The sequence below is a fragment of the Helicobacter aurati genome (assembly GCF_003364265.1).
GTDB classification, from domain to species: Bacteria; Campylobacterota; Campylobacteria; order Campylobacterales; family Helicobacteraceae; genus Helicobacter_A; species Helicobacter_A aurati.
On sequence record NZ_NXLW01000014.1, the window covers coordinates 1 to 52,739 of the forward strand.

Genomic DNA, 52,739 nt, shown 5'->3' on the forward strand with positions numbered 1-52,739 from the left:
TTAAACCTTGCAAGGTGAAGAATCTCCTGATTGTTATATTGATTCTCCTCTTTGTCATGTTGAGCGTTAGCGAAACATCTCTGTCATTGTAAATCGTTTTTGCAAGGCGAGAATCTCCTGATATTATATTGATTTTCCTCTTTGTTATGTTGAGCGAAGTGTGCGGGAGCGGTAGCGACTAGCACGAACGAAGTTCTTGCCCATATTGCATATTCCCAAAGGGATAAATATCTCTTTTGTTTGTCATACCGAGCGAATGCGAAGTATCTTATTTGAATCTTTAGAGATTCTACAGCCTTGCTTTGCAAAAGCAAGAAATGACAAATATCAACCTTGTCATGTTGAGCTTGTGAAACAAACATCTCTTACTTTGATTCTAAGTTATGAGATTCTTCAGTCGCACTTCGTGCTTTTTCAGAATGACAATTTATGCTTTTGTCATACTGAGCTTGCATAGCAAGTGAAGTATCTCTTTGAGAATCCATTGAGTGAGATTCTACATTTTACAAAGCAGGTTTAGAATGACAAGAATCATTTTGGGATTCTACATTTTGAGATTCTTCAGTCGTACTTCGTACTTCTTCAGAATGACAAGTTAAATGAGATTCTTCAGGCATGCTTTGCAAGACTTGAGACATGACAAGGGGACGATTCAAAACAACAAATACCACATAAACAGGCTAGAATAGCGAAAACACGATATGTTGTCTTCTCACAATAAATCACTTGTCAGTAAAGAATTAAATAACACAAGATAGAATCAATTATTACCTGTAATAATGAGGCTAGAAGCATGGATACAATCAAAGCGCGCTCCTATACATTCATGGAAACGGTATGGCAAGAGATTCAAGCGATATGCGGTAATATCACGGTAATGTTTATTGTGATTGTAGGTTCATTGCTTTATGCTGTGCTATATCCTACGCCTTATTACAAAGACATCGTACTCAAGCAAAAAATTGCTGTGATAGATTTCGATAACACCACCCTTTCTAAAGACTTTATTTTCGCCGTGAATGCTCATCCAAATATAGAGGTCTCCTATAATTTATATTCTTTAAAGCAAGCACAAGAGCTTTTAGAAAAGCATCTAATCTATGGAATCTTAAGCATTCCTAGGGGCTTTCAAGCTAATGCAAATAAAGGCGTGCCAACTAAGCTACTTTATCGCGCTAATGCCTCGTATTTTCTCGTTTATGGAGCAATTATTGAAGGATTAAATGATGTAGGCAACGCTTTTAGTAGTCAAATCAAACATAAAATGCACCTCGTCCAAAAGCAAATCGATATAGCTAAAGATTCTACTCTAGTGCATTTCACTTCCATTCCTCTTTTTAATTATTCAATGGGGTATATTAATTATGCTTTGGCTGCCATTCTTGTTTTTATTCTTCATCAGACGCTTATTGCAGGCAGCATGGTTATCACAGCTACGCAGAATCGCCTACATAAGCAAGGTATAAAAGCCTATTTCAACACATGCTCGGTTTATCATTTATTCCTAGCGAGAATCTTAGTTTTTACCGTGATTTATAGTTTGCTATTTCTCTTGTATTTTGGGCTGTTTTTCAAGCTTTATGGAATCCATATACACGCCCATATTGTAGATTTTTGGTGTTTTAGTGTCATATTTATTGTTTGCTGCGCTAGTTTCGGAATCTTTTTGGGCTCATTTATTAGTAATGTGGCATTGCCAACACAGATTATCCTTTTATCATCATTGCCGTTAGTGTTTATGATGGGATTTATCTATCCTATTCATTTGCTCCCAAGCTTTTTACAAACTTTTGTTCATTTTATCCCCGCATATCATGGAATAAACGGTCTTATTAAGCTTAATCAAATGTCAGCAAGTATGCGCGGCGTCATGCCTCACTTCTACGCGCTTAGCGGAATTTTTATCTGTTGTACATGGGCTGCTCTCTATCGATTGCAAGGAAAATATCATAGATGACAATGTGTTACAGAATTTGCAAAATTTGTAATTTTTATAAAATTTATACAATCTAAAGCATAACAATCTTACTATTATATTTTACTTTACTATGACATAGGATAAATAATGAGAAGCACAACACAAAAGCAAAGAGATTTACACATCATTGCTAATGAACTTCGTATGCTTTGCGCGGATATGGTGCAAGCAGCAAATAGCGGACATCCGGGTGCACCAATGGGGTTAGCAGACATTGCAATAGTCCTTGCTAACCATATAAGAATCTTTCCAAATGATGAGCAATGGATAAATCGCGATAGATTAGTTTTTAGCGGCGGGCATGCAAGTGCTCTGCTCTATGCTCTGTTGCATTTATGGGGATATGCGATAAGCTTGCATGACCTCAAAAATTTTAGGAAATTAGATTCTAAAACGCCAGGACATCCTGAATATCGACACACAAGTGGCGTAGAAATTACCACAGGACCGTTAGGGCAAGGGGTTGCTAATGCAGTAGGTTTCGCATTGGCTAGCCTTAAGGCAGCAAACTTTCTAGGCAATGAGATTATCAATCATAAAGTTTATTGTTTCTGTGGCGATGGGGATTTAGAAGAGGGCATTAGCTATGAGGCTTGCTCTTTGGCTGGAGTGCATAAATTAGCGAATCTAGTGCTTATTTATGATAGCAATAATGTTAGTATTGAAGGTGAAGTATCCATTGCGTTTAATGAAAATGTACGTAGTCGCTTTGAATCTCAAGGATTCTTTGTGCAAGAAATTAATGGGCATGATTATCAGGCGATTGATACGGCTTTAAGTCAAGTAAGTAAAGAAAAGCCGAATTTGATTATAGCGCGCACAAAGATTGCGAAGAATGCCCATTCATTAGAAGGTAGTCATCATGCGCATGGTGCACCTCTAGGGGAAGAGATTATTGCGAAAACCAAGCAAGCATTAGGGCTCAATCCAGAGACGTTTTATATAAGCAATGAGCTTAAAACACATTTCACAGAAACCATTAATCGTACGAAATTTATTTATCATGCTTGGCATGAAACTCTGCGAAATTCAGACAAACAACCTCTTTTAGAATCTCTATTGACAAAGGATTTTACGCAAGTTATCTATCCGCAATTTCATACAAACACACAGCAATCTTTTCCTCAAACAGCGACACTTAACCAACAACAAGCCATTGCCACACGCGCAAGCAATGGCAAGATTCTGAATGCCATAGCAAAGGCATATAACGGCTTTATTGGTGGAAGCGCGGATTTAGCCCCTAGCAATAACACGTTGATTATGGAATCTGACGACTTCCCTTTGGGTGTGAATCTGCATTTTGGCGTACGTGAGCATGCTATGGGTGCGATTTGCAATGCTTTGGCGAATTATGGAATCTTCACTCCTTATTGCGCGACGTTTTTTGTGTTTAGTGATTATCTTTGCCCTAGCATTCGAGTAGCGAGCCTTATGAAAGCCCAAGTTTTTTATATTTTCACACATGATTCGATAGGTGTCGGTGAAGATGGAGCGACACACCAACCAATTGAACAGCTAAGCCATCTACGTGCGATGCCTAACTTACTCAATTGGCGTGTAGCTGATGCAAACGAGAATATTTATGCTTGGCAGAATGCGCTTACGATATCCGCACCGCAAAGCTTTATTTTGACACGACAGAATCTTCCTTTAATCGAATCTTGTGCTATCACAAAAGAAAATGTTGCAAGAGGAGGATACATCATTTCGTATTCTTCGTTGGATTCTAGGAATCCGAAGCTTACTTTGCTTGCAAGCGGGAGCGAAGTAAACCTAGCAATTAAGGCGCAAGAAATGTTAGAGAATCCCAAGAAAATAGATTCTGCAATATTGCAAGAAAGCATGCAAGCTCTCGGATTAGATTCTCAAGGTGTTGCGACACAGGTGCTCTCTATGCCATGCTTCGAGCTTTTTATGGCGCAAGACAAACATTATAAACGAGAGATTTTTGCGGATTCTAAAGTGTTAGGAATTGAAGCATTGCGCGCATTAGAGCTTTACGCGTTTTGTGATGATGTGCTTTGCATGGAGAGTTTTGGTGCAAGCGGCAAGGGAGATTTATTGTTTAAAAAATTTGGATTTAGCCCTGAAAATATTGCATTAAAGGCATTGCGGATTTTGAGTAACACTTTTGCAAAGAGAAAATTATGAAAAATGTTAAAAAGCACGCTACCAAAGAAAGCATTGAGGATTTTTCCAACAATAAAAAGCAAAAAACAGAGACTCTTATGCGAAAAAAGATTTTTTGGCTTAATTGCTTTGTCGTGATTGCCATAGCTTGTAATTTACGCGCCCCCCTTACTTCAATAGGTCCTATTATCGAGGTTATTAAAGAACACTATTATCTAAGCTCTGCTATGGCTGGGCTGCTTACTTCTCTGCCTTTGATTGCGTTTGGTAGTATCTCCTTTGTCGTCGCTTATTTCCCGCCTGTTGCTACATTGATGGGTGGCATACTGCTTATATTATGTGGAGAAATTTTACGCAGTGTCGGCGGAGAGATTGGATTATTTGTAGGAATGGCTTTGCTAGGCACTGGGATTGCTATTGCTAATGTATTGCTACCAAGCTTTATTAAGCAAAAATTCCCTACAAAAACCACTCAAATGATGAGCGTTTATAGCTTGGTGCTTAATACCTCTGCGGTTGCTGGGATAGGACTTAGCTTCCCGCTACTTTCTTATTTTTCTTTGCAATATGCCCTTCTTTTTTGGATAGTTTTTGCATTTTTAGCCCTCTTAGCTTATTTCCCGCAAATACGCAATGGAAGGATATTTCACGCAAGAAAAAAGTCCGCTCATACTCCCAATCTTTTTATCCATAAAAGTGCGTGGATTATTACTTGTTTTTTTGGATTGCAAAGCTTCATTGCCTATAGTATGTTTGCATGGCTTGCTACAATAATCGCGGATAGAGGATACACCCAGCAATTCGGGATAGATATATTATTGCTTACGCAGTTTGTCGCTATTCCCGTTGCTCTTTTTGGTCCTCTTTTGCTTGGCAGAATGCGTAAAATGTATCAAGCACCCTACATAGCCTGTTTGTGTTTATGCTATATCGTAGCGTATTTGTTATTGCTTGGTTTTGATTCCGTAACAATCGTTTATATCAGTGCTATTTTGATTGGGATTCCTATGGGAGGCGTGTTTGGGATAGCTTTACTCTTTATCTCTTTAAAGAGTGAAAATGCCTTTATAGCAGCCAAGCTTTCCTCTATGTCACAAGGATTTGGTTATTTGATTGCTTCAAGCGCGCCATTCATTCTGGGGTATTTACATGATTATTTTGGGGAGTTTCGTCAAGCTCTTGTTATGCTTTTATGTGTAAGCTGCCTTGTAAGCATTGTAGCACTACTAGCCTATAAATCCCCGATTATTACCGCAAAACATTTGTAAGGGAGATTTATGAATATTGTTTTTGGACCCATTCTTTCGCGTAGATTTGGAGCAAGCTTGGGCGTAGATTTGAGCCCTAAACTTAAACAATGTAATTTTAATTGCGTGTATTGTGAATTGCAGGCTAGTAAACCGCAAGATTCTCAATATGATATTACCCCTGTAACGGATATTCTGCAAGCCATAGAATCAGCTTTAAAGAAAAATAGCCATATTGATGTACTGACATTTACTGCAAATGGCGAGCCAACACTCTATCCCTATTTGCAAGAGCTAATTCTTCAATCTAAGCAGATTCTACAATCTTATCCAGCCATCAAGACGCTTATTCTTAGTAACGGTTCGCGATTTGATGTTTGTAAATCTGCTTTACATCATTTTGATATTGTGAAATTCTCTTTAGATTCCGTGAATCCAATGATTTTTAAACGCATAGATAAACCGAGCAAAACACTTGATATAGTAAAGATACAACAAGGAATTAGAGAGTTTGCCACAGATTATCAAGGCGAACTAGTTGCAGAGATTCTCATTGTCAAAGATATTAATGATAATCCACAATCTCATCTAGCAAGCGCAAATTTTTTACGTGAAATTAATGTAAAGCGGCTCGATTTATCTACGATTGATAGACCAAGCTCACATAAAGTTTATCCTGTGGATAATCAGACACTCTATCAAATAGCCGAAGTGTTTCATGATGTTCCTGTTTGCGTGGTTACTCGCAAGAATGATAAAGTTTCTTTACAGCAGCAAGATTTAGATAGTCAAACAATTCTACAAACATTAGCAAGGCGACCATTAAGTAGGCTTGATTGTGAGATTCTTTGGACGCAGCAAAGTAGGGATATTCTTTTTATGCTTGTAGAAAATGGTGATGTGATAGAAAAGAATCTCGCGGGAACAATTTTTTATTACCTTGGCAAGTTATAAAGGCGATTTTTGGGATTCTTCGGGCATAAAGCCCTAAGACATGACAAGTTCCCATTTTGTCATATTGAGCTTGCAAAGCAAGCGAAGTATCTCTGTTGTTTTGCAGGGATTCTTCGCAATGCTTAAGACATGACAAGGATTTATTATTATTTCTTTATTTGTCATACTGAACGAATGTGAAGTATCTCTGTCATGTTGAGGAAGTAAAGCGACCGAAACATCTCATTTGAATCTTTAGAGATTCTACATTTTGAGATTCTTCAGTCGCACTTCGTGCTTCTTCAGAATGACAAAGGGACGATTCAAAACAACAAATACCACATAAATAGGTTAGAGTGATGAAAAGTGATATGGTGGCATGGATTCTTAGAGTTTCTTTGAAAGATAACATTATGGCTTAAGAGAATGGAAAAGATGGCAATATTGTTGCATAACGCTTTCTTTGCTGAATCTTTCTTTTGCGAGCCTTAGACTTTGCTGCCCCATTGCGATACGTAAATCTGCATTTTGCATGAGAGAACGCAAAGCTTGACAGAATGCCTCCTCGCTATTTACTAATATGCCATTGTTGTCGAAACATTCTCGTATTGGCGCGATATCATAGGCAACAAGAGGCATTCCATTGCTCATCGCCTCAATAAGAACCATAGGCATACCCTCGATATAAGAACTCATCGCATAAATATCCGCGAGTAAATATTCCTTTTGTATATTGGGAGTGAAGTTTTTCAAAAGAATATAATCTTGCATGTTGAGCTGCTGTATTTGTTCTTGTAGCAGTGGCTTTTGTCCGTAATCAGCACCTATTATTTTCAGTTTCCATTGGGGGAAATGTGTTGCAATCTTGCTATAACTTTGAATCAATCTTGGAAAGCCTTTTTGATCTTCAAGACTCATTCTACCCACAGCTAGGATTGTAAAAGCTTCTTGGTTGCAAGAAGAATCTCTTTTATTTTGAAGTTTTGTAGAAACTGAAGAATCTCTTTGAGAATCTATTGAGTGAGATTCTTTAGCTGCTAAAGCAAGTGAAGAATGACAAAAGAGGGCATCTTGAGATTCTTCAGCTTTGCTTTGCAGGATTTTAGAATAACAGTTTTCCGTGTTATTTAAATCTTGTGTATCTGATTCTCTGTACAATATATAGCTAAGCAGCATTGCCCGCATAAGAAGAAAATCCTCTTCGTTGTAATAAGGATTAAGAGAGGTTATTTGCTTGTTTTCTAAGCAGAGATGGCGACAGTGGTGCGCTAATATAGAATCTAATATCCGCAAAAACCTTTCATCGCTCAAGATATTTTTCTGCTCTATCTCTTGTATCATTGTCTCAAAAGGAATTTCTACAAAATTTGTAATCTTTAACGCGTTGCTATGGTAGCTATGCCATTTATCATATTCATTTTGACTAAGAAATACAAGCGCATCGAAATACCCGTTTTTTCGCTTCTTGTATCGAGAAATTTGCATGTGCATAATCTTGATATATTGAGTATTTGCTGCTTTGAATCTGGGGTAAAACATGGAAAAGTGCGATTCAATAATAATATCCGCGCGGCATTTTTTATTCATTGCGAGATTGACAAATAGATAGCCAAAGAGTCGCCAAATAATCCGAGCAATGCCCTTTCTCTTAGGTTTATCATGTGGGTAGAGATAGGCTATATTAATCGCGGGATTGAGAGGATAATGACAAGGTTTATCTGTCTTAGAGTCCTTAAAGTAGGAAAGGATTTCTACTTGATAGCCTCGAGCGTAAAGTTCATTTGCCATATTGACTATGACACGTTCAGCTCCTCCTTGTAAGGCAAGATTCTCGCACGTAAACAGAATTTTCATTGCACTCCTTTATCTCTTTAGAACTAAAATACTTATAAAATCAAATCATAATGTTACAATAAGAGCTTTGCAAATAAGAACTAGAGTGATATTCTAAGAATTATGAAGGCAACCTAAATGTATAAATATTTCAAAGAAATATATAAAAAGTTTACGCAAGATTGCATGAGGCTTTTGCTGCAATTTACGCCAAGATTCTTTCTTAATATTCTTGGGCAGAAGTGGTTCAAGGAAGTACTTATTTATGGTGTAATAGGAGTTATTAATACGATTATAGGTGTGGGATTGTGCTTGCTGCTGACATTCTTGGGGTGCATGCCCGAAATTGCCAACACAATAGGCAATATTGTAGGAATGCTTAATTCTTATATCCTTAATAGGAAATTCACTTTTCAATCCTCTAATTCACATAAACAAGATTTTTTACGTTTCGTTGTCGCAATAGGAGTGGCGTATAGCATTAATATTTGCGTGCTTGTGATAGCTTATAGAATCTTGCACTATAATGTTTATTTATGCCAGATTCTCGCAGCTATTGCTTATACGATGAGTAGCTTTTCAATTATAAAGCTTTGGGTATTTAAGAAGTGATGTAAGGGGAACAAATTGTGATTCTTTGTATTCTTTGTGTTGATTTTAAGTTGTACTTAGAACGATAGTTAGCTTTCTTGTCGTGCTTAGCTTTATTTTGTCATGTTGAGTTTGTGAAACAAGTGAAACATCTTTTTAGATTCTTTATCCCCTGTCATGCTAAACGCTTGTGAAGTATCTCTATTTGAATCTTTAAGAGATTCTATACTTTGAGATCCTTCGGGCATAAAGCCTAAGACATGACAAGGTTTAGAATCTTTTTCAGAAAACAAGTGGTAAGTACTGAATGACAATTATCTCTGTGCTATTGAATAAAGAATTGATAGTGAATACCCTATTTATTTTGATTTTATACCTAGATATTGTTAATTATGTAGGTTTAACAATTAGTTATAGGTTTAATTCTCTTTCTAAGCCAAAAGCGGCATTGAGGATATTTTGTTCATCTAAGAATTTCCCTATGAATTGCATGCCTATGGGTAGTGGTTTCTTGATTACAGGAATGCTTATAGCTGGTAATCCAGCAAGATTCGCTCCTATTGTGTAAATATCACCAAGATACATTTCAAGAGAGCTTTTTGTCGCATTAAACGTAGGGGCAACACTCGGTGCGACAGGGAGAAATATCATGTCGCAGTCTTGGAAAATTTCTTCATATTGTTTTTTGATAAGTGTGCGCACTTTTTGTGCTTTCAGATAGTAAGCGTCATAATAACCACTGCTTAACACAAATGAACCAAGCAGGATTCGCTTTTTAACTTCATCACCGAATTGTGAGCGCGAATTAAAATAAACATCTTTTAAATGATCTCCAGCGATTCTTCTGCCATAGCGAATGCCATCAAACCGAGCGAGATTCGCGCTTGCCTCTGCCATCGCAATAATGTAATAACTGCTAATATGGTAGTCTAAATTTAACATTTGTTTTGGAATAAGTGTGTGCCCCATGGATTCTAATGTTTTTAATGATTCATAGTAAGCGGATTGCACTTCTTTAGTTGCTTCTGGGATAAAGTCCTCTAGGATAGCGATTTTAAAGCCTTTGTTTGGGTTGAGCTTAGAGAATGTGGTTGTTGAATCTTGCTGTAAGCAAGTTGAATCTTTTTCGCATTTCCCGCTAATAATGTCAAGTAATAGGCTTGCATCTTCTACATTTTGCGTAATAGGACCGATTTGCTCGAGGCTAGAGCTATAGGCTACTAAACCATAGCGACTCACTCGTCCGTAGCTAGGCTTTAATCCGACGACTCCGCAATAACTAGCTGGTTGGCGAATGCTCCCTCCTGTGTCGCTACCAAGACTAGCGATAGCTATGCCTGCTGCTATCGCTGCTGCACTCCCTCCACTTGAGCCGCCAGGAACTACATTTGTATTGTGGGGATTTTTTGTTTTCCCATAGCAACTTTTTTCCGTAGTGCTTCCCATACCAAATTCGTCCATGTTTGCTCTGCCGAAAGGACATAAATTAGATTTTTCTAGCTTCTCTATCGCGCTCGCGCTATACGGTGATATGAAACCATGCAGAATCTTGCTTGCACAAGTAAGTAGGCTGTCTTTGACACAAATGTTATCTTTAATCAGAATAGGAATCTTGCCCTTGTCTTTGTCTTGAATCTCTGGAGTTTGTATGTAGGCATTGAGCTCTTTGTAGGATTCTATTTTTTTGCGTAAGTCGTGTTTTAGATTCTCTATTTCTTGTTGATTGAGGGACATCGCTTGTTTTAGTGTGAGCATGAAAGATTCCTTCGCAATGGGTTTACAGAAATCGATTATAGCTTTGTTTGGTTAATTCCCTTTGTTATCTCTCTTGGGAAGTCGTGGGTTATTGTTGATTTTTAAAGTATAATTATAAGTTGTTTTATAATACGTATTTGCGAGATTTGGTAAAGGATAAGTTAATGAAGCGATTGCTAACTACCCCTATTTATTATGTAAATGATATTCCTCATATTGGACATGCTTATACAACTATTATTGCTGATGTACTCAAAAAATATTGGAGTCTTCGGGGCGATGAAGTTTTTTTGCTTACAGGAACTGATGAGCATGGACAAAAGATTGAAGAAGCGGCACAAAAGAAAGATATATCTACCATAGACTATGTTGATTCCATTTCGAGGCAATTCCGAAATACATGGGATTGTTTTGAGATTGATTATGATAAATTTATGCGTACAACTTTTATGGAACATAAAATCAGCGTGCAGAAAGCTTTTGAAATTATGTTCGATAGAGGTGATATTTATAAAGGAGAATATGAAGGTAGATATTGTGTGAGTTGTGAAAGCTTTTTTACTCAAACACAAGTTCTTGATGAAATCTATTGCCCTGATTGTGGCAAACAAACGCAGCTTGTCAAAGAGGAGAGCTATTTTTTTGCGCTCTCGAAATATCAGCAGAGATTGCTTACATGGTATAGAGACAATCCTCAATGTATTTTGCCTTTGCATAAGAAAAATGAAGTTATAGTCTTTGTAGAACAAGGTTTGCAGGATTTGTCTATCACTAGGACTAGCTTTGAATGGGGGATACAGATTCCAGAGAAGTTTCATGATAAGAAACACATTATTTATGTATGGCTTGATGCCTTAATGAATTATATTAGCGCGCTAGGCTACGGGCTTACCCAGCCAAAGACAAGGGAGATTCTTGATGGTTATAAAGAGCAAAACCCGTGCTTAGATTCTCAAATGCAGTATTTTGAGCATGCTACACATATCGTTGGTAAGGATATTTTGCGATTTCATGCAGTGTATTGGCCAGCCTTTCTGATGAGTCTTAATATCACACTTCCTCGACATATTTTTGTGCATGGTTGGTGGACGATTAACGGAGTAAAAATGAGCAAAAGTTTAGGGAATGTTGTGAATCCTTTGGAAATACAGCAGGCATATCCTATGGATATTTTTCGTTATTTTTTGCTTAAAGAGGTTCCGTTTGGACAAGATGGTGATTTCTCACAAACCGCGCTTATTAACCGTAATAATGGCGAATTAAGCAATGATTTAGGCAATTTACTTAATCGTTTACAGGGTATGAGTGAAAAGTATTTTGCCTCTAGTTTGCAAGAGAGTTTTTGCTTAGAGAGTTATCAGGAGTCGCGCAAGAAAATTAATGCTATAACAACACAATGTCATACATATATGGAAAATATGCAGTTACATAAGTATTTAGAATCTGTTTGGGAGCTTCTTTATCTCGGGAATGAGATGATTACAAAAATTGCTCCGTGGGAATTAATAAAGGCGAATAAACATAAAGAATGTAAGGAGTTTTTGAATCTGATTGCAAATATCCTTGCTAAAGCTGGGTTGTTGCTTTATCCTATTATGCCTCATGCGTGTCAGAAGATTGCTCATTGTCTTGGTTTTAGTATAGATTCTAAGAGTTTTGCTCTTTTAATTACGCAGCATGGCTATTTACACAATTTTGTGCTTACAAAAGTCGACGCCTTGTTTCCTAAGATAGAATCTAAAAAAATAGAATCCTCAAATTCCCAAAATTCCGATGAAAAGTCCGATTTAGCTCCGCCACCACAAACACAAGCCTCTCAAGAATTTTCTAATCGCATTTCTCTTGCGGATTTTCATAAAATAGACATTCGTATAGGCACAGTTGTAGAAGCGAGTAACTTGCCTAAAAGTCGCAAATTATTGAAGCTCAAAGTAGATATAGGTGAGACTAGACCAAGGCAGATTATTGCAGGCATTGCGGAATTTTATCAGAGTGACTCGTTGATAGGTAGGCAAGTTTGTATCCTTGCTAATCTTGAGCATGCAAAATTTATGTCAGAAGTCAGTGAGGGCATGTTGTTGGCTGTTAAAGATAAAGAGGGGCTTAGCATCTTAGGAATAGAACAAGAACGTAAAAATGGCAGTAAAATTAGCTAAGTAGCATTTGGTTAGGATTGATTATTAACAATGATTAGAAAGTGTGGCTTCACGATTAAAAAATGTCTGCAAAACATCTATTACAGATTCTGCGGTAATCTCATTAATAGGCAATGAACTATTGGTACTATATTTTTTTGCATAATTCTTGATAGATTTTATTATTTTCTAAATGAGACATGATAGACGGATGATAAACAGGATAATAGTTGCTGCTTAGATTCTTTGGATAGGGAGTAAATCTTCCGAGATGATTTCCATTTGAGATAACAATAGTGGGTATTTGCATAATTGCACCTAAATGTGCGCAGCCCGTCTCATTGGAAATAAGCAATTTTGCATTCTGTATGATTTCTAGTAAGTTTATAAGAGTGGTTTGTCCAACGAGATTCTTTACTTTAATTGCCGTGTTGTTGGTTGATATTTCTATCATTTGTTGCAGTACTTTGCTATTTTCTATGTCTTCCTTGCCTCCGCAGATAAGAATATTCATCTTGTATGTGGCAATAAGATAGTCTGCTACTTTTTTGAAATTCTTTATGTGCCATTTGCGATAAGCTGCATTCGCTCCAATAAATAATACGGTATATTTATTCTTTGCTAAAGAACGTTGTTGGTTAGATTCTATGTAGAGTTTGGTAAAAAGCTTCTTGCCCAAAAGGGTCTCAAAAAAATCTTGATTGCGATAAAATTCAAAAACAACAGATTGCTTGCTAGGGAAAAGTTGCGTATAAATTAAATCTGCTTCTTGCTTTTTGGGCACTGGTAAATTAACACAATCGCCTTCTGACGCACATTTATAGGTTGCAAAAACATGTTTGGCAAGTGTTTCGCTTATTGCATCGCGCGACTGCAATGGATTAATGAACAGGTTATAGATATGCGATTGGATTTTGCGTAAGAAAAAAAGAGCGTAAAATGGGTTTTTATGGAATCTATTTCTATCAAGCCAAATGAAATTATTTATAGATTCGCTTTCTAAGGTTTCACTTAGTGCTTGCCATGCGATATTCCCTAATAAAGTGATTGAATGGGTGGGGTATGCTGTTTTGATTTCATGTAGAAAATTGCGAAAAAGCAAATAATCACCTATTCCATCTGTACGTAAAATGAGTATTGAATCTTGTTTGTTGGTATCGTTATTTTGTTTTTTACTATGTGGCTTACTTCTTGTGCACAGAAGAAAGAAAAGGTTGCGTATGTTTGCGCGTAATCTTCTCCATTGTTGTTTAATGGTTGTTTTATAGCGAACTTGAGGAGCATTATCCATGCCGTTCCCTAATTAAAAGAATCCTCTTGCTTTGTTGCAAAGATAGAATCTTCATTGAGAGATAGATGATAGTTTTTATTTTATTGATGTTATACCGCTGCAAGTAGAAAGGATGCAGTATTGCGGATGGATATTTGTTAGAGCTCGATAGTTGTTTATAGTATAGAATGGGCGTGAATGTGGCAAGTAGTAAAGCAGCAAGATAGTCGCAATAAGACTTAAGGGTTACCCCCCCCCCCCCCGTTAATTGTTTGTAGATTGTGATGTATTGGGAGGCAACGATGTCGTAGCTGAATTTCTCTATAATAGAATCCCGAGCATTTTTTGCAATATTTTGTGATTCAGAAACATTGCGATTTGCTAGCCATTCTATGCCATTTTTTAGGTCTTGTGTGTCTAAAGGCTTTGCTAGGTAGCCGTTTTGTTTATGCTGTATCATATCACCATTACCGCCAATATCAAAGGCTACGACTGCTGTACCACATGAGAGAGATTCCATAATTGCATTACTAAGATTTTCAGCTAAAGAGGGCTGAATGAATATATCGCAAGCATTATAGAGCAGTACTAAAGCTACCTCATCATGTATTACTCCTAAATTTGTCATTTGTATCCCATCGATATTTTCGCTTTCTCCTCCAAATACCAAGAGTTCGTATTTTTCTTTATTGTTTAGCATTTTTAACGCTGTTTTTAGTTGAAAGAATCCCTTGCGTCGCACCGATGAGCCGCCAATAGCACCAAAAGCTAAGAGAATCTTGTCGCTTTTAATACCCAAAGCCTGTTTAGCAAATGTTTGAGAAAGAGGCTTATAAAAGTCCGTATCGATAGGATTAGGCAGGTTAATAATTGTTTTGTTGTTTAGTAGTAAAGATTCTTTCGCGCGTTTGGCAATCCATGATGAGAGTCCATTGATAGTAAGATTGAGTTTATTATAGGTTTTTTGCTTGTTTGTAAATGTGAGATAGCTAATATCGCGCGAAAAGCTTTTGTGTGTTTTATGGGTATGTGTAGCATTGGAGAATAGGGGGCATATTCTGCAGCCATTTCGTGCGCCTTCACATCCTTGTGCGACATAATGGCAACCTCCTGTGTACGCATTTTCATCATGTAAACTCCAAAGCATTGGCTTTGTAAGAGAGGCAAGATTATGGATATTAATAAACCCTCCTTCAATCCAATGCAAATGTATGATACTCGGTGCAAAAGATTCAATTTGTCGCAATAAGGATTGATTGTTGGTGCTAAGATAGGGAATATGAATGTTTGGTGAAAAATAATCCTTAGCATTTTTTAAAGAATGTCTAAAAGGCAAGAGTGAGAGATTGCGTAGGGATTTTGTTAAAGATTTCCTCATTTTAGATTGTTTAAGCACATGTATATTCTGTATGCAGCTTGTCTGTTGTTGCGTGAGAATTAAGGAATGTACGTTTGCTTTAAGTAGAGCGCAATGGAGGCGAACGCAAGCTCTCCCCGCTCCGCCATTGTCTTGAGTAACAAGATGTAGAACCCTTAACATAAGTTGCCTTTTGTAGCCTTGCTAGGATTATTATAACAAATTTGTTATAATACGTGCTTGTCAAAATATACAATAGTTTAATCGTCATAGCGTAGAATAGTATAGTCAGATTCTGAGTTGCTATGTATTATTGTGTGGAATTTGGGATTTTAGAGAACGTGAAGTTTGAAGTATCATTCTTGAAATGGATATGGAATTTGATGCAAGATGAAACTTGCATGTTGATTCTTATACCAAGCTAGCAGATCTATGATAGTTAGAAATTGTTTAGGAAGGGAATAAATGGGCATAGCGAAGTCTCGAACAATTAGACTCCTTAAAGAAAAAGGGTTGTTTTATTCATTGTTGTATTTTTGTAAGAAACGTAGCAACAAAGCGATACGAATATCACAACGATGTTATTATCAATTGCTTTGGTGTTTTTATAAAGAGATACCTAAAAATTATCATGGAATCTTAATTTATAATGGAGTAACTGGCGGAGGGGCTCTTACGAAATTTTTTGAGAGAAGTGCGGGTATTACGACACCAAATCCTTGGATGAATCCCCATTTTAAAAATATGATTAACTATTATGCTTCGCAATATCGGACGGCTAAAGACGAGACAAAGGGAAGAATAATGGTATATGGGAATCCGGGATTTGATTGCTATACCGATAAAGAACTTGCAAAATTCTTTGCCCTTTTAAATAAAAAAGTACCTGTTGTGTTTCTTGTGCGCGATCCGATTTCACGATTGAAAGCCTATATTAATCACGGTGCTGATTGGTGGGAACATAGAAGTGACGTTTTTACTTTAATGCACGATCCAAGCAAAATTATTAATAGAATCTCTTATCATGGCACTCGCGATGAGGAACAACGTAAATATCCCACTACGGAATCCATTAAAGAGTTTTTCACTCGCTCTGATATTTTTCTTTATTTTTCACTTACACAAAAGATTCCCAATGCTAGCGAAATAATTTACATGGATATGAGTGAAATTAACAAGGAAAAGATATGGCAGACTATGAATACTCTTAGTCAGAAATTTTCTTTGCCTAAACCGCAACTTAAAGATAAGCCTTTCTTTGAGCAAAAGATTTGGGATTCTACTGCGAAAATATTACCGCTCACTCTTTTTGCCCATCCTAAGCACATTGGGAAGAGTTATACCACTGATTGCAGCATATTGTATTATCAGGTGTTTTATCGAGATAAGATTCTTAAAGAGGCAGGTGAGGGCGGCATACGATTATTTATCACAAAAGATTCAACATTCAATAACAAAGAATCTCAATCTGTGCGTTATAAAGATATTACACAAGAATTATTGGCAGATACAATAAAGACTGATATATATATATATATATATATCTTATACGGATTATGCAATATTGCAGGGCAATACAGAGCTCTTTACCGCTTGCAAAATGTATATGCAGAAATTTATGCGAGCTTTGGAAGAAAGGGTGAAGTTAGAATCTCAAACTCTTGTGTGTGAGGAACAGGTGTTGGAGTATCTTCAAGAAAATCAAGATATAGCTAAAAAGCTGCAAGCCATTTTCGACTATGAACTACAAGATATTCGTAGAGTAAGACCGGATATTATCAATTCATGGCAGTATTATTTGAGGTTTCAAGATATGGTAAAAACCATTGACAAATAGCATAGGGAATTACAAGGATAAAAGCATGGAGACTCTTAAGTTTAGCACTAAGGCGCAAAATCTTCAAAATTTGCAGCATAGATTGCGAAGTGCGAAGATTCTACCTTTGTGTATCACATCTATGGAAGAATTAGAATCTGATTTTGATGCGGTGTTAGAAAAAATCAAGAATCTTGCAGCAAGCAAGCTTATCATCCGTAGTTCTTCTTTTTGTGAAGATAATATGCACACATCAAATGCAGGAGCTTTCCTAAGTCTTGCGAATGTGGCTGTGGATTCTTTAGAAACATTGCGAGAGTCTCTTTATAAGGTTGGACATTCTCTCCCGAATCCACATGATGAGATACTTATTCAACCTATGTTAGAAAACATTGTGATGTGCGGAGTTGCCTTTAGTGTAGATAAAGAAAATACGGCGCCTTATTTTTGCATTAGCTATGATTGCAGCGGTTCTAACGAAAGCATTACGAGCGGAAATTCGAGCGAGATACACAACTTTTATTTTTTTCGTGATGCAAATAGCAGTTCTTTTGGTGCTACTGTGCCTCCTTTATTGTCTAGGGTTATTGCAATGATTCAAGAGTTAGAGGAGATTTTTCATTGTAAAACCTTGGATGTAGAATTTGCTTTTAGCGCGCAGGCAGGTGATTTATTGGATTCTATGCAGCATGATTCTTGTCAATTGTATTGCCTGCAAGTTCGCCCGCTTGTTATGGATAATAAACCCTATCTTTTTGAAAATGTCAAAGTAAGAGCATTAGAAAGGTTGGCAAAACGTATCGACGCGATGAATGGCAAGCAACCACATATACTTGGAGATAGAGCTATTTTTGGTGTTATGCCCGATTGGAATCCAGCCGAAATCATAGGATTGAAGCCTAAAAGATTAGCACTTAGTCTTTATAAAGAACTCGTTACTGATTGCATTTGGGCTTATCAAAGAGATAACTATGGCTATCGGAATCTACGTTCTTATCCGCTTATGCACTCTTTTTTAGGGATTCCCTATATTGACGTTCGTGTGTCGTTTAATTCATTTATTCCTAAGAATCTTGATTCTGTTATTGCAAACAAATTGGTGAATTATTATTTAGAATCTCTTATCAAAGAGCCACAATTACATGATAAAGTGGAATTTCATGTTGTTCTTTCTTGTTATGATTTAAATATCACTTCTAAATTAAAAAAACTTCTGGCACATGGTTTTAATGAGAATGAAATTAAACGTATTGAGTTTTCTTTATTAGAACTTACAAATAATATTATTGTTCCCAATGAAGGCTATTATGTTAAAGATTTATTAAAGATGAAAGAGCTTGAAGCGAGATATGCGCGGGTTGTAAATTCTGATATTCCACTTTATGATAAGATTTATTGGTTGATTGAAGATTGCAAGAGATTTGGCACTCTTCCTTTTGCTGGCGTAGCAAGAGCAGCATTTGTTGCGATGCAGCTGCTTAATTCATTGGTTGAGATAAATTTTCTTACTTTACAAGAGAGAAATGATTTTCTTGCTTCTCTTAAAACCATTAGCAAGGAGCTTGCTTTTGATATACAAAATATCCATAATCTAGGCTTAGAATCATTTTTGCAAAAATATGGACACTTGCGTGCGGGCAGCTACAACATTCTCTCTCCACGTTATGATGAAAATTTTGAAGGCTATTTTGGCAATATTCAAGTCGATTCTTGCTCCACAACACCATCTCCATTACAATCCGTAGAATCCACATTTAGTCTTACTCAAGAGCGAATAGATCAGCTTGATAAGATTCTGCGCGAGAACGGGCTAGTTATTGATGCAAAAGGATTGTTTGCTTTCTTTAAAACCGTGATTGAAGGCAGAGAAAGTGTGAAATTTGCTTTCTCTAAACTGCTTTCAAAAGTCTTAAGTTTGATTAAAGATTTAGGATTAAAGCTTGCAATAAACCCAGAAGATATGTCTCACTTGGATATTAAAAGTATTCTTTCTTTGTATTCTTCTCTTTATAAAGAGAGTCCAAAAGAGCGATTTCTAAATGAAATAGAATCTCATAAACAGGAGTTTATGCTCACCCTTGCATTGAAATTGCCTTCGTTGATTCTACAAGGGAGAGATGTTTTTAGCTTTTATGCGGCGAATGTTGTGCCGAATTTTATTACGACTAAAAGTATCATGTCTGAAGTTATTGCTATTGATCATGCTGATGCTAATAGTAAAGAGCTATTAGAAGGGAAGATTATCTGTATTCCTTCAGCTGACCCTGGTTTTGATTATCTTTTTACAAAAAATATAGCGGGATTAATTACTTGTTATGGTGGGGCAAATTCCCACATGGCTATTCGTGCTTCGGAGTTAGGATTGCCTTCTGCGATTGGAGTGGGAGAAGAGTTGTTTGCTAAGATTTGCAGAGCGAAACGTATACGTCTTGAATGTGAGAGTTGTCAAATTTTTTGCTTCTAGTTACCAAGAGGCGAGTAAGACATAGATATTGGTGGTTTGTGGTATTTTAGATGAGGTTTGCATGGGTGTAGAGAACATTATTTTAGACACAGAGGCATATTTGCACGGCGTTTTTTTACATGAAGTTTTTGCTTGTTTATTGGTATTTCCTTATATTGCGTATCTTTATGTGCTTATGAGATTCCGAACTTTTTTACAGCTTAATCATAGAATCTTTTTGATTATGCCTCTTACATTTTTGCTATTAGGCATAGCCTTAGTGAGCGGAATCTTCTTATTGGCTATGCGTGGGTTTGTTTATGATACGAAAATTATTCTTATGTTGCTAGTGTTTGGAATTTTGTTATTTGGTGAAATATATCGCCTAAAGATTCTTAGAAAGGCAAAAATAAGCAGACAAGCTATGCAGCGATATGTGCGGAAATGTTTGATGATGTATTTGACGTTTTTTTTCCTACACATCGCGCTGATAGCTTGGTGTAAAATATTTCCTTAACAAGTAGTTTTATGCAGTTTTTCTATCATAAAGATGCCAAAAATCCCCATATCACTCTTAGTTCTGAAGAAACACATTACTTATTTCGTGTTCGTAGATTCCAAAAAGGCGCGATTCTTTCTGTCCGCAATTTAGAGGACAATGTACTCTATATTTATCAGCATGTTCCTAGTCATACTCGTAGCAAGCAGGAGTGTTTTCAGCTTATTGAAGCAAGATCATCTGATTGGCAAGATTCTTCGAAAGGGTTATCGCTTATTCTAGCAATAATTGATACTAAGGATATTTATGATGTAGTACCTATGTTAAATGGACTTAATGTTGCTTCTCTTATTCTTTTTTATGCGGATTTTTCACAGAAAAATAGGATTGTGAATAAACAAAAAATTTCTAAAATTTTACAATATTCTTGCATGCAATGCGGTCGTACAAATCTTATGAATGTCGATGTGTGTCAAGATTTGCAAAGTGTTTTAATGAAGTATCAAAATGCCTGTTTTATTGACTTTATCCCGATTGATGGTGTCCCAGATATTTCTAGTATAGAATCTCTTCCTAATGTAGAACTAGCAAAACAGGCACAACAAGGCATAATTATTGGACCAGAGGGGGGATTTACACAAAGGGAAAGGCAAATATTACAAACAAGAGTACAATATTGCTTGCAAACACCTCATGTATTAACTGCCCATCTTGCTGGCGTGTATATTGCAAGTTTATGTTGCAGCCCATGTGTAAGTTTGGTATAAGTTTCTACGGGTTAGGTTGTGCACCGTTTTGCTTCAAAGCTTTGATTTCATTTGCAACATTAATAATTGCGATAAGTGCCAAATGATAGCTAAGAGGTCCAAAACCAGAGATGATTCCTACACTAACAGCAGCGGTAACGCTTGTTCTACGTTCTAGCTCTCTTGCATGTATGTTACTTAAATGTGCTTCAACGACAGGTAATCCTGAAGCCACTATGGCATCTGCAATTGAAATAGAAGTGTGTGATAAACCACCCGGATTCATAATAATCCCTTCAAAATCTCCTCCTACGCACTCTTGCAATTTATCGATGATTTCTCCTTCAAAATTACTTTGGAAAAATTCCAGTTCTATATTTTCACCGTTAGGTGCTTTTTGAGACTGTGCAAAGTTTTTCATGTTTGCGTGAATTTGTTCTAAAGTCATTGTTCCATATAGGCGCGGATCTCTATGCCCAAGCATGTTGAGGTTTGGTCCTTGTATCACAAGAATTTTCATAAGCAACTCCTTAAGAAGCAAAATTAAAAGTAGAGATTCTATCAAAAAAAAGTAATGAAATGGAGAATATCGCTTACAGGCGAAACTTTGGGAATTTGTGCTAAAATTGAAACCTTATAGAAAGTTTTAAGGGAAATTTATGGAATCTAATAAAATTCGACCTCGTTACCCCACTAAAACAATCTTTGTTGGTAATGTTGCAATAGGTGGGGATTCGCCAATTAGCGTGCAAAGTATGACTTTTAGCAAGACACACAATATTGCTGAAACAAAGGCACAGCTAGACAGACTGCAACTTGCAGGTGCAGATATTGTCCGTTTGGCAGTTCTTACAAAAGAAGATGCTTTTGCATTAAAGATCTTAAAAGAAATGACAACATTGCCACTCATAGCTGATATTCATTTTAAATATAAACTCGCATTAATCGCAGCACAATATGTGGATTGCATACGTATTAATCCGGGAAATATCGGCTCAAAGCAAAAGATTAAAGAAGTAGCCGATGCATGCAACGAACGTAATATTCCTATTCGCATTGGCGTTAATGGTGGCAGTCTCGAGAAAGAATTTGAACAAAAATATGGGGCAACACCTAAGGGAATGATAGAATCCGCACTCTATAATATTAAACTTTTGGAAGATTTTGGTTTCACTAATATTAAGATTTCTCTTAAAGCAAGCGATGCCCCCCGCACTATAGAGGCTTATGAATTATTGCGTCCTTTAGTTCCTTACCCCTTTCATTTGGGGGTTACTGAAGCTGGAACGATTTATCATTCTACGATTAAAAGCTCCATAGCATTGGGTAATCTCCTTATGCAAGGAATTGGCGATACCATGCGCTGCTCTATCACAGGCGAATTAGAAGAGGAGATTAAATTAGCAAAAAGTATTTTGCGCTATTGCGGCAGACAGAAAGAGGGTATTACGATTGTATCCTGCCCTACATGTGGTAGGATAGAAGCGGATTTGGTTAGCGCGATAAAGAAAGTAGAGCAAAAGTTACTGCATATTAAAACGCCATTGCAAGTAAGTGTTATGGGTTGCGCTGTAAATGCGTTAGGTGAGGCAAAACATGCTGATATTGCTATTGCGTTTGGGAATAAAATTGGGCACATTATTAAAGATGGTAAGGTATTAGCAAAGTTACGTGAAGAAGACATTGTTGATGTGTTTGTTTATGAAGTAGAAAAACTTGCAAAGGAAAGAGAGCAGCAAAAGCTTGAATGAAATTGAGTAATGAGGAAGGGGAGAATGTATGCAAAGAGAAGATTTGTAAATATTTTTTTTAAGATTCTGCTATTCTATTTATTCCCTGCAAGTAATTGCATTGTTAGCAAGGAATGTGCTGTAGCCTATGCCAATATGTTTCAAGTTATTACTTTTCAAATGGGATTATCGCAAGGTACCAATAAGGGATATGGGTTTAGCTTAGGAGCAATGTATCTTCCTTTTGATTCTCGCACATGCGACAATATTACTATTTTTTATGGAATAAAATATCGTAATAGTTGGGAAGATAAACCAAAAGGAGAAAATTATATTTCAGGAATAGATTTCTATTTCCATCCAACAGGAGATAATTTGTTACAACGTTTACTTGGTGCACAATTTGTAAAGAGCACCCAATTTAACTTCATTGGTTATAACTTTGGGTTTGGTTATTCTAGTTTAGAATCAAGGAATGATACTTATGTAAATAGAGGATTCTATATGCAGATAGGTCTTATTCTTGTACCTTGGAGTTTTTTAAATATGGAGATTCTCTATCGCCGGCATTTTTACAATAATGACAATAGTTTCAATGAAGTAGTATTAAATTTTAATATTTTATAATCTTTAATTATTAGTGTTTATAGTTTGGTTAAATGACTTAAACAAACTATATGGAGAGGCTTTAGAGATTGGTAAAATTACCATGATCGTTGAAAATCATTTCAAGCGGTTTGTCATGCTTGTCCCTTTCTTCAGCTTTATGATGATCAGTAATGAAATCAAACTTCTGTGAGGGTTTTGTTTTCACTACATTGTCAAACAAAACATTGACTAAGATTGCTGGATATTTCTTGAATTTTTTGAAAAGTAGCTTACGTAAAAAACCAAATAAGTTATTTTCTAGTGTTTTAGAATCTTTATAGAGACTAGATTTCGCGATTGCTAAGTGCGCATTTATAGCGTCCATAGTGAATTTTACTAATTCTTTTTCTTCTTTTTGCCCTATGATGCCAAACACGTTGATTCTGTGTTCAAGAATTTTTTGTTGTTCTTGATTGATATGGAGTGTTAAAATAAAGATTCCATCATTTGCAAGAAGATTGCGCTCATTGATTATTTCGTCATCTAGGATTCTATTTGCTTGATTGTCTACAAAAGTTTTACCTGTCCGCACTGATTTTACTTTTCGCATATAATTCGGATTGACCTCGATTTGGTCGCCATCTTCCATGAGATAAATGTTTTTTTCTAGAACGCCGCAAGCGATTGCGGTTTGTTTATGTTTAGCGATATGATTAAATTCACCGTGCACGGGCAAAAAGAATTTAGGTTTGATTAATCGCAACATTAGTTTTTGCTCTTCTTGAGCAGCATGCCCGCTAACATGGATTTCACTAAAGTCTTGATAAGCTACTTTTGCTCCGGCTTTCATAATGAGGTTAATAACTGCCGAAACACTCCCTTCGTTGCCCGGGATAGCTTTAGCAGAGAGGATAATCATATCTGTAGGTTTAATTTTAATGTGTCGATGCTCATCGGTTGCCATACGATAGAGCGCGCTCATAGTTTCGCCTTGACTTCCTGTTGTTACGATTAAGATTTCTTCATCTGGATATTGCAAAACTTCATGCGCTTCTATAAAGACCTTGCTAGGCAGATCTATATAGCCCAATTCGCGTGAAATTTCTAAATTTTTTTCCATAGATCGTCCTATTACAGCGACTTTTCGGTTGTGCTTTAATCCATAATGTATTGCTTGATACACCCTGTGAATATTAGAGCTAAAGGTGCTCATAATCACTCTGCCTGCGGCGTTTTTAAATAGATTGTCAAATGTCGGTCCTACACTCGCTTCGCTAGGCGTTACTCCAGATTTATGTGAATTTGTAGAATCACTAAGGAGCAACATAACACCTAGTTCTCCGTAGTATGCCAATCTGTGTAAATCGGTAGGCAAATTGTCAATAGGAGTATGATCAATCTTAAAATCTCCCGTGTGTAGAATAATCCCAGCCTCTGTGCGAATCGCAAGAGCGGAGCTGTCAATAATGCTATGTGTAATATGAATCCACTCTACTTCAAAATCACCAATCCGAACAGGCTTTCTTTTTTCTACGATGTGAAATAGTTCTTTGCATTTTTTTAATCCATGCTCTTCGAATTTACTGCCCACAAGTCCTAATGCCAAAGGTGTACCATAAAGTGGAAATTGGAATTGCTTATAGAAATAGGGCACAGCACCTATATGGTCCTCATGCGCGTGAGTGATTAACACTGCGATAATTTTGCTTTTAATACTTTCGATATAGTGAAAATCAGGGATGAGAATATCAACTCCTGGCATGCTTTCATCTGGGAAACTCATGCCGATGTCAATAACTATTGCGCATGTGTCTGTTTCGATTATTGTCATATTGCCGCCAATCTCTCCTAGTCCCCCAATAGGTGTTATCCTGACTTTTGCGTTTGTTTTAAGGTTTAGTTTGTGATGTGGATTCAGTGAGCCCTTTTGAATCTTTGTGTTTGCTTCTACCCCCCTTTTTAGGTCTTTATGAAAAGAGAGCGTTCCTTTTTCTGTGGGAGTTTGTACTTTGCGCGTTCCATCTTCATGTTTTTCATGATTCTCATTATTGTCTCTATTTTTGCTTGCATATTTATTTTCACCCACCCATTTTTTCTGTGTTTCTGTATTGGCATTGCGAGCTACTGAATCTTTCTCGGTTTTGAATTTGAAAGTCCTTTTTTTGCCTTGTTCTTTAGAGTTTTTAGTCAGATGTTTGTTTGCAGTACTGTTTTTTCGTGTACTTGCGTCCTTTTTTTGGTCTTTTGAATCCTTGTTTACTGAAAGATTATCACGATTTTCTGTATCGTTCATTTTTTATCCTTTATTAAGAGTCAATGTAAAATCTGCTATTTTGCAATATTGCTCAGAGGATACTTCATGTGCGCGTATGGTCTCTGGGAGATTAAAAGCATCAAAAATCTCCTGTGTGCCAACTCTACCTAACCAATCCCATTTAGTTAAGTTAGAAAAAAGCTTTTTTCTTGGCGAAAGAAATGCGTATTTTAAAATAGATTCTAAATGCACGGGAAGCAAATCTCTTGTTCTCTCAAAACAAAATACCGCAGAATCTACCTTTGGCTGCGGTATAAAACTTTGTGGCAACACATCAAATAAATAGTGAATTTCGCCTAAAATCTCGGATATGACACTTAAAGCACAATATTCCTTGTTATGCACCTTAGCACAAAATTTCTGTGCGACTTCTTTTTGTGTCATTACAAGGAATCCTGTACATAAACTATCCCTAAGTGTTTGCAAAATAATCGATGTTGCAATATAATAAGGCAAATTTGAAACCAAGAAATATTCGCTTTCAAACAAATAACCATTACCACTTCGAATATGTAGCGCATCTGCTTCTAAAATTACAACTTGTTGAGCAGTTAATTCATTTGCTAGATTCTGCTTTGCTAAGGCAATAAGCCTTGTATCAATTTCATAACATAATAATGGATATTTGAGTGCTAGTCTCTTAGTCAAATCACCCAAGCCAATCCCTATTTCAATCAATCTTATTTTTTTTTGCAAAATAGATTCTCCAATGTTTGAGGGAATGGCGTGGAAGATTTGTTCTATTATGGTCGTATCAGATAAAAAATTCTGCCCCCAATTTTTCTTAGGGAGAATATTTCTAGTCTCTCTCCTTATGGATTTATTTGTATATTTTTTGTTATTTATATGGTTTTTTGTTAAAAATAGGTCGTGTGCAAAATTTTGCATTTTTGCCACTCCTTATGCCCTAAATCAAAATGTTTTATGAAAATAAGTGATGAATTGCTTTTTTAAAAATTCAGAATCCAAATATTATTGATAGTATATAATTTTCATTTATGATTATAACAACGTTTTTTAAACTATGACAAGGGCAATTTATGACAAATTTAGCAAAAAGAATTATTCCCTGCTTGGATATAAAGAATGCTAGAGTCGTGAAAGGTGTGAATTTTGTGGGGTTACAGGATGCAGGCGATCCTCTCGAAGTTGCCAAACAATATAATGATTCTGGTGCAGATGAATTGGTATTTTTAGATATTAATGCGACTTTTGAAGAAAGAAAGACTACTTTGAATCTCATTGAATCTATTGCAAGAGAAGTCTTTATTCCCTTGAGTGTTGGCGGTGGAATTAGCACATTGCAGGACATATCAAATCTGCTCAATGCAGGCTGCGATAAAGTAAGCCTTAATTCCGCCGCACTAAAAAACCCTTCTTTTATTCAAGAGGCTGCACAGACTTTTGGCTCTCAATGTATCATTGTGGCAATTGATGTAAAACGTAGAGAAGACCTAAGCTTTGGCGTTTTCTTGTCTGGAGGTAGAGTCGATAGCGGTAGGGATATGCAGGAATGGCTTGCAGAGGTAGAATCTTTAGGGGCAGGAGAGATTTTGCTAACTAGTATGGATACTGATGGGACGAAGGCTGGATTTGATTTGGAAACGTTGCAGATTGCTATGCAGGCTTGCAAGCTCCCGCTTATTGCTAGCGGCGGTGCTGGAAGCATGAAGGACATTTTGGAAGTATTTGAGGCTGGAGTCGATGCAGCACTTGCCGCGAGTATTTTTCATTATCAGGAAGTCGAAATTATGGAATTAAAGAGATATTTGCATGAACATGGAATCTGTGTGCGCTTATGAAGCTACAAGACTCATTCTTTTATTACTGCCCTCAAGCCAATTAATCTTGAGGAGATACACTCTTTGATACAGGAGCAAATATGCCTAATGTCAGCACTCAAGATTCTCTTATAAGACAAACACATACCAAAGTTTTTACAAGTCCACTCTATCTTACCTCAGGTAGAATCTTAGAGCCATATCAGATTATTTATGAGACTTACGGCAAGCTCAACAATGATAAAAGCAATGCTATTCTAGTAACACATGCACTTACAGGTAGCCATCATTGCGCGGGCAAGTATCAAAATGAAGCAAAAGCTGGTTGGTGGGACAATATGGTAGGAAATAAGAAATTTATTGACACGGAGAAGTATTTTGTTATTTGTGCAAATGTTATTGGTTCGTGTTATGGTTCAACTTCGCCTATAAGCCCGATTTATGGCTCATTTGGCAATAATGATTTTTATCGGCTTAAATTTCCTGTTATTACGATTCAAGATATGGTTAAAGCTATCAAGATTTTGTTAAATTCAATGGGGATACTTCGATTGCATGCAGTTATTGGTGGTTCTATGGGTGGCATGCAGGCTTTAAGCTTTGCGATTCTTTATCCAAAAAGCGCGGCTATGTTTATTCCTATTGCCGCTAGTTATATTAGTAATCCTCAAATTATTATGATTAATAAAATTATGAGAGAAATTATTATGTTGGATTCTGATTTTCAACAAGGGAATTATGCAATTACCACTTCCCCTCTCCCTCGATTTAAGGGATTACAAATAGCGCGTATGTTAGGCTTTAGTCAGTATCTTTCGCTCTCTACTTTACAGAAGAAATTTTCAAGACATTATGTTGCTACCGATGGCTATTTCGAGCTTTTTGGGAGATTTGAGGTAGAACGTTATTTGGATTATAATGGCGCGAACTTTAGCGTATATTTTGATCCTTTGTGCTATTTATATCTGATTCGCGCTCTAAGCATGTATGATGCTTCATTGGGGTTTGCAAGCCTAGATCATGCTTTAAATGAAATTAAATCACCTTTGCATTTGGTCGCGTTTAGTGGAGATAATATGTTCCCCGTATCAGAAATGCAGCACATCAAGCAGCGCATGGATTCTTTGGGGTTAATTTGTAGTTTAGAGATTATACAAAGCGATTATGGACATGATAGCTTTTTGGTTGAAGTTACAAAATATGGAGATTATATCAAACAATTATTAGAGTATTCTTAATATCACTTAATATCAGGAGATAATAAATTGATTGACAAGGTTATGAATTGAGATATGATTATCAGATTTTGAGAAGAGTTTCTAAGGTTAGAATGATCAGAATCCCCTATGCGTTAAGAACAATGGCTTCTCGCAGGACTAAGATGAATGTTTGGTTGTTCTTAAATAGATGGAGATTCTGTTGCGCTTTTTCATTTAGTCAAACAACCATCTTACTACTTTTGTTATATTTTTGTAGCTAGTTAGCAATAATTGTTTTCACTTCACCATTTGTCATATTATAAATTAACACACGTTTTGCTTTGTTTTTATAATTCTGCATAGCCCTTTGAAAGTCTATGGTGGTTTTAATTGGCATATTTTCGATTTGCGCAATAATATCGCCCTTTTCAAAGCCTAAGCTTTGCGCTTTAGAGTTTATTGCAACATCACTTACCAAGACACCACTAATATCATTTGGCACGCGCCATGCTCGCCTCAATTGGTCAGTTAGATTCTCTACTCGCAGACCATCGAATGCTGAACCTTTTTCTTGAATAGGAGTATCTTGCGTAACTTGTGTTGATTCTTGCGGTTGTTCCGCTAATTTCATTGTGATTTGTTTTGTTTCAAGTGTAGATTGATTGCCTTTTGCCGTGTTTCTTAATACAGTGAGAACCACTTGTTTATTAGGGGGCATTGAACCGATGAGATTACGTAATTCGGCTGCATTTTTAACAGGTTTGCCATCGACTGCAGTGATTAAATCCCATACTGCAAGTCCGGCTCTTTGTGCAGGAGAATTTGCTTGCATGCCAACAACTAGTGCACCGTTAGAATCTCCATAAACACTAGAGATTTCCGAATCTACATCTTTAATGCTCACGCCAATGAATCCGCGTCTTACTTTCCCAGAGCGAATAAGCTCACTTGCTACATTTTTGACCATTTCAGAAGGAATAGCGAAACCTATGCCGTGATTTCCACCTGTTCGTGAAATAATGGCTGTATTCATACCAATGAGTGCCCCGCGTGAATCAATGAGTGCTCCGCCAGAATTGCCCGGATTGATACTTGCATCAGTTTGGATAAAGTTTTCATAGGCACTAATGCCAAATCCGTGCTTATTGAGCGCAGAAATAATGCCTTGCGTTACAGTTTCCCCCACACCAAACGGATTCCCAATCGCGAAAACAATGTCTCCTACGGCATATTTCGCACTATCCGCAAAGGGAAGAACGGGCAGATTGGTTTTTTCTATTTTAATCACAGCAATATCACTTTGTGAATCTTCCCCGATAAGTTTTGCCGTGTATTTTTTACTATCACCTGGTATTGTTACGGTGATTTTATCCGCTCCCTTTACAACATGGCTGTTTGTAACAATATACCCGTTATTTGTAAGGATAACCCCCGATCCGATGCCCCCTTGTAGTCTGTCTTGCGGTATCATATCTCCGAAAAATTGCTGAAAAAACGGATCATTAAATGGAGACGGTCCGCTGCCTACCTTTTTTTCCGTTGTAATGTTTACGACGGCTTTGGTTGCATTTTTAATGGAGTCATTATAAGAATATATCGCATTAGGATTCCCCACAGGAGAAGTGCGTGTAAATGCCGGAGCTTCACTGATTCCAAACGCAAAAGATAATGAGAAACCAAGTAAAGCGCAAGCGAGAATCTTACTTGTGTTGCGTGAGTTGCAAGGCTGTTTCAAAAGATGTTTGAATACAGAAAAAGAGTCTTTGTGCATATAATCTCCTCAATAAAAAGTAAAACATAATTAGGAGTCTAATATGTTAAGATAAAAATTTTTTAAACAGATTCTGAAATCCTTATAAAATCATCAGGATTATTTCCTCTTCTTGTATTGTAAGCTTTTATTAGAGAATTGAGTATAATTTTTTGATTATTTTTAAGGATTGGGGATTGGATTCTTCTATTACACAGAATTTTTCTTATAGTGACTTTTTGGATTCCACGCAGAAAAGCAATCGCATAAACGGGCAATATATTTTTAAAGTAAGCGATTTAACTACACAAATCAAAGCCCTTTTAGAAAGTGATTTTCGTTTAGTTGCTGTAACGGGAGAAATTAGCGGTTTAGTTCGTCATAGTAGCGGACATATTTATTTTAGTCTTAAAGATTCTCTAGCAGTTATTTCTTGTACATTTTTTCGCAGCAATGTCAAGAATCATACCATTGCTTTAAAAAATGGAGATAAGGTTATCGCGAAAGGCAACATTAGCGTTTATCCTCCTAGAGGTACATATAGTCTCAATGTCCAGACAATACATTATGATGGAGAGGGGAGTCTGAAAGCGCAGTATGACGCGTTAAAACAAGATTTACAAAAGCGGAATTATTTTTGTAAAAATAAGCCTTTACCAAGATTCCCTAAACAAATTGTTTTGCTTACTAGCCGTAGTTCAGCAGCATTGCAAGATATGATTAAAGTCGCAAAAACACGTTTCAATGCTCTTGAATTTTTCCTTATTGACACTCCAACACAAGGTACAGAAGCCAAATTTGTAATTGCTAAAAATATTCGATATGCAGATAGCTTAGGTGCTGATATTTTAGTTTTGGCTCGCGGTGGCGGCAGTATCGAAGATTTATGGAATTTTAATGAAATAGAAGTTTTGGAAGCGATTTTTGCCTGTAAAACGCTTGTTGTATCGGCTATTGGGCATGAGGTCGATTATTTACTGAGTGATTATGTTGCCGATTGCCGTGCTCCTACTCCCAGTGCCGCTATGGAAATGATTTTGCAGGACAAAAACGCCTTATTAACACAGATGATAGATTTAGAGAATCATTTAAGACATACCTTGCAGAATTTTATAGAATCTCGATCACAAAGGCTACATGCTCTTAGTGAACGTCTTGAGCTCTGTCATCCTTTGAGGCTTTTTATACAGCATAAACAAATGCTTGATATGCAAAAGCAGGCTTTGCGAGATAGTGTGCGATTCTTTTTTCATACTCATAAACAAAATCTCGCCTATTATCATAAGCAATTAATGGTTGTTCTACCCACACATCGAATCTCTAGTGTGCGTGAAGGACTCAAATTTCATCAAAAGAGAATAGCATCTCAAATGCTCATTATAATACGGCAAAAAAAGCAAGTTGTAGAGTTTGTACAACAAAGATTCATAGAATCCTCTTTGTATTTTCTCAATAAGAAAAGAATACAGCTTCCACCGTCTCTATTTGGACAGTGCACTGAACTTCTACTAAGATTAATGGGGCAAAAAAAAGAAAGACTGCAGCATTTAGAATCTTTAGTAGAGAGTATGAATCCCACTAAGAATCTGCAATTAGGATTTGCCCAGATTCTAAAAGATAACAAACCGATACAATTATCTAAATTAGTGGCAGATGATATCATAGAGATTGTAGATTCTCATAGAACGTTAAAGGCTAAAATTCTTTGATATTTTCTTTAATTTATGTAACTTTGTTTGCTGTTATAGGTTAAAAGCGATACATATAATAGAGGTTGATTCCAAAAGAATTAGCATAATGGTTTGATGTATTAACAACGAGTGGTGCAGGGATAGTTGTACTTGTTTGATTAGGTTGAGAGTAAAGTTCAGCAAATTCTCCGCTCCACATATAGTAGTTAACAAGCATTCCTAAATAATGTTTAAGGTATCCGACTTCTGTCCCTATACGAGCGATAAGTGTGTTATGAGCTACACTAGAAGTGTCTTCTATGCTGCTATTCGCAGTTAATCGGAATCTAGTCTGCCAAATATAACCAAAGCCATAACCAAAACCACCTTTAAATGAGAGCTTAAGGTTTTGCGTGTGGAAGAGATAGTATCCGCCCATTAGGCTCATGTCAAAGTGATACCCATCACCTGTATTGTTATAGTAGGCTTGGAAGTATCTCGCGCTAGGGGCAACATACGAAATAATAAGCGGTATTTCATAAAAGAATTGTGATTCTAAAATATATTGTATAGAGGCAATTACTCCGTATTGATTGTCTATTCCGCTTGTTTGATAGTTTGCTGTAGTGTGCCCTAAATTGCTTTTGCGCCAATCAAATCCATAAACTAATCCCCAACCAATGTTGTATTGACTTGTGCGGTGGCCGGTTTGATTGATTTGTGCATGAAGAAATCCAGACGAGAGTATGATGAAAAAAAGTTTTGCGATTTTATTTAAATAAGTATTCATTGTGTTCCTTATGGCTTATAGAATGTTCATTCAAGAGTTGTTTATTCGAAAGAATATCTAATTGTAATATAAAGGTCATTAAGACAAGATTATAACACGATGTTCAATTCTTTTCGATTCTTATAAGTGTTATTGTGCGAATTGCAAAAAATATTATGATTGAATCTCTACAAAATCTCGTATTAATGTGTATTTATTTCGTAACAAAATATTTGTATAATCACAAAATATCTCAAAATAAATACAAAAGGAAAATAATGAATTTAAGCTTTGAAGAAATACTTAAACAACGATTCGCTTGCAAGGCATTTACAAACCAAGAGATTACAAAGGATAATTTGGAGTTTATACTCGAAGCAGGAAGGCTTGCTCCCAGTACGTGCGGATTTGAGCCATGGAATTTTGTTGTTGTGAGTAAAAAGGACAATGCAAACTTAAGTACAATATGTTTTGGACAGGAGAATGTTGCCACTGCAAGCTATAATATTATACTTTTAGCAAGGACAGATTTGCAAGCTAAGGATGAGTACATTAAGAAACAGGTTGCGCGAATTTGTTCTCCAAGTGATGAAAAACGATTCAATAACATTCTGCAAGCCTATACTTATGAAACCAACACTTTAAACGAAGAACAACTCTATGCGTACGCTAAGTCCGATTGTTACCTTGCTTTAATGCAGATGGCATTAGCCGCTATGAGTAGGGGAATTGATTCGTGTATGATAGGAGGGTTTGAAAAAGACAAGGTTGATATGTTTTTGGAGCTTAAATATCCATTTCAAACGGCCGTGATTCTAAGCTTAGGATACAGACGGGAAGAACCAAAATATAGTAAAAAGAGACTAAGTCTTGCTGAAGTTGTACGTTATTATTGATTTAGAAATACAATTTAGAGGATTTGTATTGTTATAGTATTTTCAATGCAATTAAGAATTACTTAGCTACAATATTACTCTTGTGATTGCTACAATATCGAGATATATTATTAATTGTCATGTAGTGTATTGATATGTAGATTTATTCGTTTTATTGGTTTGCGAATGATTGATTATAGAATCTTACAAGCCTATACTTGCAACGTTATAATATCAGACTGCTTTTATGGAGAGATTATGGCTTATACTATTATAGAGGTAGAGAGAAAGACAGGAGTAGCTTCTCGGAAGATTCGGTTTTGGTTGGATAAGGGATTGTTTCCTTTTGTGGAAAGAGATATAAATGGGGTACGATACTTTAGTGAGAGTGATATTGAATGGGTGATATGGGTTAATTGCTACCGAAATATTGGAATGAGTATCAAGAAACTTAGACAGTATATTTATCTTTGTTCATTGGGAAGCAAAACGTTATCAGAAAGGCTAGCAATTATCAATGAACAAAAACAAAAGACATTGCAAGATTTAGAGAATCTTCAAGAGATTCTGAAAAAACTCAATTATAAGATTGAATACTACAACACGTTAATTGCAGAAAATAAAGGTGAAATAAGCCCGATGAGTAAGGATTACAAAGCAATGAAGAATCTTAAGGCACAATGCAAGAAATAACGTCAGAGAATCTGCTCTCCTTAACAAGCACTTGCATAATATAGGCTATAAGATTCTATTGTTTGAATGCGACGTGAATTTGTTAGTAGCAAATCTGCAAACCGCCTTTCTAAAGATGTAACTTTCAATCATTTGAATAATTTTATCAATCGCTTTTAGACAAAATGACGTTTATAATCATCATAGCTAAGTAAAAAGGATAAATCACCTCTACTTCTAGCTTGTTAAATCCTTAAAGGTATTCAAAAGTTCTTTTTATAATTTATTCTTTATTTTATAGAAAAGTCTTATGGTTTTATATTTCATTATTCAAATTGATTAGAGATTTTGCGTAAAGAACATAGCAATTTTTTCAAACGGAATAATGTCAGTTTTATCATACAAATCTGTATGTGAAGCATTTTTGATAATATGAAGTTCTTTATTTTTACCTTGTAATTTCTTAAAGGTGTCTTCACTGAAATATCTTGAATGCGCTTTTTCCCCGTGTATCAACAACACAGCAGAATCAATTTCATCTGCATAAGTTAAAATAGGCAGATTCAAAAAGGGTAAATTGGAGGTAATGTTCCAGCCACTATTGGAATTAAGCGAACGTTTATGATACCCTCGTTGTGTTTTATAATAATCATAATAATCTTTGAGGAATTGCGGCGCATCTTGGGGCAAAGTATTTGGTACACCTCCAGCAAGAGCGTAGCTATTGTTTTGATAATCTTTTATTCGTTGTGTGCTCAAATCTCTTCGTTTTTTTAGTCTTGCCTCTTTAGAATCTTCCTTGTCAAAATAACCATTGGCATTCACACGGGACATATCATACATGGTTGAGGCAAGAGTGGCTTTTATGCGCGGGTCATTAGCCGCTGCGCTAATTGCGAATCCACCAAAACCACAAATACCAACTACCCCAATTCTTTGATTGTCAACATTCTTTTGAATCGAGAGGAAATCTATAGCCGCGCTAAAATCCTCTACATTAATATCAGGTGAGGTAACAAATCGAGGCATACCCCCACTTTCTCCTGTATAGGAGGGATCAAAAGCTAAAGTAATGAATCCCATTTGCGCTAAAGTCTGCGCGTATAAGCCGCTTGATTGTTCTTTAACTGCGCCAAAAGGACCAGAGATAGCAAGCGCGGGAAATTTGGCATTCTTGTTCGATGTAGTTTTTGGTGTGTATATGTCGGCAGCAAGGGTGATTCCATAACGATTATGAAAAGTGATTTTCTGATGATTGACTTTCGTGCTTCGCGCAAAAGTTTTATCCCATTCTTTGCTAAGAGTAAGCTTTGTTTCTTTAAAGCCCGTGTTTATTGTGTTTTTTGCAGAGTGAATTTCAGAGGCAGAGGCACGATTGCTAACAGCCCCAAATGCTAGAGTTGCAAGGCTAAGAGTGCCAAACCTTAAGAAATCTCTGCGATATGTGGTAAAGTGTTGTGTTGATAGCATAAGTTTCTCCTTAAATAAAATAATGCAAGTATAAAGCCTAACATCTAGTGTTTGTCAAGGGGTAATTTTGAGATTATTAAAGAAGATTTATTTTGTTGCTACGGTATTATGTTTTTATTACAGAAATATCGCATAAAGAATAATTGGGATTCTTTTATCTTCGCATTCATTGATGAAATGTTATTGTGGCATTGAGATTCTATTGTGTTTGCTGTTGTTATGTTGAATCATTTTTGTCGTATTCTTTTCCTTTGTTATGCTACCTCTTTGTTTGTCATGTTGAACGCATGTGAAACATCCCTTAGAATCCATGCAATGAGATTCTTCGCAATGTTTAGAATGACAAGGCGAGGATTCACAATGACGATCCCTCCTTTGTCATTCTGAGTTTGCAAAGCAAGCGAAAAATCTCTATTGGAATCTTTAAGGAATTCTTCACCCTAAAGGGTTCATAATCATAAAATAGCTTTGGATTCCAAACAACAATTTCAAGAACTTTCGTTATATTAAATGACAAAAAATATTAATAAAGCTTTTCAACCACATATTACAATTTTCAACAAGGAGCAATGATGCAACAAATAAATAGAAGGGATTTTCTCAAACAATCCACAGTGCTTATATCTGCAATGAGCACGTTCGGAGTAGATACATTATTTGGCTATACGAAAGGAGATATGATGACACAGACCTTAAACAACAATATAAAAATGCCCATTATCGGGCTTGGTACATATACTCTTGCAGGCAGGGAATGCGAAAGAGCTATCCTTGACGCGCTACAAGTTGGGTATCGTTCATTTGACACCGCCCAGATGTATAGGAATGAAGTGTACGTTGGGAATGCCATTAAGGCAAGTGGCTTGAGGCGAGAAGACTTGTTTATCACAACCAAACTTTCAAGTAATATGGGCTATGAAACAACCAAAAAGAGCATTCGCTCTTCTTTAGATTCCCTACAATTAGATTATATTGATTTGCTTTTGTTGCATAGTCCGTATTCCCAAGCAAAAGATATGTATAGGGCTATGGAAGAATTTTATACTCAAGGTAGAATCAAAGCTTTAGGAATTTCAAACTTTGATACGCGGGTATATTTGGATTTTGTGAAATCTGTGCAAATAATCCCAGCAGTCAATCAGGTCCAAGCGCATGTCTTTTTTCAACGAGAGGTATTACAACAAACCATGCAGCCCTATCGCACAATTGTGCAGGCATGGAGTCCTTTTGCTAATGGCAAAAAAGGCTTTTTTAGCAATCAAACTCTTGTTGCTATTGGCAGGAAATACAATAAAACCAGCGCGCAAGTAGGTCTTAGGTATCTGATTGAGCGCGGCATTAATGTGATTCCAAAGAGCAGCAAAAAAGAACGTATGATTGAGAATCTTAGTATATTTGATTTCGCACTTTCTGCTGAAGATGTCGCACAAATTAAAAAGCTTGACACAAACAAAAGTCTCTTTGGTTGGGATGTGTAATTCAAGATTCTTAGAGATTGAGCGCAGACACTCATCGTGTAAGTTTGTGATTTTGCTGTCTTAAACTTGAACTAGTAGAAATCAATTTTAAAGCATCTAAACGATAAGAGATTTTGTGATTGTGTATTTCTATTGGAATCTATTAAATGAGATTCTTCGGGTATAAAACCCTCAAAATGACAAGAGGAATGTTTAGAATGGCAGGTGTGGGCATTTTGAGATTCTTCGCTACGCTCGGAATGACAAAAGGAAATATCAGAATGATAACTCTCTATTTTGTCATGTTGAGCATTTGAAAAATGCGAAACATCTCTAAATAGAATTAAATGTAAGGACAGAATTAAAAGAGGATTCTAGGGCAACAGATTCTTCAGCCTTTTTTGTAAGCCCTAAGACATGATAAGAAAATAAATTATTATATTTAGAGCAACGCCTTAAAACATTTGTTAAGAAATTAAATCAATCTTAATATTTGTAGTATAATTCCTTACAAGATTATCTAAAACCCTACAAAAGGATAAAAAATGACTTCTGTTGTTCAATTTAGAATGGATAGTAATGACAAAGAGATATTAGAAGCGATGCTTAAAGATATGGGATTAGATTTAGGGACAGCCTTTAGAATGTTTGCCGCAAAGGTGCTAAAAACAGGTGAGATTCCCTTTAGCGTTAGTAGTCAAATAGAGCCTGATACGATATGGACAAAAGAGGATGAGAGGGCATATAAAAAAGCCTTAAAAGAGCTAGAGAGGGGCGAGACTATAAGCTTAGAGGAGCTTAAAAGGAAATATTGCAATGAATAATGTGCAAACAAGCAAGGAAGTGGATAAGTTTTTAGATAAACACCGCGACCTAGCCCCAAAAATCATCAATGCTTTAGAGCAAATCGCACAAAATCCCTATAATAACACTCAAGATACACAAAAGCTACAAGGCAAGGACAATCATTACCGCTTAAGGATTGGCAAATACAGAATCCTCTATGAATTAAGGGATAAGCAAATTCTTATTATCTATGCTTAAGGCAGATTCTAGAGGTGGGATTTATAAGTGAAATTGAATTGTTTTGCAGATTTTGTTTTATGGGTTTTGCTTTGCGGAATAATTAGATAAAGATAGAGATGATTTATTGAACCAAGCATTCATTTGCAAGGGTAAGAAGCCTATTTATCAAGAAGTTTTTTGCTGTTGAGTATTTGAAAATGTGAAATATCTCTATTTAAATCTTTATGAGATTCTTTGGCTTTATCTTTAGGATACCCACCCCCTAACCCCCTCCGCATAGGGAGGGGGGAGGTATAGGAAGTATCCCCCTCGTGTTGGGAGGGAGAAGTATTGGGAATATCCTCTTTGGGGGAAGTTGAGTTGTCATTCTGAGGTGAAGATGCAGAATCCACTCCTTTGTCATTCTGAGCTTGTGAAACAAGCGAAGAATCTCTATTGGAATCTATTAAATGAGATTCTTCGGACATAAAGCCCTCAGAATAACAAGAGGAGGTTTCAGAATAACGATTCTCCTTTTTGTCATGTTGAGCTTACATAGCAAACGAAACATCTCATGAGATTCTTCGGACATAAAGCCTTAGAATGACTAGGTGGAGAGTCTTCAGAGTGATAAGGAGAGCCCAGCCCATCCCCTTGCGGGAAGAGGCATTCATTATTTCCCCCTCCCATTGCGGAGGGGGTTAGGGGGAGGGTAATAGATTGAGATTCTTCGGACATAAAGCCCTCAGAATAACAAGAGGAGGTTTCAGAATAACGATTCTCCTTTTTGTCATGTTGAGCTTACATAGCAAGCGAAACATCTCATGAGATTCTTCGGTCGCACTTCGTGCTTCCTCAGAATGACAAAATGAGGATTGGGATTATTCAGTCGTGCTTTGCACTCCTAAGACATGACAAGTTAAATTGTCCTGTTTGCAAGTATGGGCAAAATCCTTGCTGATTGTGCGAGGGCTTGCCCGAAACATCTCATTGGAATCTTATTTAAAATTTTAAGCATCACTATTTAAGTATCTCTTAAGAATCTCTTTCTTTTGTTTTTCTATATTCCCCAAATTGGAATCTAAAAAGCTGATTTTAGCTTCTATGTCCTCAATCACAGAGACGATTTTTTGTTGTGCTTCTAGGGGCGGGAGGGGGATTTGGATTTGCTTTAAAGTTTCAATATTTGCTACATTTTTTAAAGCTATACCATGTGCTTTTTCTTCAAAAGGATTATTTAAATTATCTAAAATTATCTTTAAACTTTTACTAGTTATACTTTCGCTTTTTATCCTTAATCTTAAAAGTGCTTGATTAATAATTCCTTTCTTAATATTTTCTGGTGCTATTGCAATTTTCCCTATCGTTCCAGAACAGCTTACAATTAAATCATTAGGTAAAACTTCAAAGCTTCTCATTGAGTTAAATTTTTCTTGCGTTATATAGTAATACCCTATTTCAAAATTATTATTTATAGCGTGTTGCTGTTCATAAACTTTATAACCATTTGAAACAAAAATTTCTTTTTTTAAGCTTCCGCCAAATGGTCCCCTTCTAAATTCGCATATTTCTCCGAGCTTTTTAAGTTTCCAGCCATTTGGTGGCAGAGTAGGGAGGGATTCTAAAAGAGTCTTGTCAAGTTTGGGTGAAGTTAAATTGTCATTCTGAGCTTGTGAAACAAGCGAAGAATCTCTATTGGAATCTAAGAAATGAGATTCTTCAGTCGTGCTTTGCACTCTTTCAGAATGACGATTCTCCCTTTTGTCATGTTGAGCATTTGAAAAATGCGAAACATCTTTATTGGAATCCTTAAGAGATTCTTCGCTACGCTCAGAATGACAATAGGGGGAGGTTTCAGAATGACAAGAATCCCCTTTGTCATGTTGAGCTTGCATAGCAAGCGAAACATCTCTATTAAAATCTCTATTAGAATTCCCGCAATACATCTTCGCCCTTTCTAGTGCAATTTGCAAGCCATTTTGCCAAAAGGCTTTTTGAGCAATCAATGTAGCAATCTGCTTTAAGATTAGTTTAATCTTCGCCTTGTCTCTCTCTCTCTCTTGTCGTTGTTTAAGGTTCTATTTAGAATCTTGGTTTTTTCTTTTTCTAAACTTTCAAGGCTAGAATCAATGCTTGAAATCTTGGATTCTATGTCCTCAATCACAGAGACGATTTTTTGTTGTGCTTCTAGGGGCGGGAGGGGGATTTGTAGGCTTGAAAATTCTGGAACGGTAAGCTGCGGTATATTAACGCCACTATTTTCAATTGTTGTATTATTGATTAAAGATTCTAGGAATTTTAAATTTACCAACTCTTTTTTTGGTATCAAAACAATTAATCGCACGATTGGATAAAATGGTTCGAATCTTGCAACCGCATACCCTATTGTTCCTCTGGCTGAAACAGTTAAGGAATTTTTTAAAATTGTAGCTTGATTAGTCCATCCGTATAGCCCTTCATTTTGCACCGCATTAGCATAAATTGGAATTTTACATTCTTGAGTTTTGGTTTCAGAAAATATTTTGGGCTTGTCTCCGCCTGCTGTTAATTTTTCTGCAATTTGTGAAATCCTTACTTTTTCCCAGCCGTTTGGTGGTGGAGTAGGGAGGGATTCTAAAAGTTTATTCAGTTCTTCCGTGTCTGCGGTATTGTAGTATCGAGATTCTTCGATCTCAAAGTCCTCAGAATGACAATGTGAGGGGATTTCAGAATGACTAGTTAAATTGTCATGTTGAGCTTGCAAAGCAAGCGAAACATCTCTATTAGAATCCTTAAGAGATTCTTCGGGCTTGTCGCCCTCAGAATGACAACTAGCAATCAAATCCCAATCAAGCCTTGATTCTAGCTCGTTGATATGGGCTAGAATCAAAGCAATGAGTTCTTCGATGTTTTGGGGTTTTGGAGATTCTTCAGTCGTGCTTTGCACTCCTAAGACATGACGAGAAGGAGAGGTTTTAAAATGACGACTAGAGCCTAGCTCCTCCCTGACATGTGTAGGTTGGGGAGGGGTGGAATCTTGTGTTTTGTCTTTTGATTCTAAGGTTGTTATTTTAGGATACCCACCCCCTAACCCCCTCCGCATAGGGAGGGGGGAGGTATAGGAAGTATCCCCCTCGTGTTGGGAGGGAGAAGTTGAGTTGTCATTCTGAGCTTGTGAAACAAGCGAAGAATCTCTATTGGAATCTAGGGAATGAGATTCTTCGGGCTTGTCGCCCTCAAAATGACAATCGTCTCCTTTGTCATGTTGAGGCGAAGCCGAAACATCTCTATTAGAATCCTTAAGAGATTCTTCGCTATGCTCAGAATGATAATATGAGGGTTGGGATTCTTCGGCTAAAGCCTCAGAATGACAAGAGGAGGCTTCAGTTTGACAAGTTGCAACAAGGGCAAGGGTGGAGTCGATGAGCGTTTGTAAGTCGCTTGATTCTGTGATTTTGCATTTAGATAAAATCGCCTTGATAAGAGTTTGATAGCTCTCAATGCAGGCTTTAATCAGTTTATATTGCCATTCTACCTTTTCGCATTCGCGGACAATTTGCTTTTGAATCTCTAGGGGAGGGAGTGGGATTTTGAGCTGTGATAAATTTGCTCTAGTAATTTGTGGTTGTGCTGAACCTGTAATGACATTTTTAATATTTGCTAGTGGTAAAATGTAAAATAAAAACTTTTTTAAAACTTCTAAATTATTTAATGGAGTAATAATCATTGCATTGCCCGTTATCCACGATTCTGGTTCTGTGTAATTTAATGTTCCGCAAGTAGCACCCCTACAAGTCATAGCCACTTCTGAATCTTTATGATTAAAATCATCGTAAAATCCTATAACACCATTTGCCCCATAAACCTTATATTTTCCTTTATCTAAAATTTCTTTGCTTGTAATGGTTTTTGGTTGATACATTTTACAAATAGATTCTAATCTCACCAACTCATATTTACAATTCACAAAGGGGCTAGATGCGTTAGAGGTTTTGCGTAATATTTTAAGAGGACGAATTGAGTTAAGTGATTCTTCGGTCGCACTTCGTGCTTCCTCAGAATGACAATCGTCTCCTTTGTCATGTTGAGCTTGCAAAGCAAGCGAAACATCTCTTCTGGAATCTAAGAAATGAGATTCTTCGGGCTTGTCGCCCTCAGAATGACAAGAGAAGTTTTGAGATTCTTCAGTCGTGCTTTGCACTCCTTCAGAATGACAAGAAGGGGAGGTTTCAGAATGACAAGAGGAATTATCAATTTGAGTAGGATCGTAATAATATTCCGGATTGAGGTTTATTGCTTTGCTAAAGGTCGCTAAATCAAAGCTTAGTAAAAAGCAGGTTTGGGTATAGATGAGGTATTTTTCTAGCCTTTGGGTTTGGAGCATTTTGCCCCTAAAGGTGCTTTTAATCGCAAAGGCGATAGTATCCTCTGCGTTGCGATTATCTCTATCGCTTAGTAGTCCCCCTGTTTCTACAAGCCCGTGTCTGCCTTTTGCTTGGCTTATCGTGTAGCCTAAGAATTTCTTTTGCTCATTATTATCGCTTGGGGCATTGACAATAAGCGTCTTTTGCTTATAGGTTAGGGCAAAAAACTCGAGCTTTTCTCTCTCAAGCTTTCGCGCAAATTCAAAGAATTTTTCGCTCTTTTGCTTCCCTTGCTCCTCTTTTGGTAGGGCATTAAAGCTCTTTTGTGATTCTAGCTTTTGAAGCTCACTAGAAGTTTCAAACTCTTTATAAAGCATTGTAAAATATTCATTTTCAAGGCATTTACTATCCAAATCTAAAAAGCATTGATAGATTTCTTTTGGGATATTTTGTAGCTCTAAATAGCTCTCAAAAATAGCTTTGTCCTCGAAGCCTTCTAGGTCTTTTTCATCTTTTTGGCTAAAAATTGCATCGAGGCTGTCTTGCAAAAGCTTGATTTTCTTAGGCGGTTCCTCAAATCGCTTGAGAAATAGCACAATCGTGTTTGTCCCTGTCGTCCCAAAGGTCTGATTCCCAAAAGAGACGATAGCATAAATCGCAAAATTTGCTAGCAAAATTTCCCTTGTTTTTATCGTGGCTAGGTCGGTGTTGGAGAGGATTGAGCTAGGGAGGATTATGCTTGCTAGGGCGTTTGGCTTGAGGATATGGGTTAGCCGCTCGACAAAGACATTTTCTATCGCTTTAGAGTTTAGCGAAATATAATCTAGCACTTGGTATTTGATAAATTTATCATTGCCTTTTAGCACATTTTTGCTTAGGTGCTGCCTGAAGTCTTTGACAGAATAGGGAGGATTGCTGACTAGAATATCAAAGATTTGTTGAGTGTCTCCATAAAAATCATTATTGTATTCTAGCCCATCGATACTGCGAATCTTTGCACCATTTGCACCATTTAGTAGCATTGCTACTTGAGTCGTGCGGGCTAGGCGGTTGTCTTTGTCTATGCCATAGAAATTTTGCGAGATTTGTTCATCGTTGATTTGTTTATTTTGGGATTTGCAATAATCGCTTATCGCGCTTACGCCCTCTGTGAGGAAATGCCCAGCTCCGCAGGCGAAATCTAGCACTTTTGGGAAGCTTGCAGATTCAAGATTGATAAAATCTTCAAAAGGCAGGGAGTTCCAGATAAAGCGCGTGATAGGCACAGGGGTGAAATATCTCCCCTCATCTTCTTTAAAGCCTTCATTTAAAAGCTTCTCAAAAAGCTCTCCTAATAATTGCTCTTTGCTAGAATAAGAGACTTTATAGGGCGATAAAAGCTCGACTACTTCGACTAGAATTTTGCCATTTTGCTTAAAAAGGTCTTTATTGTGCGTTTCTTTAAATGAAAAGGCATTGGAAGAAAAAAGCGTGGCTTTAAGCAGCTCTTCCTCAAGCTCCTTTTGCATTCTTTCGCGGTTTTTGCCTATGTAGGTTTGGATGGTATTTTTGACAAAATTATCCTCTGTTTTATAAACCTCTTCTTTTAGAAAATCATTCATTCCTTTGATGTATAGCTTAAATATGCGCTCATAGAGGCTAAAGTAGGTATCGCTAAAGCTTTTGTATTGGAAGTCTAGCTCTTCATCGTCTTTTTTGCTTTGTTCATCGACACATTTGCAAAGAAAGAGGCTAAGGAGCTTATTAAAGGCGTTTTCTCTATCGCTAATGTTATTGTGGCGCAGAATCTCTCTAAAGGCGGTTGTGATTCTATCGACTTTATCAAAGGGCTTTAGGTCTTTTTTGAGCAGTGGTTTTATGCCGATTTGATAGGGCATGGAGTTAAAAATAATGTTTGAATCATAGCTTTGTTTGTTATAGGTCTCTTCCCATACGCGAAAGAAGTCTTTTGTCTCGCTTGCTGCGGCAAAGGTAAGCAGGCTATCATCTTTTTGGCTTAAATCAAGGATATTTTTATCATCTTTGAATTTGATAACTTCCATAGAAATTTTGATATTGTCTTGCTTTGTGCTTTCTTGAGTATCATTTTGGTTTGGTGCGGTGTTTTTGGTGTTTTCTTTTGTGGTTTTAGAATCTTGCGTGCTTTGCAAGTTTTCTGTTTGCAAATCTCCTATTTGTGTGTTCGGGGGGGGCATTTTATTGGTTTTATCTTTTTTGATAGTGCTATTTTCTGCGGGGATAAAGTCGCTTGCATAGATTGCCAGATATTCTACGCTTCTTGCTTGTGCGGCATAGCTAAAGAGCTGTTTGCCCTCTTCGTTATTAAAAAGGTCTTTTTTGGCTTGGTCGTATTCTTTGCCTGCGGTTTTGCATTCTATAATGCAATAGACTTCTTTTTCTTGTTTTTCATTTTCTTTAAAAATCGTGATGTCTGCTCTGCCGCTTTTGCCCGAATGTCCCAGCGTCCAAGTTTTTTCAAGCACCAAATCTTCTGGCTTATAACCCATTTCAAGCAGTCTATGCACGCATTCAAAGACGACAAAATTTTCATTTTGTGAAAAGTTGCTTGTGGTTTGGCTCTCTTTGATAATTTCTTTAGGGTAGATAAGCTCACCTTTAGTAAAATCCACTTCAAGTGTGCAGTTGTGTTGCGGGAAGTGCTTGGTGAAGTATGTTGCTTCTTCATATTCATATTCATAGGAATTGGTTGCTTGGGATGTAGAATCCCTATTTGATGTGTTGGTTGTGCCTTGTTTGCTAGACGTTTGGAAATTGAAATGTAAAAAATATAAAAGAGCTTTAAAATTCTGTTTGTCTATCATTGTATTACCCTATAAATTGTTCTGTTATTGTACCTAACTCTTTATCAATATTTGATAATACGCTCTTTTGCTACGTAGCGTTCATTCATTATTATTGTAAATTTGCATTTCTTCGTTGTCATTGTGAGTTTGCGCAGCAAATGAAGATCTCTATTTTTAGATTCTTCGCTATGTTCAATAGGGCAACAGGAAGCAAGTGATTCTTTATTTATACTTCAAAAAATATTAAGAAAAAACTTGAAAATATGAAGTTTTGTAACAATCAAACAAAAAAATCGTTTTTTTCTTTTGATATTTGAGTTTTTAAGCAGAATCAAAATATGCTTTATAAAAGATAAAAAATATCAAAGGATAAAAATGACAACCATAAAGCATTTGCCAAAAATCGACGGAGAGATAGGCTGGTATGAGCTTTGTGAGGGAAAAGACAAGCCTTTAGGCAGGAAGCTTCAAGAGGATTTGAAGTTTGATTTTTGTATCGTTGGGGCGGGCATTGCGGGAGTAAGCGTGGCTTTAAGCCTTGCTAATTTATATAGAGATTCGAAAATAGCTCTTGTTGAGGCTCTGAAGATAGGGCAGGGGACAAGCTCTAGAAATGCAGGATTCATTATTGATTTGCCGCATAATCTTGATGGTAGTGAAGCTAATGTTGAGCATGATAAAAAGATTTATGAACTTAATTGTTTTGCAATTGACTTTTTAAAAGATTTAGTTGATAAGCACAATATCAATTGCCATTGGCAAAAGGCTGGGAAATATATGTGCGCACATGAGGATACAAACATACAGGGTTTAAGGGCTTTTGAGGAGCATTTACAGCCTAGCGGCTTTGCTTTTGAGCGCGTTAAGGGTAAGGAGCTAGAGCAAAGGCTTGGCACAAGCTATTATCAAGAGGCAGTTTATACGCCTGATAATATTTTAATGAATCCGAGTGCTCTCATGCGAGGACTTGTGACTCATTTGCCCGACAATGTAGCTGTTTTTGAAGAAAGTCCTGTGCTTACATTCGAAAAAAAAGAAGACATTAAAATTATTAAAAGCAGAGCGGGAAGCATTCAAAGCAAGATTCTAATTCTCGCTTTAGATTCCCATTTAGAAGAATTTAAAATTGTTAGATACAAACAAGCCCCCATTTTTACCTATGCTTCTTTAAGTGAGCCATTAAGCGAAAATGAAATCAATCAATATTTTCCTAATGTTCAAGCCTATGGCTTGACTTCGGCGCATCCAGCAGGCACGACTGTACGTTTTACGCCTGATAAAAGGATTTTTGTGCGCAATTTGCTTGATTTTTTCCCTGATTTGCAATGCAAAAGTGAAGATTTACAAAGAGCTTATAAAAGACATAGACTTTCTTTTGAGGCAAGATTCCCTTATTTAAGCCATAAAAAATTTCAATTCACTTGGGGAGGATTCTTATGTATGACTTTGAATCATCAAAGTGTTTTTGGGAATTTTGGCGATGGAATCTACTGCATAGGCGGGAGCAATGGAGTAGGAATGGCAAAGGGAGTATATCTTGGCTATTACTTAGCAGAGCTCATTGCGGGTAATCATTCTCCTAATCTTGATTTTATCCTTGAAAACAATAAAGCAAGCTTTATGCCTCCAGAGCCTTTACGTAGCATAGGAGCAAAGATAAGGCTTTGGTATGAACAAAGAAACGCCTTAGGTGATATATAAAATTTTCGTGATAACAAGGAAGAATATGCAAAAGATTTATTTTGAAGATATGCCTTTGAATAAAACACACTTAAAAGTGGGCGTATCGGGCATTGGCGGGCAATTTTGTGATGGTTTTATCTTAGGTGTTATTGGCATTAGCATGGAGCTTGCCAAAGGGGATTTGGGCTTAGATGAGTGGTGGCTTGGAGCAATAGGTGCTGCGTCTTTGCTTGGTTTATTTTTTGGTGCTTTATTAACGGGCGTCTTAGCTGATAAAGTAGGTAGAAAGCCAATATTTATCTGGACTATGCCTGTGTTTTTTATCGTGTCTATTTTGCAATTTTATGTAAGTAGTGCTTTTGAACTTTTTGTTTTGAGATTTATACTAGGGCTGGCTTTGGGGGCTGATTATGTTGTAGGCATTTCTTTAGTCAGTGAAATCACGCCTAAAAAATATCGAGGCAAGCTTTTATCAGCGATGATGGTAGGTTGGGTAGGAGGCTATACCATAGCTTATTTTGTCGGCTTTGCCTTGCAAGATTTTAGCGACGGGGCTTGGAGGTGGATTCTATTAAGCTCTGCTTTGCCGAGTTGTCTTGTGATGCTTTTAAGAATCAATACTCCAGCTAGTCCTTTGTGGCTTGTAAAAAAGGGACAAATAGAAAGGGCAAATGAAGTTATCAAAAAATATTTTGGAGAGCATATCTTAGCTCCTAAAGCAGAGGAATATCAGCACGCAAGATATTTTGATCTTTTTAACGCGCAGAATCTTAAAAATACTCTAGTAGGTATAGTATTTTATGGAGCGCAAGTCATACCTTATTTTGCAATCAGTACATTTATACCAAGTATTTTAGCAAGCTTAAAAGTAGAAGATCCTTATATAGGGGGCATTATTTATAATTTATTTTTATTTATAGGTTCTGTGCTTGGGCTTTATATTATCAATAAAATCTCAAGGAAGCTCTTTGTTGTGGGTAGCTTTTATATCTTAGCAATCATTATGATAGCCTTAGCTGCTTATAGCTTTTCTTTGCCTTCTTATTTAGTGATTATTTTAATTTCTATTTTTTCTTGCGTGCTAGCGGGTGCTGGTGTGCTTGAGTTTGCTTATACGCCTGAATTGTTTCCGACCAATCTAAGAGCTTCAGGTGTGGGGCTTGTTGTTGCTTGCTCAAGGATTAGTGGTACTGTGGGGACTTTTTTGCTTCCTATTATTACTAGTCATTATTCTATTTCTGTAGCACTTTGGATAGTTTTTGCCTCACTTGCTTTTGCGGGAGTGTTTTGCCACGCATTTGCACCTCAAACTTATCATAAGGAGTTGTCATGATACAAAGATACCAAGAAAATACCTATTTAGCGCAGATTGTCGTTTATGATGGCTATTTTGAAAGCTCTGGGCAGGTGATGCTTGACGCTAATGCCTCTATACAACAACAGACAAGGGAGGTTTTAGCCCAAATTGACAGGCTTTTAAGCAGTATTGATGCAGATAAAACGCATCTTACAAGGGTGCAAATGTGGCTTAATGATATGAATGATTTTTATGCAATGAATGCCGTTTATGAAGAATGGTTAAAGGATGTGCCAAAGCCTGTGAGAGCTTGTGTTGGGGCGACATTGATTGAGGGAGCGAAGATAGAGATACAGGTTTTTGGTTATAGGCGATAAGATAATTTCATATTGGGTTTTATTGAATGTTAGAGTAATCTCTTGCTTTGTGGTTTGTGTTTGCATTTTGTTGTACTTGCTTTACATTTTGTCATATTGAGGTTTTGTAAAAGCTGAAAATTTCTATTATTTGTCATGTTACCTTTCCCTTTTCATGTTGAACGTATGTGAAACATTTCTTCTAGAATCATTATGGGATTCTATTAAGAGATTCTTCGGCTAAAGCTTCATATTTTTCATGTTGAGTTTGCAAAGCAAACGAAACATCCCATGAGAATCTGTATCAAAGTATTCTTCGTTGTTTATGATTCTAGGATGTGTAATTTAGTGATTTTCATATTATCTATCATTTTCTCCAAATACTCTTTGAAAAATAGAATCCACATTTTTTGTATAGTAGCTGTATTCAAAGCATTCTTTAATAGCTTGCTCTCCGATAAGCGCAAGTAGTTCAGAATCCGCGAGGAGATTCTCTAAGTATAAGCTTTCACCTTTTGCATTAATCGCACTTTTACCCTCTTGCAAATCTTTCCATACTTTCATTGCATGGTGTTGAACGATTTGATAGGATTTTTCACGTGAAATTCCCTTTTTTGGAAGTTCAAGCAAGATTCGTTGAGAAAACACGAGTCCACCTGTAAGTTCAAGATTCTTACGCATATTTTTGGGGTATACAACGAGTTTTTCAATAAGCCCACTCAAACGATGAAGCATAAAATCAGTGGTGATAAAGCTATCGGGCAAAATGAATCGTTCCACACTTGAATGGCTAATGTCTCTTTCGTGCCACAAAGCGACATTTTCCATTGCTGGAATAGCAAAGGAGCGAATTATACGGCAAAGTCCAGTAATATTTTCACTTAATATAGGGTTGCGTTTGTGTGGCATAGCCGAGCTGCCTTTTTGTCCTACTTCAAAATATTCTTCTGCTTCATAGACTTCTGTACGTTGCAAATGACGTATTTCTACGGCGATTTTTTCACAACTGCTTGCTAATAGGGCTAAATCACTAATAAGTCTTGCGTATCTGTCTCGTTGTATAACTTGGTTACTTATTTTAACGGTTGTTAAGCCTAAGTCAGTGCATACGAGCTCTTCAAGTTCGATAGGCGTATGGGCAAGATTTCCCATCGCGCCGCTTAATTGTCCAACGGAAACCATCTCTAAAGTAGATTCTAATGCTTGATAATGTCGCTGCAATTCGTCATACCATATCGCCAAAACTAGCCCAAAAGTAATAGGTTCTCCGTGAATTCCATGAGAACGTCCTACCATAAGCGTATTTTTATGTTCATAGGCACGGGATTTGATGGCTTCTTTCAAACGTTTGATGTCAAGTAGAATGATTTTGAGAGAATCTCGCATTTGTAATGCTACGGCAGTATCAATGCAATCGCTTGAAGTGATTCCATAATGTACCCAGCGAGATTCTTCACCTAAAGATTCTGCGACACTTGTCGTAAAGGCAATCAAATCATGTTTCGTAACTTTTTCTATTTCATCGATTCTTTTGATATCAAACTTTGCATTTTTACAAATCTTTTCGCAATCACTATCGGGTATCACCCCTAATTTGTTCCAGCCTCGCACCAAGGCTTTTTCAACTTCTAACCATGCGGAATATTTGGCATTCAAATCCCAAAGTTTCTTCATTTCTTCGCGCGCATACCGTTCTACCATTGGAATCTCCATTTCTAAATTATTCGCAACAAATTAGGATTGTAGCATTTTAGGGTTATGTTTTGCGTTTAGAAGTTAATGTTTCTCAAGAGAATTTGCCTAAAACATTATCAAATTTAAGATAAAATAACGGTCTATTAGAATCTTTAATGCACTCAAATTTATGAATAGTTTATGAATGATATGTGTCTTAAGTTTTAGGAATTAGGATTATAGATGGAGATGTTTATTCGCTTTTTTCAGACAAGCGGTGTTATAACTTTGATTGTCATTGCGTGGCTTTCATTGTATGTGATTGTTACATTATGGATTTTTATTTACAAATGGTTTATTATCAGGGGTATGCAGGATAGAGAATCTTATTCTCTTGATTTACTCTTATCAAAGGATATTAGCATTCCTCAAAGCGCAGTATTTTCAAGAGCTAATGGACATAAGATTCTTTCAAGAGAGATGCTGCATGTATGGAAGTCGCAGATTCTAAAGAATGCTAGTGAAGGACTTACATTTCTTAGCATTGTAAGCTCGACTGCCCCTTTCATAGGCTTGTTCGGTACGGTTGTAGAGATATTGGACGCATTTGCCCATTTAGGTTCAGCTGGACAGGCTACTTTTGAAATGATTGCTCCTATTATTTCTAAGGCACTTGTAGCAACTGCTTGGGGAATATTGTGTGCAATTCCAGCGTATTCATTTTATATGATTCTAAGACGAAAGATTTCGTTGCTTGGTATTTGCTTGCAATCTCAAATTGACATTGCTATTTCTGCCGCCGAAGAAGAAGTTGCTCAAAACAGAATAATTAAGAAAAATGATAGCTCCAAGATTAATTTAAACAAAAATGAAGTATGGGGTGGAAAAACTTATGGATGATTTGCATCTTGACGAGAAGCCAGAGCTCAATATTACTCCGTTAGTGGATATTATGCTTGTGTTACTTGCGATACTTATGGTTACTACCCCTGCTGTTATTTATCGTGAGGATATTAATTTACCGCAGGGTTCCAAAAGTGATAAAGTAGAGTCAAATGCTGTTCTCTCTGTGCGAATTGATAAGGATAAAAATGTCTTTGTTGATGCTCGTAGCTTTAGCTATAAGGATTTTTTGGAGACTTTTTCCTTACAAGCGGGTCATTTTGATAGTAGCCAACCTGTTTATATTTATGCCGATAAGCAGTTGTATTATGGTGATGTGATGCCTGTGTTTGCCAAACTCAAAAATGCTGGATTCACTAAGGTTTCTTTAGGAACACAATAATCCGCTTATTATCAAGGAATATTATGCAAACAGATGTTGTGTATCCCCAATCGAATCCTTCGCTTTGGGTTTTTAGTGGGATTATCGCTTGTATTTTGTATGTTCTTATGTTTGCTTTGTTGATGAGCGTACTTTTTGTAACGCGTAAAAATATTCCTATTAATACCCATCGCGCAGAATCTGAATTTATTTTTACCGATAATGATAATATTGAACTCGCTGAAGTCTTGCCACAAGATGAATCTTTGCCGCAAGATACACAAACAACTATTGAAGAATCCAAGCCCGCAAATGATTCTGTCGCGATAGAATCCAATCCTGTTCCAATAAACCCACAACCTAAATCTAGTCAAGAAGTACCCAGGAAAGTAGCGCAACCCAATTTGGCTGATATATTTTCCTTTATTCCTTCCGAGACGATACAAGATAAAAAAATCATTGAGCAACAGCAACAAAAAAAAGCACAAGAAGAAGAATTAGCAAGAATAGCAAAAGAACAGCACGAAAAAGCACAATTACTAGCACAGAATGCCGCATTGATTCAGCAAAGCACACGCGCATTGCAGCAAGCAACTCGGACTTTGCAAGATAATGTCAAACAAGCTATGCAGGTAAAAATTGCTATAGAGAAACCAACATTTGCAGGTAGTTCTGACGACAAAGAGAAATATAATAAATGGTATGATGCGATTCAAGAGATTTTGATGACAGAATGGCAGAAAAATAAGTTTTATTATCAAACTCCAACAGGAGCTACTGTAAGAATTGTTGTAAGTGCTAGCGGCAGACTGTCGTATCTCTATATGATTAATCAATCTCCCTTTAATGAGTATAATGCTGCGGTTGTTGCCTTTTTACGTAATATGGAAACAAGACTATTTCCCCCTCCGCCAAAAGAAGCTGTCGAGTTTACTATTAATATAAATAGTGTTTTACGTTATTGACAGTAGATTTAAACAAATAGATAGCCTATAATTTAGTGTTTATACTAACTTGTTGTACTTTTGATTTTGATTCTTATGTATCTCAATAATGCTTTCACAGGAATACTTAACCATGGTAGTAGATTTTTTTGATAAAGCCGCGGTATACTTGACTTTTATTTGACATTTAGATAATACTATTGAAATATTTAAGTAAATAAAGGAATGTCATGAAAAATCTCCTCTCTATTCGAAATGCTTCCCTCACACACCTCATAAAGCATTCAATGGTTAATCGATTAATTAAACGTGTAATTGCTATTAGCTTTCTTGTTTGTTGTCTTGTTGTTTTGCAACC

At 36.6% G+C, this 52,739-nt stretch carries 46 protein-coding genes; 27 read left to right on the forward strand and 19 right to left on the reverse strand.

Annotated elements, in window-relative coordinates; all coding sequences use genetic code 11:
- Positions 1-83 precede the first annotated feature (83 nt).
- Together CQA66_RS06985 and CQA66_RS09315 are read right to left on the reverse strand one after the other, a co-directional pair.
- Positions 84-362: a hypothetical protein gene (locus tag CQA66_RS06985; RefSeq protein WP_115582577.1), complete on the reverse strand. Its 279-nt coding sequence runs from the start codon at positions 360-362 to the stop codon at positions 84-86.
- Between the two features lie 141 nt (positions 363-503).
- Positions 504-671: a hypothetical protein gene (locus tag CQA66_RS09315; protein ID WP_181882253.1), complete on the reverse strand. Its 168-nt coding sequence runs from the start codon at positions 669-671 to the stop codon at positions 504-506.
- Between the two features lie 122 nt (positions 672-793).
- Here CQA66_RS09315 and CQA66_RS06990 point away from each other — a divergent pair, with 122 nt between their 5' ends.
- From CQA66_RS06990 to CQA66_RS07005, 4 genes are all read left to right on the forward strand, one after another.
- Positions 794-1,957, forward strand: a complete 1,164-nt coding sequence (locus CQA66_RS06990) for an ABC transporter permease (protein ID WP_104763196.1) — start codon at positions 794-796, stop codon at positions 1,955-1,957.
- Positions 1,958-2,065: 108 nt separating this feature from the next.
- Positions 2,066-4,132 carry a transketolase gene (gene tkt / locus CQA66_RS06995; RefSeq protein WP_104763197.1) on the forward strand — a complete coding sequence of 689 codons (2,067 nt, stop codon included), beginning with the start codon at positions 2,066-2,068 and terminating at the stop codon, positions 4,130-4,132.
- A gap of 77 nt (positions 4,133-4,209) precedes the next feature.
- Positions 4,210-5,379 (forward strand): MFS transporter, encoded by a 1,170-nt coding sequence (locus tag CQA66_RS07000; protein ID WP_104763205.1) that lies wholly within the window; start codon positions 4,210-4,212, stop codon positions 5,377-5,379.
- 9 nt (positions 5,380-5,388) lie between these two features.
- Positions 5,389-6,312: a radical SAM protein gene (locus tag CQA66_RS07005; protein WP_104763198.1), complete on the forward strand. Its 924-nt coding sequence runs from the start codon at positions 5,389-5,391 to the stop codon at positions 6,310-6,312.
- A 190-nt stretch (positions 6,313-6,502) separates the two neighbouring features.
- Here CQA66_RS07005 and CQA66_RS09165 read toward each other — a convergent pair whose 3' ends face one another.
- Together CQA66_RS09165 and CQA66_RS07010 are read right to left on the reverse strand one after the other, a co-directional pair.
- Positions 6,503-6,703, reverse strand: a complete 201-nt coding sequence (locus CQA66_RS09165; protein ID WP_147289215.1) for a hypothetical protein — start codon at positions 6,701-6,703, stop codon at positions 6,503-6,505.
- The gene (locus tag CQA66_RS07010) at positions 6,703-8,145 is read right to left on the reverse strand and encodes a glycosyltransferase (protein ID WP_104763199.1); all 1,443 of its coding nucleotides are present in this window, start codon (positions 8,143-8,145) and stop codon (positions 6,703-6,705) included. The genes CQA66_RS09165 and CQA66_RS07010 overlap by 1 nt, the downstream gene beginning before the upstream one ends.
- Before the next feature lie 117 nt (positions 8,146-8,262).
- Here CQA66_RS07010 and CQA66_RS07015 point away from each other — a divergent pair, with 117 nt between their 5' ends.
- A complete protein-coding gene (locus CQA66_RS07015; protein WP_104763200.1) occupies positions 8,263-8,736 on the forward strand; it encodes a GtrA family protein in 474 nt (157 codons plus the stop codon).
- A 92-nt stretch (positions 8,737-8,828) separates the two neighbouring features.
- On the opposite strand, the gene CQA66_RS09170 is transcribed toward CQA66_RS07015, so the two are convergent.
- Together CQA66_RS09170 and gatA are read right to left on the reverse strand one after the other, a co-directional pair.
- Positions 8,829-9,029: a hypothetical protein gene (locus CQA66_RS09170; protein ID WP_147289216.1), complete on the reverse strand. Its 201-nt coding sequence runs from the start codon at positions 9,027-9,029 to the stop codon at positions 8,829-8,831.
- Positions 9,030-9,126: 97 nt separating this feature from the next.
- Positions 9,127-10,470: an Asp-tRNA(Asn)/Glu-tRNA(Gln) amidotransferase subunit GatA gene (gene gatA / locus CQA66_RS07020; RefSeq protein WP_104763201.1), complete on the reverse strand. Its 1,344-nt coding sequence runs from the start codon at positions 10,468-10,470 to the stop codon at positions 9,127-9,129.
- A 164-nt stretch (positions 10,471-10,634) separates the two neighbouring features.
- Here gatA and metG point away from each other — a divergent pair, with 164 nt between their 5' ends.
- Positions 10,635-12,626, forward strand: coding sequence for a methionine--tRNA ligase (metG, locus tag CQA66_RS07025; protein ID WP_104763202.1), 1,992 nt, complete (start codon positions 10,635-10,637; stop codon positions 12,624-12,626).
- A gap of 127 nt (positions 12,627-12,753) precedes the next feature.
- Here the strand turns inward: metG and CQA66_RS07030 are convergent, their stop codons facing one another.
- Together CQA66_RS07030 and CQA66_RS07035 are read right to left on the reverse strand one after the other, a co-directional pair.
- Complete coding sequence (locus tag CQA66_RS07030) at positions 12,754-13,896, reverse strand: glycosyltransferase family 9 protein (RefSeq protein ID WP_104763203.1); 1,143 nt, start codon at positions 13,894-13,896, stop codon at positions 12,754-12,756.
- The gene (locus tag CQA66_RS07035) at positions 13,889-15,415 is read right to left on the reverse strand and encodes a glycosyltransferase (RefSeq protein ID WP_115582578.1); all 1,527 of its coding nucleotides are present in this window, start codon (positions 15,413-15,415) and stop codon (positions 13,889-13,891) included. The genes CQA66_RS07030 and CQA66_RS07035 overlap by 8 nt, the downstream gene beginning before the upstream one ends.
- Before the next feature lie 282 nt (positions 15,416-15,697).
- Here CQA66_RS07035 and CQA66_RS09610 point away from each other — a divergent pair, with 282 nt between their 5' ends.
- From CQA66_RS09610 to CQA66_RS07060, 5 genes are all read left to right on the forward strand, one after another.
- Complete coding sequence (locus CQA66_RS09610; protein ID WP_115582579.1) at positions 15,698-16,903, forward strand: DUF2972 domain-containing protein; 1,206 nt, start codon at positions 15,698-15,700, stop codon at positions 16,901-16,903.
- Positions 16,797-17,069, forward strand: a complete 273-nt coding sequence (locus CQA66_RS09615) for a DUF2972 domain-containing protein (protein ID WP_104763628.1) — start codon at positions 16,797-16,799, stop codon at positions 17,067-17,069. The genes CQA66_RS09610 and CQA66_RS09615 overlap by 107 nt, the downstream gene beginning before the upstream one ends.
- 25 nt (positions 17,070-17,094) lie before the next feature.
- A complete protein-coding gene (locus CQA66_RS07050; RefSeq protein WP_104763627.1) occupies positions 17,095-19,512 on the forward strand; it encodes a PEP-utilizing enzyme in 2,418 nt (805 codons plus the stop codon).
- A gap of 61 nt (positions 19,513-19,573) precedes the next feature.
- A complete protein-coding gene (locus CQA66_RS07055; protein ID WP_104763626.1) occupies positions 19,574-20,008 on the forward strand; it encodes a hypothetical protein in 435 nt (144 codons plus the stop codon).
- A gap of 11 nt (positions 20,009-20,019) precedes the next feature.
- On the forward strand, positions 20,020-20,757 hold the full coding sequence (locus CQA66_RS07060; RefSeq protein ID WP_104763625.1) for an RsmE family RNA methyltransferase: 738 nt from the start codon (positions 20,020-20,022) through the stop codon (positions 20,755-20,757).
- A gap of 4 nt (positions 20,758-20,761) precedes the next feature.
- On the opposite strand, the gene aroQ is transcribed toward CQA66_RS07060, so the two are convergent.
- Positions 20,762-21,256 (reverse strand): type II 3-dehydroquinate dehydratase, encoded by a 495-nt coding sequence (gene aroQ / locus CQA66_RS07065; protein ID WP_104763624.1) that lies wholly within the window; start codon positions 21,254-21,256, stop codon positions 20,762-20,764.
- Between the two features lie 139 nt (positions 21,257-21,395).
- Between aroQ and ispG the strand changes: the two genes are divergently transcribed.
- Positions 21,396-22,487: a flavodoxin-dependent (E)-4-hydroxy-3-methylbut-2-enyl-diphosphate synthase gene (gene ispG / locus CQA66_RS07070; protein ID WP_104763623.1), complete on the forward strand. Its 1,092-nt coding sequence runs from the start codon at positions 21,396-21,398 to the stop codon at positions 22,485-22,487.
- Positions 22,488-22,511: 24 nt separating this feature from the next.
- A complete protein-coding gene (locus CQA66_RS07075; protein ID WP_104763622.1) occupies positions 22,512-23,093 on the forward strand; it encodes a hypothetical protein in 582 nt (193 codons plus the stop codon).
- Positions 23,094-23,154: 61 nt separating this feature from the next.
- On the opposite strand, the gene CQA66_RS07080 is transcribed toward CQA66_RS07075, so the two are convergent.
- Both CQA66_RS07080 and rsmA read right to left on the reverse strand, forming a co-directional pair.
- Positions 23,155-25,347: a ribonuclease J gene (locus tag CQA66_RS07080; RefSeq protein ID WP_104763621.1), complete on the reverse strand. Its 2,193-nt coding sequence runs from the start codon at positions 25,345-25,347 to the stop codon at positions 23,155-23,157.
- Between the two features lie 3 nt (positions 25,348-25,350).
- Positions 25,351-26,256, reverse strand: coding sequence for a 16S rRNA (adenine(1518)-N(6)/adenine(1519)-N(6))-dimethyltransferase RsmA (rsmA, locus tag CQA66_RS07085; RefSeq protein WP_104763620.1), 906 nt, complete (start codon positions 26,254-26,256; stop codon positions 25,351-25,353).
- A gap of 152 nt (positions 26,257-26,408) precedes the next feature.
- Between rsmA and hisF the strand changes: the two genes are divergently transcribed.
- Positions 26,409-27,170 carry an imidazole glycerol phosphate synthase subunit HisF gene (hisF, locus tag CQA66_RS07090; RefSeq protein WP_104763619.1) on the forward strand — a complete coding sequence of 254 codons (762 nt, stop codon included), beginning with the start codon at positions 26,409-26,411 and terminating at the stop codon, positions 27,168-27,170.
- Positions 27,171-27,250: 80 nt separating this feature from the next.
- Positions 27,251-28,387, forward strand: a complete 1,137-nt coding sequence (metX, locus tag CQA66_RS07095; protein WP_104763618.1) for a homoserine O-acetyltransferase MetX — start codon at positions 27,251-27,253, stop codon at positions 28,385-28,387.
- Between the two features lie 238 nt (positions 28,388-28,625).
- On the opposite strand, the gene CQA66_RS07100 is transcribed toward metX, so the two are convergent.
- Positions 28,626-30,119: a Do family serine endopeptidase gene (locus CQA66_RS07100; RefSeq protein ID WP_104763617.1), complete on the reverse strand. Its 1,494-nt coding sequence runs from the start codon at positions 30,117-30,119 to the stop codon at positions 28,626-28,628.
- Positions 30,120-30,295: 176 nt separating this feature from the next.
- Here CQA66_RS07100 and xseA point away from each other — a divergent pair, with 176 nt between their 5' ends.
- Positions 30,296-31,807, forward strand: coding sequence for an exodeoxyribonuclease VII large subunit (gene xseA, locus CQA66_RS07105; RefSeq protein ID WP_233707787.1), 1,512 nt, complete (start codon positions 30,296-30,298; stop codon positions 31,805-31,807).
- Positions 31,808-31,847: 40 nt separating this feature from the next.
- On the opposite strand, the gene CQA66_RS07110 is transcribed toward xseA, so the two are convergent.
- The gene (locus CQA66_RS07110; RefSeq protein WP_104763616.1) at positions 31,848-32,558 is read right to left on the reverse strand and encodes a hypothetical protein; all 711 of its coding nucleotides are present in this window, start codon (positions 32,556-32,558) and stop codon (positions 31,848-31,850) included.
- A gap of 257 nt (positions 32,559-32,815) precedes the next feature.
- Here CQA66_RS07110 and CQA66_RS07115 point away from each other — a divergent pair, with 257 nt between their 5' ends.
- Together CQA66_RS07115 and CQA66_RS07120 are read left to right on the forward strand one after the other, a co-directional pair.
- Positions 32,816-33,433 (forward strand): nitroreductase family protein, encoded by a 618-nt coding sequence (locus CQA66_RS07115; RefSeq protein ID WP_104763615.1) that lies wholly within the window; start codon positions 32,816-32,818, stop codon positions 33,431-33,433.
- A 237-nt stretch (positions 33,434-33,670) separates the two neighbouring features.
- Positions 33,671-34,105, forward strand: a complete 435-nt coding sequence (locus CQA66_RS07120) for a MerR family transcriptional regulator (RefSeq protein ID WP_104763614.1) — start codon at positions 33,671-33,673, stop codon at positions 34,103-34,105.
- 318 nt (positions 34,106-34,423) lie between these two features.
- Here CQA66_RS07120 and CQA66_RS07125 read toward each other — a convergent pair whose 3' ends face one another.
- Positions 34,424-35,554: an alpha/beta hydrolase gene (locus CQA66_RS07125; RefSeq protein WP_104763613.1), complete on the reverse strand. Its 1,131-nt coding sequence runs from the start codon at positions 35,552-35,554 to the stop codon at positions 34,424-34,426.
- A gap of 572 nt (positions 35,555-36,126) precedes the next feature.
- Here CQA66_RS07125 and CQA66_RS07130 point away from each other — a divergent pair.
- The 3 genes from CQA66_RS07130 to CQA66_RS07140 all read left to right on the forward strand — a co-directional run bounded on the left by CQA66_RS07130 (position 36,127) and on the right by CQA66_RS07140 (position 38,055).
- A complete protein-coding gene (locus CQA66_RS07130) occupies positions 36,127-37,032 on the forward strand; it encodes an aldo/keto reductase (RefSeq protein WP_233707786.1) in 906 nt (301 codons plus the stop codon).
- Positions 37,033-37,556: 524 nt separating this feature from the next.
- Positions 37,557-37,835 carry a type II toxin-antitoxin system RelB/DinJ family antitoxin gene (locus CQA66_RS07135; RefSeq protein WP_104763612.1) on the forward strand — a complete coding sequence of 93 codons (279 nt, stop codon included), beginning with the start codon at positions 37,557-37,559 and terminating at the stop codon, positions 37,833-37,835.
- Positions 37,828-38,055 (forward strand): type II toxin-antitoxin system RelE family toxin, encoded by a 228-nt coding sequence (locus tag CQA66_RS07140; RefSeq protein ID WP_104763611.1) that lies wholly within the window; start codon positions 37,828-37,830, stop codon positions 38,053-38,055. The genes CQA66_RS07135 and CQA66_RS07140 overlap by 8 nt, the downstream gene beginning before the upstream one ends.
- A gap of 140 nt (positions 38,056-38,195) precedes the next feature.
- On the opposite strand, the gene CQA66_RS07145 is transcribed toward CQA66_RS07140, so the two are convergent.
- From CQA66_RS07145 to CQA66_RS07155, 4 genes are all read right to left on the reverse strand, one after another.
- Positions 38,196-38,504, reverse strand: coding sequence for a hypothetical protein (locus CQA66_RS07145; protein ID WP_104763610.1), 309 nt, complete (start codon positions 38,502-38,504; stop codon positions 38,196-38,198).
- A gap of 52 nt (positions 38,505-38,556) precedes the next feature.
- Positions 38,557-38,754 (reverse strand): hypothetical protein, encoded by a 198-nt coding sequence (locus tag CQA66_RS09175; RefSeq protein WP_147289217.1) that lies wholly within the window; start codon positions 38,752-38,754, stop codon positions 38,557-38,559.
- A 272-nt stretch (positions 38,755-39,026) separates the two neighbouring features.
- Positions 39,027-40,022, reverse strand: a complete 996-nt coding sequence (locus CQA66_RS07150) for a restriction endonuclease subunit S (protein WP_104763609.1) — start codon at positions 40,020-40,022, stop codon at positions 39,027-39,029.
- 20 nt (positions 40,023-40,042) lie between these two features.
- Positions 40,043-45,181, reverse strand: a complete 5,139-nt coding sequence (locus CQA66_RS07155) for a restriction endonuclease subunit S (protein ID WP_115582580.1) — start codon at positions 45,179-45,181, stop codon at positions 40,043-40,045.
- 357 nt (positions 45,182-45,538) lie between these two features.
- Between CQA66_RS07155 and CQA66_RS07160 the strand changes: the two genes are divergently transcribed.
- Genes CQA66_RS07160 through CQA66_RS07170 form a run of 3 tightly spaced genes read left to right on the forward strand, consistent with a single transcriptional unit; the run spans position 45,539 to position 48,520 of the window.
- Positions 45,539-46,864: an NAD(P)/FAD-dependent oxidoreductase gene (locus CQA66_RS07160; protein ID WP_104763606.1), complete on the forward strand. Its 1,326-nt coding sequence runs from the start codon at positions 45,539-45,541 to the stop codon at positions 46,862-46,864.
- A 25-nt stretch (positions 46,865-46,889) separates the two neighbouring features.
- Positions 46,890-48,179 (forward strand): MFS transporter, encoded by a 1,290-nt coding sequence (locus CQA66_RS07165; RefSeq protein ID WP_104763605.1) that lies wholly within the window; start codon positions 46,890-46,892, stop codon positions 48,177-48,179.
- The gene (locus CQA66_RS07170) at positions 48,176-48,520 is read left to right on the forward strand and encodes a RidA family protein (RefSeq protein WP_104763604.1); all 345 of its coding nucleotides are present in this window, start codon (positions 48,176-48,178) and stop codon (positions 48,518-48,520) included. The genes CQA66_RS07165 and CQA66_RS07170 overlap by 4 nt, the downstream gene beginning before the upstream one ends.
- A gap of 339 nt (positions 48,521-48,859) precedes the next feature.
- On the opposite strand, the gene purB is transcribed toward CQA66_RS07170, so the two are convergent.
- On the reverse strand, positions 48,860-50,200 hold the full coding sequence (gene purB / locus CQA66_RS07175) for an adenylosuccinate lyase (protein ID WP_104763603.1): 1,341 nt from the start codon (positions 50,198-50,200) through the stop codon (positions 48,860-48,862).
- A 216-nt stretch (positions 50,201-50,416) separates the two neighbouring features.
- Here purB and CQA66_RS07180 point away from each other — a divergent pair, with 216 nt between their 5' ends.
- The 3 genes from CQA66_RS07180 to CQA66_RS07190 are packed head-to-tail and all read left to right on the forward strand — an operon-like array spanning position 50,417 to position 52,402.
- Positions 50,417-51,073 (forward strand): MotA/TolQ/ExbB proton channel family protein, encoded by a 657-nt coding sequence (locus tag CQA66_RS07180; protein WP_104763602.1) that lies wholly within the window; start codon positions 50,417-50,419, stop codon positions 51,071-51,073.
- Positions 51,066-51,458 (forward strand): biopolymer transporter ExbD, encoded by a 393-nt coding sequence (locus tag CQA66_RS07185; RefSeq protein ID WP_104763601.1) that lies wholly within the window; start codon positions 51,066-51,068, stop codon positions 51,456-51,458. Before CQA66_RS07180 ends, CQA66_RS07185 begins: the two co-directional genes overlap by 8 nt.
- Before the next feature lie 23 nt (positions 51,459-51,481).
- Positions 51,482-52,402: an energy transducer TonB family protein gene (locus CQA66_RS07190; protein ID WP_104763600.1), complete on the forward strand. Its 921-nt coding sequence runs from the start codon at positions 51,482-51,484 to the stop codon at positions 52,400-52,402.
- Positions 52,403-52,739 lie beyond the last annotated feature (337 nt).

What these genes read in the sequence shown, in the direction of transcription:
- purB (WP_104763603.1), bottom strand. Translation starts at nt 50,200, where the DNA reads ATGGTAGAACGGTATGCGCGCGAAGAAATGAAGAAACTTTGGGATTTG.
- CQA66_RS07030 (WP_104763203.1), bottom strand. Translation starts at nt 13,896, where the DNA reads ATGGATAATGCTCCTCAAGTTCGCTATAAAACAACCATTAAACAACAA.
- CQA66_RS07155 (WP_115582580.1), bottom strand. Translation starts at nt 45,181, where the DNA reads ATGATAGACAAACAGAATTTTAAAGCTCTTTTATATTTTTTACATTTC.
- CQA66_RS07055 (WP_104763626.1), top strand. Translation starts at nt 19,574, where the DNA reads ATGGGTGTAGAGAACATTATTTTAGACACAGAGGCATATTTGCACGGC.
- CQA66_RS07165 (WP_104763605.1), top strand. Translation starts at nt 46,890, where the DNA reads ATGCAAAAGATTTATTTTGAAGATATGCCTTTGAATAAAACACACTTA.
- CQA66_RS07010 (WP_104763199.1), bottom strand. Translation starts at nt 8,145, where the DNA reads ATGAAAATTCTGTTTACGTGCGAGAATCTTGCCTTACAAGGAGGAGCT.
- CQA66_RS06990 (WP_104763196.1), top strand. Translation starts at nt 794, where the DNA reads ATGGATACAATCAAAGCGCGCTCCTATACATTCATGGAAACGGTATGG.
- CQA66_RS07135 (WP_104763612.1), top strand. Translation starts at nt 37,557, where the DNA reads ATGACTTCTGTTGTTCAATTTAGAATGGATAGTAATGACAAAGAGATA.
- hisF (WP_104763619.1), top strand. Translation starts at nt 26,409, where the DNA reads ATGACAAATTTAGCAAAAAGAATTATTCCCTGCTTGGATATAAAGAAT.
- CQA66_RS09165 (WP_147289215.1), bottom strand. Translation starts at nt 6,703, where the DNA reads ATGTTATCTTTCAAAGAAACTCTAAGAATCCATGCCACCATATCACTT.
- CQA66_RS07110 (WP_104763616.1), bottom strand. Translation starts at nt 32,558, where the DNA reads ATGAATACTTATTTAAATAAAATCGCAAAACTTTTTTTCATCATACTC.
- CQA66_RS07170 (WP_104763604.1), top strand. Translation starts at nt 48,176, where the DNA reads ATGATACAAAGATACCAAGAAAATACCTATTTAGCGCAGATTGTCGTT.
- CQA66_RS09175 (WP_147289217.1), bottom strand. Translation starts at nt 38,754, where the DNA reads ATGTCCGAAGAATCTCAATCTATTACCCTCCCCCTAACCCCCTCCGCA.
- CQA66_RS07115 (WP_104763615.1), top strand. Translation starts at nt 32,816, where the DNA reads ATGAATTTAAGCTTTGAAGAAATACTTAAACAACGATTCGCTTGCAAG.
- CQA66_RS07035 (WP_115582578.1), bottom strand. Translation starts at nt 15,415, where the DNA reads ATGTTAAGGGTTCTACATCTTGTTACTCAAGACAATGGCGGAGCGGGG.
- aroQ (WP_104763624.1), bottom strand. Translation starts at nt 21,256, where the DNA reads ATGAAAATTCTTGTGATACAAGGACCAAACCTCAACATGCTTGGGCAT.
- CQA66_RS06985 (WP_115582577.1), bottom strand. Translation starts at nt 362, where the DNA reads ATGTTTGTTTCACAAGCTCAACATGACAAGGTTGATATTTGTCATTTC.
- tkt (WP_104763197.1), top strand. Translation starts at nt 2,066, where the DNA reads ATGAGAAGCACAACACAAAAGCAAAGAGATTTACACATCATTGCTAAT.
- CQA66_RS07100 (WP_104763617.1), bottom strand. Translation starts at nt 30,119, where the DNA reads ATGCACAAAGACTCTTTTTCTGTATTCAAACATCTTTTGAAACAGCCT.
- CQA66_RS07080 (WP_104763621.1), bottom strand. Translation starts at nt 25,347, where the DNA reads ATGAACGATACAGAAAATCGTGATAATCTTTCAGTAAACAAGGATTCA.
- CQA66_RS07120 (WP_104763614.1), top strand. Translation starts at nt 33,671, where the DNA reads ATGGCTTATACTATTATAGAGGTAGAGAGAAAGACAGGAGTAGCTTCT.
- gatA (WP_104763201.1), bottom strand. Translation starts at nt 10,470, where the DNA reads ATGCTCACACTAAAACAAGCGATGTCCCTCAATCAACAAGAAATAGAG.
- CQA66_RS07180 (WP_104763602.1), top strand. Translation starts at nt 50,417, where the DNA reads ATGGAGATGTTTATTCGCTTTTTTCAGACAAGCGGTGTTATAACTTTG.
- CQA66_RS07130 (WP_233707786.1), top strand. Translation starts at nt 36,127, where the DNA reads ATGCAACAAATAAATAGAAGGGATTTTCTCAAACAATCCACAGTGCTT.
- CQA66_RS07160 (WP_104763606.1), top strand. Translation starts at nt 45,539, where the DNA reads ATGACAACCATAAAGCATTTGCCAAAAATCGACGGAGAGATAGGCTGG.
- CQA66_RS07125 (WP_104763613.1), bottom strand. Translation starts at nt 35,554, where the DNA reads ATGCTATCAACACAACACTTTACCACATATCGCAGAGATTTCTTAAGG.
- CQA66_RS07185 (WP_104763601.1), top strand. Translation starts at nt 51,066, where the DNA reads ATGGATGATTTGCATCTTGACGAGAAGCCAGAGCTCAATATTACTCCG.
- CQA66_RS07190 (WP_104763600.1), top strand. Translation starts at nt 51,482, where the DNA reads ATGCAAACAGATGTTGTGTATCCCCAATCGAATCCTTCGCTTTGGGTT.
- rsmA (WP_104763620.1), bottom strand. Translation starts at nt 26,256, where the DNA reads ATGCAAAATTTTGCACACGACCTATTTTTAACAAAAAACCATATAAAT.
- CQA66_RS09610 (WP_115582579.1), top strand. Translation starts at nt 15,698, where the DNA reads ATGGGCATAGCGAAGTCTCGAACAATTAGACTCCTTAAAGAAAAAGGG.
- CQA66_RS07145 (WP_104763610.1), bottom strand. Translation starts at nt 38,504, where the DNA reads ATGTCCGAAGAATCTCATTTAATAGATTCCAATAGAGATTCTTCGCTT.
- metX (WP_104763618.1), top strand. Translation starts at nt 27,251, where the DNA reads ATGCCTAATGTCAGCACTCAAGATTCTCTTATAAGACAAACACATACC.
- ispG (WP_104763623.1), top strand. Translation starts at nt 21,396, where the DNA reads ATGGAATCTAATAAAATTCGACCTCGTTACCCCACTAAAACAATCTTT.
- metG (WP_104763202.1), top strand. Translation starts at nt 10,635, where the DNA reads ATGAAGCGATTGCTAACTACCCCTATTTATTATGTAAATGATATTCCT.
- CQA66_RS07015 (WP_104763200.1), top strand. Translation starts at nt 8,263, where the DNA reads ATGTATAAATATTTCAAAGAAATATATAAAAAGTTTACGCAAGATTGC.
- CQA66_RS07060 (WP_104763625.1), top strand. Translation starts at nt 20,020, where the DNA reads ATGCAGTTTTTCTATCATAAAGATGCCAAAAATCCCCATATCACTCTT.
- CQA66_RS07140 (WP_104763611.1), top strand. Translation starts at nt 37,828, where the DNA reads ATGAATAATGTGCAAACAAGCAAGGAAGTGGATAAGTTTTTAGATAAA.
- CQA66_RS07005 (WP_104763198.1), top strand. Translation starts at nt 5,389, where the DNA reads ATGAATATTGTTTTTGGACCCATTCTTTCGCGTAGATTTGGAGCAAGC.
- CQA66_RS07050 (WP_104763627.1), top strand. Translation starts at nt 17,095, where the DNA reads ATGGAGACTCTTAAGTTTAGCACTAAGGCGCAAAATCTTCAAAATTTG.
- CQA66_RS07000 (WP_104763205.1), top strand. Translation starts at nt 4,210, where the DNA reads ATGCGAAAAAAGATTTTTTGGCTTAATTGCTTTGTCGTGATTGCCATA.
- CQA66_RS07075 (WP_104763622.1), top strand. Translation starts at nt 22,512, where the DNA reads ATGTATGCAAAGAGAAGATTTGTAAATATTTTTTTTAAGATTCTGCTA.